Genomic DNA, 55,272 nt, shown 5'->3' with positions numbered 1-55,272 from the left:
GATCCGGTCGTGCAGCCGCGTCACCGTGAACCGCAACGCCGCCGCCTCGCCCAGCCGCGGCAGGGCCGTCCGCTCGGCCGCGCTCAACGGCCGCACGGTCTCATACCCGCGCTGGAACGCCGCCAGCGCCTCGGGCATCGCCCGTCCCTCCGCATCGAACCCCCAGGCCGACAGGGCGATGGCCAGGTCGTAGGCGAAAGCGCCGGTGCAGCCGAAATAGAAGTCGATCACGGCCGACACCGCGTCCTTCTCGAACAAGACGTTGTCGGGAAAATAGTCTGCATGGATCGCCCCGCCGGGCAGATCGTCCGTAAACGGATCACCCAGCCGCGCCAGCGCCGCCTCGACCCGGTCCAGAAGCGCCCGATCCTCGACTGACGTCCTCGCCGCGCCCCCGGCACAACGATCCGCCAGCCTGCGCCACATGGCCGGCCCGACCGGGTTGTCGCGTTCCAGCTCGAAATCGGCCGCCATCAGATGCAGCCGCGCCAGCACCGCCCCCGCCGCCGCCTGATCGGCCGCCGACGGCGAGCGCAGCCAGGCGCCGGTCTTCCATTCGATCACCGCCGCCGCCCGGCCGTTCAGCCGCCCCAGCCAGCCGCCCGTCCGATCCTCGATCGGCGTGGGACAGGCGAAACCCCGAGACGCCAGATGCGCCGTCAGCCCCAGACAGAATGGCAAGGACGCCTCGTCCGTCCGCCCCTCGAACAGGGTCAGGACGAAGCGCCCCTGCGTCGTGTCCAGCCGATAGTTGGTGTTCTCCACCCCCTCGGCGATGGCCGTCAGTTCGACCACCTCGCCGATGTCGTAACCGGCCAGGAACCCCCTGGCCTGAGCCAGGGAAACGGGGGTGAAGACGGCCATGACCTAGTTCAGGCCCGCATCGGCGCGGCGCGCACGCACGATCTCGGCGAGGTCCGCCATGATGCTCTCGGTCGTGGCCCAGCGCCCGGCGCCCCGGCCCCGGCAACGCCACACCCGGCCGTCGGCGCCATAGACCTTCAGCGCATTGCCCTCGCCGCGCAGGTTGGAGAACAGCGGATCGCCGTGGTCGGCGTTCAGCGACACCGAGGGGCTTATCACCCCGTCCTTCAGGTGCGCGGCGCCGATCTGGCGCACCCCGCCTTCGGCCGAGCTGGCCTCGGTCAGGTGGTCGCGCGGCACCTCGCCGTCGGGCGAGCGGCCGAACGCCTCGTGGCACAGCAGCCGCACCTTGGCCGCCGCATCCAACCCTTCCAGGTCCGACGACGGGTCCTCCTCCGCAAAGCCCGCCGCGCGCGCATCGGCCAGGGCCTCGTTGAAGGCCGCGCCGTCGCCCAGCCGTTCCAGCATGAAGTTGACCGTGCCGTTCAGCACCGCCTCGAACCCGACCACATCGCCCGCCGCACGGGCCGCGCGCACCGTCTCGATCATCGGAGATCCGCCCCCGACCGAGGCCGACCAGAAGATGCGCCGGCCGTGCGCCTGGGCCAGATCCTGAAGGCCGCCCGGATCGCGGGCGACCGCCTGTTTGTTGGCGCTGGCCACGTCGCAACCAGCCTCCAGCGCGGCGCGGATCACTGCATGACCCGCCTCGCCTTCCGACAGGGCTTCCAGCACGATGTCGGGCTTTTTCGCCCACAGATCGTCGGCGTTCGCCGTGAACAGCGAGGCCGGACAGGCCACGTCGCGCGCCTTCTTGGGATCTCTCACCAGCACCCCGACCACGTCATAGCGCGGATCGCTGAGCAACCGCCCCAGCACCCCGCCGCCGACCACGCCGCACCCCGCGACCGCCACCTTCAGCGGCGGCAGGGCAGGCGCCGGGCCCGGAGGCGCCGACTTGTCGCCGATGACCGTGCCGTCGGCCCGGTCCAGCGCCGCCACCTCGATCTCGACCCCCCGGCTTTCGCCCAGGTCGATGGCGTCGTGCTGAACCAGCGCCCCGCCCAGCTTGCGCGCCACGTCCCAGGACGCGCGGCGATAACGCAGGGCCGGGGCCGTATTGTCGTTGGGATCGTGGTCGTAGAGGCCGTCCACGTCCTTGACCAACCGCACCCGCTTCAGCCCCAGTTCGGCCGCCAGGAAGACCGCCGTCAGGTCCGATCCGCCCCGCCCCAGCAGGGCCACCTTGCCGTCGGGCCGCACCGCGCCGAAACCGGGCACCACCACCACCTCGTGCCGGTCCAGCGCCTGTTTCAACTGGTCGGGCCGCAGGCCGCAGGGCCGCGAATGCTCCGGTTCACCCTCCGCCACGATGCCCAGTTCGCGCACCGACAGGGCGCAGGCGTCCAGGCCGATCCGGTCGCAGGCGATGGCGACCAGGGCCGCCGACTTCTCCTCGCCCAGCGCGACATAGCCGGGCAGCAGGTCGTTGGAATGGGCCAGGCCCAGCGCCCGCGCCTCGCCCAGCAGCCGGTCCGTCGCCCCTCCGAAGGCCGAGACCACCGCCACCACCTTTCGCCCCGCCCGCACATGGCCATAGACGGCCGAGGCGACCAGCGGCGCCTCCGCCGGACTGCGCAGGATGGACGAGCCGAACTTCAGCACCACCACTTCGGGGCCAACCAAGCCTGGTGAAGACTGACTGCTGGGGTCGAGGCTCTCGGATTTCTCTACGACGGCGAGTGAGGCGGACATTGGAGTTCTCGGAAAAGTCGGGATGGGGTGGGGTGAAATAGAAAAACCCCGCCAGGCGGACCGGGCGGGGTTCGGGTTCTGCGGTTGCCGGGGTTCGGCGCGCTAAACTCGTCCCGCCCGTGAGGGCATGGTGATGGTGGTGGTGGTCGTGCCAATAATCATGCCGAAACGCGTCGCGGCGAGGCCGGCGACGGTGGAAAGTTCGGCGATGATCGAGCGCTGTTGCACAGGGCAGGTCCGGTTGAAATCTGAGCCTAGGGTGATCGGACCACCCCCATCCTGTCAAGCGACGATGGATGATTTTTTCGCGACAGGTCGATTTTTGCTCATTTCACACCCGACCGCCTCACGCCACAGCCGCTAATGGCATGAATTTTCCGCTTGACCGGCGCTGTCTGTTTGATCAACGTAAAGTCACTCATCAAGACCAGCCGAGGGATTAGGCCCTTTGACGCTGGGGCAACCATCGGGTCTCACAACTCGAAACGGTGCCAACTCCTGCGAGATCCTTCGGGATCGCGAGAGATGAGTGGAGCATCGGCGAGACGACGCTCCACGATCTGTCACCGCATCGAGCCTTGCTGAGCGAGAACGATGCGGAACGACGATGACCCTGGCTGAAACCTCTCTGTTCGAAGATCCCGACTGTCGCACCGCGCCAGCCGAGCGGCTTGGCCGCGCCCCCGTCCGTGAACGCGGCGGCGCCCGCGACGTCATCGTGCCCATCCCCGCCGACTTCCGCCTGGCCTCGGGCGAACGGCTGAACCAGCCCAACATCGTCGGCCGCGTGCACGGCCGGATCGGAGCGCCCGTCGTCGTCGTCGCCGGCGGCATCTCGGCCGGTCGTTTCGTCCACCGCACCGAGACCAACGGTCTGGGCTGGTGGTCGGGCGCCGTGTCGGTGCGCGGCCCCATCGACCTGAGCCGTTTCCAGGTCCTGGCCGTCGACTTCGCCCCCGGCGCCGAGTTCCTGGAAACCCCCGTCACCATCACCACCCACGATCAGGCCCGCCTGCTGGCCCTGGTGCTGACCCATCTGAAGATCGAGCGCGTCTCCGCCTTCGTCGGCTGCTCCTACGGCGGCATGGTCGGTCTGGCCTTCGCCGAACTGTTTCCCGACTGGGCCGAGCAGCTGATCGTCGTTTCCGCCGCCCACCGCGCCCATCCCCAGGCCACCGCCTGGCGCGGCATCCAGCGCCGCATCCTTCAGTTCGCCGTCGCCGCCGGTCGCCCCGAGGAAGGCGTCGCCCTGGCCCGCGAACTGGCCATGACCACCTACCGCACGGCCGAAGAGTTCCACGACCGCTTCGAGACCACCGCGCCCACGGCCGTCGGCGGCGCCTATCCCGTCTGCGACTATCTGACGGCGCGGGGCCAGGCGTATCGCACCCACACAACCCCGGCCCGCTGGCTGTCGATGTCCGACTCGCTGGACCGCCACAGCGTGACGCCCGAAGCCATCACCACCCCGGTCACCCTGATCGGCTTCACCTCCGACCGGCTGGTGCCGATCGACGACATCCGCGAACTGGCCGCGCGGCTGCCGACCCTGTGGCGCTTCGTCGAGGCGCCCTCCCTCTACGGCCACGACGCCTTTCTGAAGGAGGACGCCTTCGTCGGCGACATCCTCCGCGCCGCCTTCAAGGATATCAAAGCATGACCCGCCGCCCAGCTGATCCGCACACCATCGCCGCCCGCACGGGCGTGGACTCGGACACGGCCCACGGCGCGGTCATGCCGCCGCTGTATCTGTCGTCGAACTATTCCTTCGCCGGCTTCGACCAGAAGCGGAAGTACGACTACAGCCGTTCGGGCAACCCGACCCGCGACGTCCTGGCCGAGACCCTGACCGAGCTGGAAGGCGGCGCCGGCGCCGTGATCACCGCCACCGGCATGGCCGCCGTCGACCTGCCCCTGGCCCTGCTGGAGCCGGGCGACCTGCTGATCGCGCCGCATGACTGCTACGGCGGCACCTGTCGCCTGCTGAACGCCCGCGCGAAGAAGGGTCATTTCGAGCTGCTGCTGGTCGATCAGGGCGATCCCGTCGCCTTCGAGGCGGCGCTGGCGCTGAAACCCAAATTGGTCCTGGTCGAGACCCCGTCCAACCCCCTGCTGCGACTGGTCGATGTCGCCGACATCTGCACCCGCGCCCATGCGGCCGGCGCCAAGGTCGTCTGCGACAACACCTTCCTGTCGCCGGCGCTTCAGAACCCGATCAAGCTGGGCGCCGACTTCGTCGTCCACTCGACCACCAAATTCATCAACGGCCATTCGGACGTGGTCGGCGGCGCGGTCATCTCGGCCGATCCCGAGGATCACCAGACCCTGGCCTGGTGGGCCAATTGCACCGGCGTGACCGGATCGCCGTTCGACGCCTATCTGACCCTGCGCGGCGTGCGCACCCTGTTCGCCCGCATCGAACGGCAACAGGCCACGGCCGGCAAGATCGCGGAACTGCTGAACGCCCACCCGGCGGTCAGGGCCGTCCACTATCCCGGCCTGAAGTCCCACCCCAACCACGCCCTGGTCGCCGCCCAGCAGGCCGGCCCCGGCGCCATGCTCAGCTTCGAACTGGAAGGCGGGACCGAGGCCGTGCGCGACCTGGTCGAGGCGCTGGAGATCTTCACCCTGGCCGAGTCCCTGGGCGGCGTCGAAAGCCTGATCGCCCACCCCGCCACCATGACCCACGCCGCCATGACGCCGGAGCAGCGCGCGACCGCCGGCATCGGCGATGGTCTGGTGCGCCTGTCGGTCGGGCTGGAGCATGTCGAGGACCTGATCGCCGACCTGTTCCCGGCGCTGGACGCCGTCATCCCCGCCAAGGCCGAAGCGGCGTAAGTTTTCGCTTGCAGGAGGGGCCGAACCGGGGCAAATGCGCCGCCCCGGCCGCGGTCCCTTCGTCTATCGGTTAGGACGTCAGGTTTTCAACCTGAAAAGAGGGGTTCGACTCCCCTAGGGACTGCCACCGGCGCCGCCTTGGCGACATCCATCCGACATCGTCGAGCGAACGCTCCGAGCCCGGATTAAGATTTCAGTAACCATTTTGTTCGGAACCGGGCAGTAAGCCTCTCGATTCATGGACTTTTTTCGGACGCACTGAGGAACTATCCACAGAGCCTGTGGTTAACCCACCGTTAGCTCGGCGCAGAAGCGCCTCTCCCTCCCGCACCGAGACACTGAATGTTCATCGCCATCGCCCGCCCGGCGGTGGAGCCCCAAGGCCCCGACGCCGTCGCCGTCCCCGGCTCTCCCGCCATCGCCGAACTGTCGCCCCGCGCCCTTCATGCGCGCCTTCTCGAAAACGCCGCCCTGCGCCGGATGCGCGGGCTGGAACGCCGTCGCGAGCATCGCCTCGAAGACGCCGACTACTGGCTGCACGCCGCGCCCATGGCGGTCAAAAAAGCCAGCGCCCTGCGCGAGGAACGCAGCTTCGCTCCCCTGCCCTGATCGCATCGACTCCTGCTCTCGGCGATAAATCGTGGGAGGCGGCGCTTCCGACTTGCCTCCCACGCACGACGCGCACTGGCCTTCGATCCGACGTCATCCGATCTGGACGCCATCATCGCGAGCGCCTGGGCTGGCGCAGCCGCGCCGACCGCGTCGCCTGATCAGCGAAGGTCGGGCAATCGGCGTCGGATCGACGCCGAGGCCTTGCCTCGCCAGCGCGTGACAAGGCTCGTTCCCGCCTGGACCCTGTCCGGCAGGCCCTGGCTCCACCGTTTCTTGACAGCCTCGACGAGGTCCGGGATGCGGTCGTACTGGTGGATGATCGGGCTGACGCTGTTATCCGGATTGACGATCAGGCCCCCCTGCAGTCGCACCCCCTCGTCGGACATGCCTATGGTGGCGACGCGGCGATAGTTATCCTGAACCTCGGCATCCAGCAGGCCGTAGCCGACGGCGAAGGCGAGCGACGCCTGATCGACGCCGAATCCCCCGCCGATCGCAGAGCGCGGAATGGCGCCCAGAGTCACGATCAGCCGACAGAGGCGACCGATCTCGCCCGCCGGCCCCACAATCGTCCCGGCGCAGATGCAGCGGCGATCCGCCAGCGCCTGCGCCAGTTCATCCCCGGCCAAGGCGCGCAGATGCTTCATCTGGAACTGATGATCCGCCATGCGTCCGCGTTCATATTCGACGAACACCTCCAGTCCGCGCGGGGCCGGTTCAAACGGCGACGCCTGGAAGACGACGTCGCGCACATCGGTCAGCAGGACATGACGCAACGCGGGCCGGTCGGCCACGAAGGCGGCGTAGGCGGCGAAGCGAGAGACAACGGGCTGGGGCGCCCATTCGCCATCTTCAGTCACCACCACCGCCTCGACGTCATGCGCAGCCAGGAAGGTCGATACGGCAGGGTCGTCGCCGACGAACAGGGCCACGGGCCCGGAATAGACCGCCCGAAGGGACCGGACGAAGGCCTCGATATGGTTCACGCCATAGCCGGTGGCGTATCCCAGGACGATGTCCTGATCCCCGCCGCCGCGCGTCGGACGAACGGGGGCCATCACCCCGCCCAGCCAGCGAAGGTAGCGCGAACGGGTGATCGTCAGGCCTCCCCCGCACCCATCAGGTCCGCGAACCGGTCGAACAGATACAGGCTGTCGGTCGGTCCGGGCGAGGCCTCGGGGTGGTGCTGGACGCTGAAGATCGGCTTGTCCTTGACCGCGATGCCGCAGTTGGTGCCGTCGAACAGGCTGACGTGGGTTTCGGTCACGGCGTCGGGCAGGCTGTCGCGATCCACGGTGAAGCCGTGGTTCATCGACACGATCTCGACCTTGCCGGTGGTCAGGTCCTTGACCGGATGGTTGGCGCCGTGGTGGCCCTGTTCCATCTTCACCGTCCGGGCGCCCAGGGCCAGGGCCAGCATCTGGTGACCCAGGCAGATGCCCATCAGGGGCTTACCGCTGGCGACCAGCTTTTGAATTTCGGGCACGGCGTATTCGCCGGTCGCGGCCGGATCGCCCGGTCCGTTCGACAGCACGACGCCGTCGGGATTGCGGGCCAGAACCTCTTCCGCCGTCGTCGTCGCCGGGACCACGGTGATCCGGGCGCCGGTCGAGGCCAGGGCGCGCAGAATGTTGCGCTTCACGCCATAGTCGATGACCACGACGTCCTTGCGACCTTCAGTCTTCGGATGACCTTCCGGCCATTCCCACAGGCCCTCGTCCCATTCGAACGCCTGCAGCGTCGAGGCGGGCTTGGCCAGGTCCAGGCCGACCAGGCCGGTCCAGGCCCTGGCTTGGGCGATCAGGGCGTCCAGGTCGAACTCGCCGTTCGGATCATGGGCGATGACCGCGTGGGGCGCGCCCTTGTCGCGGATGATCTTGGTCAGGGCGCGGGTGTCCACGCCGGCCAGACCCACAACGCCGCGACGCTTCATCCAGTCGTCGAAGCTAGCGTCCGAGCGATAGTTGGCCGGATCGGTCGGCACGTCGCGGAAGATCGCCCCCCGCGCCGAGGTCTCGGACCCGCCGCCGATCTGTTCGATGTCTTCAACATTGGTGCCGGTGTTGCCGACGTGCGGGAAGGTGAAGGCCAGAATCTGGCTCATGTAGGACGGGTCGGTCAGAATTTCCTGATAGCCGGTCATGGCGGTGTTGAAGACCACCTCGCCCAGGGCCGAACCGACGGCGCCGACGCCGATGCCTTGCAGGATTGTGCCGTCGGCGAGCGCGAGGACGCCGGTCGCGCCCGGAAGTAGTTTGGTCGTCATGGGCGCGCTCCTAAAACCGAATCCGGCCAACACGAAGGCCGGAGGCAAACGGCGGCGTCGTTAAGCCCTGCAGTCGCCCGGGTCAACGACCATCGGTGATCGAGGCCGGTCCGATCAGCTGGAAAGTCGCCGTCGCCCCGCCCTGGGCGTGCGGCGCCAGCCACACGTCGAACAGGCCCGGCTCGATGCGCCAGGTCTCGTCCGCGCCGATGAAGCCCAGCTGGCGGGGGTTCAGGGTGAAGGTCACCTTCTCGCTTTGGCCCGGACGCAGCGACACCCGCTTGAAGTCCTTCAGCAGCCGTCCCGGCTGGGTCAGGCTGGCGACCCGGTCGTGGATATAGAGCTGCACCAACTCCTCGGCCGCGCGCGATCCGGTGTTTGTCACGGTCACCGCCACATCCAGCGTTCCGGCCCACTGGAGTTTGTCGCTTTCCATCTCGATCGGCCCATAGCTGATCGCGCCATAGGTCAGGCCATAGCCGAACGGATAAAGCGCCGTGTTGGGCGTCTCGCGATAGCGGGACTTGTATTCCTCGGTCGCCAGATCGGGATTGGCCGGGCGGCCGGTCGTCTTGCGGTCGTAGGAATAGGGCTGCTGGCCCGACTTGTGCGGGAAGCTGATCGGCAGACGCGCCGACGGGCCGTGATCGCCGAACAGGATGTCGGCGACGGCATGACCCATCTGTTCGCCCAGGAACCAGGTCACGACGATGGCCTGGGCGTTCTTGACGTTGCCTTCCAGCGCCAGTGCCCGGCCATTGCGCAGCAGGATGACCATGGGCTTGCCCAGGGCCGTCATGGCGTCCACCAGCGCGACCTGCGGCGCAGGCACCACGATCTCGGTCCGCGACTGGGCCTCGCCCGACATATTGGTCGCCTCGCCGATGGCCAGGACGATGACGTCGGCGTCGCGGGCGGCCGCGATGGCCTGGTCGATCCCGCCGTCCAGCGGCGTCTCGACGCCCGAACCGCGCGCGATGCTCAGACGCTGGGGATCGCTCATGGCCGCACGGAAGCCGGCCTCCAGCGAGACGCGGCGCTCGGGCGCGCCCCAGATGGTCCACGGTCCCCAGACATTGTCCACGTCGTCGGCGAACGGGCCGATCAGGGCGATCTTCTGGCTCTTGTTCAGCGGCAAGAGGCCATTGTCGTTCTTCAGCAGCACGACCGACTTGCGGCCCGCCTCGCGTGACAGTTCGATATGTTCGCGCGCGCCCACGACGGCCTTCTCGCGCACCGGATCGGTGCCGCGATAGGGATCGTCGAACAGGCCCAGCGCCGCCTTGGTGTTCAGGACGCGGCGCACCGCCTCGTCCAGACGCGCCATAGACACCTCGCCCGAGGCAACCAGGCCGGGCAGATGCTCCAGATACAGGCCCGACACCATCGACACGTCGACCCCGGCGTTGAACGCCAGGCGCGCGGCGTCGCGACCGTCCTCGGCGAAGCCGTGGGCCACCAGTTCCTGTTCCGAGGTGTAGTCTGAGACCACGAAGCCTTCGAAGCCCCATTCCCCGCGCAGGATGTCGGTCAGCAGCTTGCGGCTGCCCGACGCCGGCACGCCGTTCACGTCGTTGAAGGCGCTCATGATCGACAGGGCGCCGGCGTCCACCGACGCCTTGAACGGCGGTAGGAAGACCCCGCGCAGCGTCTGCTCGCTCATGTCGGTGGTGTTGTATTCCATCCCGCCGACGGCGGCGGAATAGGCGGCCATGTGTTTGGCGGTGGCCAGGACGGCGTCGCGGTCGTCCAGCCCCTTGTCGCCCTGGAAGCCGCGCACGCGGGCGGCGGCCAGCAGGTTGTTCAGCAAAACGTCCTCGCCGGCGCCCTCGACGTTGCGACCCCAGCGCTGGTCCCGCGCCACATCCACCATGGGGGCGTAGGTCTGGTGCACGGCCGACGCCGCCGTCTCGATGGCCGCCGCCCGCGCGGTGCGCCGCGCCAGTTCGGTGTCGAAGGCCGCGGCCTCGGCCAGCGGCACCGGGAAGATGGTGGACAGGCCGTGGATCACGTCCGCCGCGAACAGCAGCGGGATTTTCAGCCGGCTTTCCTCCATCGCCACCTGCTGGATCTGGCGGCCCGTCTCGGCGCCGATGCCGTTGAACAGGCTGCCGACCTTGCCTTCACGGATCAGGGCGGTGACGCGCGCGGGGTCCCCCGTGCCGTCCAGCGGGTTGACCGCCGTGGGCATCCAGCGGAACGGATCGGCCAGCAGGTTCAGCTGCCCCGCCTTCTCCTCGACCGTCATGGCCGCGATCAGATCTTCGATCTTCTGGCGGTGACGCGCGACAGTGCGGGACGCTTGGGCGGATACAGGCATGGGGAACACTCCGGCGCCCATCAGGGCCAAAAGCCCCAGGCCAGACAAGAAATTTCTACGGGAAGCCGCAGGCTTGAGAGGTCGCGTCATTTAAGCTGGCGCTCCTTGCGGGGGACTAATCGAGCAGCGAGAGCGCAGGCCTAGCCCTTCGCGCACGACGGCTTCAACCCCCGCCGGCCATGTAAATCGATGTAACGCCCCGGTGTGCGGTCACGCCGCGTTTCATGCGAGGGCGTCATCCCCCGCATCATCCCAGCGCGATATCAAGGAACATCATCCCCACCAGGCCGATCATCAGGCCGATCATCGAGCCCTCGCCCTTGGACTTCTCGCGGGTCTCGGGAATGATTTCGGCGGTGACGACATAGATCATGGCCCCGGCCGCAAGACCCAGGCCCCAAGGCAGGGCGCCGGGCAGCACATCCACCACGCTGGCCCCGATCAGGCCGCCGATCGGCTCGACCAGCCCCGACGCCACGGCGGCCAGGAAGGCGGGCCAACGGCCATAGCCCAGGGTCGCCATCGCGGCCGATACCGCCAGCCCCTCGGGCATGTTCTGGATGCCGATGCCGATGGCGGTGGACAGGCCCTGATGCATGTCGCCGCCGCCGAAGCTGACGCCCACGGCCGCGCCCTCGGGAAAGTTGTGCAGGGTGATGGCGATGATGAACAGCCAGATGCGCCGTGACAGGTCACGCGATCCCGCCGGGCCGATGGCCAGCATGTCCACCGGCGCGAACCGGTTCATCAGGCCGATCACCGTCGCCCCGATCAGCACCGCCGTCCCCATGACGCCGGCCGCCGCCGCCTGGCTGGCCCCGCCGGCCTGCAACACGTCCACGCCGGGAATGATCAGCGAGAAGAAGGACGCCGCCAGCATGACCCCGGCGGCGAAGCCCAGCAGGGCGCTCTGGGTCTGAACCCCCGCCTTGCGGAAGAACAGCAGAGGCACGGCGCCGACCGCCGTCATCATGCCCGCCGCCAAACTGCCGAGACCGCCCGCGGCGATCGGGGCCAAGCCGCCGGCAGCAGGGAAAAGAGATTCCATCATCCGCCTGCATTGCGGCGCGACGCGGCAAGAGACAAGCCCGAACCGCCGCGTTAGAGAAAGCTTCATGTCCCAGGCTGTCGCCCTCCCCAAAAGCCCAAGCCCTGGAGCCGACGCCGCATCGGCCCTGGCGGCCGCCCGCCGCGTCGTGGTCAAGATCGGATCTTCCCTGCTGATCGACGCCGCCACGCGTCGGCCGACGCGCGACTGGCTGGCGGCCGTCGCCTCGGATCTGGCGACGCTGAAGGCCGAGGGGCGCGAGGTCATCGTCGTCTCGTCTGGCTCCATCGCCTTGGGCCGGGGGCGTCTGCCGAAACTGGGCGCGCGGCTGGAGGACAAGCAGGCGGCCGCCTCGGTCGGTCAGTCGCTGCTGATGGCCGCCTGGTCCGAGGCGCTGGCGCCCCACGGCCTGATCGCAGGCCAGGTGTTGCTGACGCGCGACGACACCGAACGCCGCCGACGTTGGCTGAACGCCCGCGCCACGATCCAGGCCCTGCTGACCCACGGCGTCATCCCCATCGTCAACGAGAACGACACCGTCGCCACCGAAGAGATCCGCTACGGCGACAACGACCGGCTGGCGGCCCGCACGGCCCAGCTGGCGCGAGCGGACTTGCTGATCCTGCTGTCGGACGTGGACGGCCTCTACACCGCCGATCCGCGCCGTGATCCGAACGCCGCCCACCTGCCGCTGATCGAGGCCCTGACCCCCGACATCCTGGCCATGGGCGGGGGCGCCAACGCCGATGCGGGCGTGGGCACGGGCGGTATGGCGACCAAGCTGGCGGCGGCCCAGATCGCCCGTTCGGCCGGCTGCGCCACCATCATCGCCTCGGGCCAGACCCTGTCGCCCCTCTCGGCCGTGCGCGACGGCGCGCGGGCCACCCTGATCGCCGCGCCCGACGGGCCGATGGCCGCCTATAAGCAATGGATCGCCGGCAGCCTGTCGCCGGCCGGAACCCTGACGCTGGACGCTGGCGCGGTGACGGCGCTGAAGGCGGGCAAGAGCCTGCTGCCCGCAGGGGTCACCGGCGTGTCCGGCGGCTTCGAGAAGGGCGACTGCGTGCGCCTGATCGACCCGGACGGCCGCTCGGTCGGCGTGGGGCTCGCCGCCTACGCCGCCGACGAGGCCGCGCGCATTCGCGGCCGACGCTCCGACGAGATCGAGACCCTGCTGGGCTATCGCGGGGCCTCGGTCCTGATCCACCGCGACGACATGGTGCTGGACGACCGATGACCGATCTTTCGACCCAAATGCTTGAGATGGGCCAGCGCGCCCGCACCGCCGCAGCCGCCTTGCGCGAAGCCCCGGCCGAAGCCCGCACCCACGCGCTGGAGCTCTTGTCCGCAAAGCTGAAGGCGGCCGAACCCGCCCTCCTGGCCGCCAACGCCCGCGACGTGGCCGCCGCTCGCGAGGGCGGCATGACCGAGGCCCTGATCGACCGGCTGTCGCTGACGCCCGCCCGCGTCGCCGGGATGGTTCAGGCCGTGGCGACCATCGCCGCCGTGCCCGACCCCCTGGGCGTCGAGACCGAACGCTGGACCCCCGCCAACGGCCTGGACATCGCCCGCGTCCGCACCCCCATCGGCGTGCTGGGCGTGATCTACGAAAGCCGCCCCAACGTCACCGCCGACGCCGCCGCCCTGTGCATCCGGTCCGGCAATGCGGCCATCCTGCGCTGCGGCTCCGACTGCCTGCAATCGTCGCTCGCCATCGCCGCCCTGATCGCCGAGGCCTTGGCCGAGGCCGACCTGCCTGCCGATGCGATCCAGCTGGTCGACACCCCCGACCGCGAGGCCGTGGGCCTGATGCTGACCGGCCTGAACGGCGCCATCGACGTCATCATTCCGCGCGGCGGCAAGAGCCTGGTCGCCCGTGTTCAGGCCGAGGCCCGCACGGCGGTGCTCAGCCATCTGGAAGGCCTGAACCACACCTATCTGCACCACGCCGCCGATGTGGATGCCGCCCGCGCCATCATCCTGAACGCCAAGATGCGGCGCGTCTCGGTCTGCGGCGCGACCGAGACCCTGCTGGTGGACCGCGAGGGCGCCCAGCGCCTGCTGCCGCCTGTCGCCGCCGACCTGATCGCCGCCGGCTGCGAACTGCGCGGCGACGCCGACGCCTGCGCCTTGGTCCCCGCTATGATCCCGGCGACCGAGGCCGACTGGGTCACCGAATATCTGGCGCCCATCCTGTCGGTGCGGATCGTGGACGATCTGGACGCCGCCACCGACCATATCGCCCGCTACGGCTCGGGCCACACCGAGGCCATTGTCACCACCGACACCGCCGCCGCCGAACGGTTCGCGGCGCGGGTGGACAGCGCCATCGTCCTGATCAACGCCTCGACCCAGTTCGCCGACGGCGGCGAGTTCGGTTTCGGCGGCGAAATCGGCATCTCCACCAACCGCCTGCACGCGCGCGGGCCTGTCGGCGCCGAACAACTGACCACCTACAAATATGTCGTGCGTGGGCAAGGCCAGATCAGGCCCTAACCTTCTCCCTCCCCGTCCGGGGAGGGTGGCTGAGCCGCAGGCGAAGCCGGGTGGGGGCGGCAAGCGACACATCGCTGAATGAAAAGAGGCGGCTCGTTTCCAAGCCGCCCCCACCCGGTCGCTGGCGCGACCTCCCTCCCCCGAGGGGGAGGGAGATTTAGTGCGTCAACTCAGCCGCGTTGCGGCAGGGCATACGCGATCACATAGTCGCCCTCCGGCGTCTCCATGAAGTGATGGCCGCCGGCCATGATGACCAGATACTGGCGGCCGTTCTGCTCATAGATCATCGGGTTGGCCTGGCCGCCCGCAGGCAGGACGTCGGACCAGACGGTCTTGCCCGTCTCGATGTCGATGGCGCGGATCAGGTCGTCGGTCGCGGCGGCGATGAAGATCAGGCCGCCCGCCGTGACCACCGACCCGCCGTTGTTCGGCGTGCCGATCTCCAGCGGCAGGTGTGAGGCGATGCCCCACGGGCCGTTCTTGCGCGCCGTGCCGAACGGACGGTCCCACAGGGTCTTGCCCGAGCGCAGGTCGATGGCGGTGATGCCGCCGTACGGAGGCTCCTTGCACAGCAGGCCGGTCCACTTCACCCGCCAGCCGGCGTTGACGTCGATGGCGTAGGGCACGCCGATCTGAGGATCGCCGGCGCCTTCGCCCTTGGACAGGCTGCCGCCGCGTTCGGCCGCTTCCTTCTGCTGGGCGATGTAGCGAGGGTCGTCGCGCGGGAACCAGCCCAGCTTGTCGGCCTCGGCGCGAGGCACTAGGCGGTTGTAGTTGGGCATGTCGTTATAGTTGGCGACGATCACGCCGCGCGCCGGATCGACCGCCACGCCGCCCCAGTCGGAACCGCCGTTGTAGCCCGGATAGTTGATGTAGTGGTTGGTCGAGGGCGGGGTGTAATAGCCCTGATAGTTCGCCTTCTTGAAGTTGATGCGGCACATCATCTGATCGATCGGCGACATGCCCCACATGTCGGCCTCGACCAGGTTGCGCTTACGCAGGGTGGCGAACAGCGAGAACGGCTGGGTCGGCGAACGCTGCCCCTGTTCCGTGCCGCCGGTCGTGGGAACCTTGCGCTCCTCGACGCCGTGCAGCAGCTGACCTGTGGCGCGGTTGAACACATACATGTCGCCTTGCTTGGAGGGCAGCAGCACGGCCGGCACGACGCCGTTCGCGGTCGGATAGTCGATCAAGGTCGGCTGGGATCCCATGTCGAAATCCCACACGTCGTTATGCACCGTCTGATAATGCCAGCGCGGCTTGCCGGTGGTCACGTCCAGAGCGACCAGCGATGTGGAGTACTGCTTCTCCAGCGGACGGCGCGAACTGGACCAGTAGTCGGCGGCCGAGTTGCCCATCGGCAGATAGACCAGGCCCAGGGCCTCGTCGCCCGTCGCCGTCGTCCACATGTTCGGCGTGCCCGGCGTGTACATCTCGCCTTCGGGCGGCAGGCCGCTGCGGTCCGGCCGCATCATGTCCCAGGCGAAGCGCAGCGCGCCGGTCTCGACGTCGAAGCCCTGGATCACGCCCGAGGCGTTCCAGCGCTTTTGACCGTCAAGCACCTGATGCCCGGTGACGATGATCCCGCGCACGATGATGGGGGCCGAGGTGATCGACACCATCCCCGGATAGGGATCGCCCATGCCGGTCTTGATGCTGACGGCGCCGTTCTGACCGAAGGCCGGGCACGGACGACCGTTGCGGGCGTCGACCGCGACGATGCGGCCGTCCAGCGTGCCCTCGACGATCTTGGTCGCGCAGGGCTCGGCCGGATTGGCGTTCGCCCGCGCATGATAGGTCACGCCACGGCAGGCGGCGGTGTAGGGGATCTGGTCGTCGGCGACCTGGGGATCATAGGTCCAGATCTGCTTGCCGGTGGACGCATCCAGCGCGAACAGCTTGTTGCGCGCCGAGCAGAGATAGACGGTGTTCCCAACCTTCAGCGGCGTGGTCTCCGCGCCCCAGCGTTCGCCGGGCAGGTCGCCGGTGCGGAAGGTCCAGGCCCGTTCCAGCTTGCCGACATTGTCCTTGTTGATCTGGTTCAGCGGCGAATAGCGCTGGGCGCTGTCGGTCCCGCCATAAGCCGGCCAGTCGGCGCCGGTTCTCAGCAGGGCCGGATCGTTATAGGCGCCGCGCGCGCCGGGAACCGGGCTCATCACCTGGGCCTGATTGGCCTGGGCGACCACGACGCCGAAGACGACGGTCAGCACCGCAAGCCCTAGCGCGCCCAAGCCCGCTGTCTTGCCCCCGCCCCGCGACCGCAGCACCGGCAGCGTCGCCAGCACCAGGAACATCAGCACCAGCGGTCCGACCAGACGCGGGACCAGGGCCCAGCCGTTCAGACCTTTTTCCCACAGCGCCCAGATCAGGGTGAACAGGAAGGTCGCGCCATAGATCCACGCGCCCTTGATGTCGCGCAGGACAAGGAAAAAGCCCGACGCGATCAGCGCCAGGCCCGCAATCAGATAATACCAGGAACCGCCCAGCGTCACGAGTTGGACGCCGCCGACGGCCAGAACCAGCCCGATGACGGCCAGCAGAAGACCAAGGAGCAGCGTCAACCACCCTCCCAGGCCGGTCGGGGTTGTCCATCGTGGCATGATCGCTCTCTCTGGCTATAGATCGAGCCTCGGCAACGCTTGGTGCGCCGGCGGGTTCCGATTGTCGCACCCTGGAACAAAATCCTGTTGCAGCGCACGCGGCGATTTCAAACAACTTTTGACGACAAAAACGGCGTTCGTGGATGATTTATTCTTTTTTGCCAGCTGATAATCGCTCGCCGCAATAATATTTGCCTTGAACCGGCAGTTTGCCGCATATGCGCGCTATGCATAAGACCCTGAAGCAAGGCGGGACTTTCGTCGTCGAACCACGCCGTCTCTCAAAGGCCTCGGCCGAACTGCGCGCGCGCGGCTTCGGCGAGATCACGATTCCTCCGTCGACCGAGACGGCCGAGAAACAGGCGTCGCGCTGCACCGACTGCGGCGTGCCGTTCTGCCAGAACGCCTGCCCGCTTCAGAACAACATCCCCGACTGGCTGCGCCTGTCGGCCGAGAACGAGCCGCGCGAGGCCTGGCGCGTCGCGGCCCTGACCTCGACCATGCCCGAAATCTGCGGCCGCATCTGCCCGCAGGATCGACTGTGCGAGGGGGCGTGCACATTAAACCAGTCCGGTTGGGACGCCGTCACCATCGGCTCGGTCGAGGCGTGGCTGGGAGACAAGGCCTTCGCCAACGGCTGGGTCGAACCGATCCGTCCGGCGGCGGAACGCGGCGAGAGCGTGGGCATCGTCGGCGCCGGCCCGGCCGGTCTGGCCGCCGCCGACCGCCTGCGCACCGAGGGCTATCAGGTCACCGTCTATGACCGGCACGACCGCGCCGGCGGCCTGCTGATCTACGGCATCCCCGGCTTCAAGCTGGAGAAGCACGTCGTCCAGCGCCGCGTGGACCGTCTGATCGACGGCGGCGTCCAGTTCGTTCTGGGCTGCGAGGTCGGCAAGGACGTGACCCTGACCGAACTGCGCCAGCGCCACGACGTGGTCCTGCTGGCCATGGGCGTCTATCAGCCGCGCATCCTGTCGGCGCCCGGTCGCGGCGCGGACTCGACCGTCGAGGCCCTGTCCTATCTGACGCATCAGAACCGCCGCGACCTGGGCGACGCCGAACAGGACGGCTGGCACGAGGCGCGCGGCAAGCGGGTGGTCGTGATCGGCGGCGGCGACACCGCCATGGACTGCGTCCGCACCGCTGTCCGCCAGGGCGCGGCCTCCGTCACCTGCCTGTATCGTCGCGACCGCGAGAACATGCCCGGTTCGGCCCGCGAGGTCGTCAACGCCGAGGAGGAAGGCGTCGTTTTCGAATGGCTGGGCGCGCCCAAGGCCCTGCTGTCGCAAGGCGACACCGTCACCGGCGTCCGCGCCGCCCGGATGCAGCTGACGGAAAGCCTGCCCGGCCAGCGTCGCGACATCGTGCCCGTCCCCGGCGCCGACTTCGACATTCCGGCCGACATCGTCATCGAGGCCCTGGGCTTCTCGCCCGAGCCGTTCGCGGCGCACGAGCCCGATCTGCGCCTGCGCGACGACGGCACGATCAAGGTCGGCTCCATCAGCTTCGCCACCAGTCTGCCCGGCGTCTTCGCCGCCGGCGACGCGGTGCGCGGCGCCTCCCTGGTCGTCTGGGCCGTCCGCGAAGGCCAGGACGCCGCCGCCGAGATCGACCGCCACTTCAAGACCCGCACCGAGGAGGTCGCAGCATGAGCGCTCATGCAGGCCAAGGGCCGATAGCGCCCCAAGAGGGTGACTGGCTGACCAATTACGAAGAGACCCGCGACCGTCTGGAAGCCGGAAACGCCTATGATCGCAGCTCGGAGCGCGACGCCTGCGGCGTGGGCCTGATCTGCTCCATTGACGGCACGCCGCGCCGCGACGTGGTCGAATATGCGATCCGCAGCCTGAAGGCCGTGGCTCACCGCGGCGCGGTCGATCCCGACGGCCTGTCGGGCGACGGCGCCGGCATCATGGCCGAACTGCCCCAGGGCTTCTTCGCCGAACAGGTGGCCTCCATCGGCCAGTCACTGCGTCCCGGCCCGATCTGCGTCGGCCAGGTCTTCCTGCCGCGCACCGATCTGGGCGCCCAGGACCGCGCCCGCGCCATCGTCGAGACCGAGGCCCTGCGCGCCGGGTTCTGGATCTATGGCTGGCGCCAGACGCCCATCGACCTGTCGGTCGTGGGGACCAAGGCCGGCGCGACCCGGCCCGAGATCGAACAGATTATGCTGGCCCCGCCGCTGGACGACGCAGGCGAACCCCTGGACGGCGAGGCGCTGGAGCGCGAGCTGTACCTGTGCCGCCGCCGCATCGAGAAGACGGTCAAGACCGAGAACCTGGCCGCCGTCTATATCTGCACCCTGTCCGCGCGCTCCATCGCCTACAAGGGCATGGTGCGGGCCGAGCTGCTGGGCGACCTGTATCCCGACCTGGAGGACCCGCGTTTCGTCTCGGCCTACGCCGTCTTCCACCAGCGCTATTCGACCAACACCTTCCCCGAATGGAAGCTGGCCCAGCCCTTCCGCATGATGGCCCACAACGGCGAGATCAACACGCTGAAGGGCAACCTGAACTGGATGAAGTCGCACGAGATCCGCATGGCCGCCCAAGCCTTCGGCGACCGCGACCGCGAAGTGAAGCCGGTGGTCCAGCCGGGCGGGTCGGACAGCGCCGCCCTGGACAATGTCATGGAGGTGCTGGTCCACGCCGGTCGCCCCGCGCCGATGGCCAAGGCCCTGCTGATCCCCGAGGCCTGGTCCAAGGACGACGTGGTCATGCCCGCCGAACACCGGGCCTTCTACGCCTATTGCAATGCGGTCATGGAGCCGTGGGACGGCCCCGCCGCCATCTGCGCCGCCGACGGCCGCTGGATCGTGGCGGGCAAGGACCGCAACGGCCTGCGTCCCCTGCGCGCCGTCGAGACCGTCGATGGTTTGCTGATGGCCGGGTCCGAGGCCGGCCTGGTGCCGATCCCCGAAAGCCGGGTGAAGCGGCGCCTGCACATCGGCCCCGGCAAGCTGATCGCAGTCGATATGAAGCACGGCCGTCTGTACGACGAGCATGAGGCCATCGACGCACTGTCCGCCGCCCACCCCTATACCGAGTGGCTGGACAATATGGTCGATCTGGAGCCGATCATCGGCCCCGGACCCGAGCCGCGCTCGGCCTCGGGCGAGGCCCTGACCCGTCGTCAGATCGCCGCCGGATACAGCCGAGAGGACCTGGACCTGCTGCTGGACGCCCTGGTGCGCGACGGCAAGGAGGCGGTCGGCTCGATGGGCGACGACGCCCCGCCGGCGGTGCTGTCGGCCCTGCCGCGTCCGCTGAGCCACTATTTCCGCCAGAACTTTTCGCAGGTCACCAACCCGCCCATCGACCCCTTGCGCGAAGCGGGGGCCATGAGCCTGAAGACCCGGTTCAAGAACCTGGGCAACATCCTGGCCGAGGAAGCGGCCCAGACCGACGTCTTCGTTCTGGACAGCCCCGTCCTGACCAACGGCATGTACGAGCGGATGGTCGAGACGATCGGCGCCGGTTCGACCGTGGTCATCGACTGCAGCTATGATGTGCCGGGCGAAGACGCCCGCTCGGGCGCCGGCCTGCGCGCGGCCCTCGACCGGATCATGGACGAGGCCGAGGCCGCCGCCCGCGACGGCGCGGCCCTGATCGTGCTGACGGATCAGGCGGGGGCCGTGGATCGTCTGGCCGCGCCGATGATCCTGGCCACCGCCGGTGTCCACGGCCGCCTGACAAAGGCCGGACTGCGTTCCTACTGCTCCATCGTGGTCCGCACGGCCGAGACGCTGGACCCGCACGGTTTCGCGGTCCTGGTCGGGGTGGGCGCCACCACCGTAAACGCCTGGCTGGCCCAGGACCTGTTCCAGGAGCGTCTGGACCGGGGCCTGTATCCCGGCCTGACGCTGCGCGACGCCTGTCTGAACTACAAGGCGGGCATCGAGGCGGGCCTGCTGAAGACCCTGGCCCGCAAGGGGATCAGCGTCATCTCCGCCTATCGCGGCGGCTGCGAGTTCGAGGTGCTGGGCCTGTCGCGCGCGCTGACGGCCGAGTTCTTCCCCGGCGCCCCGTCGCGCATCTCCGGCATCGGTCTGGCCGGTCTGGAGCAGGCGGCGATGAAGCGGCACAAGGTGGCCTGGGGCGAGGCCCTGCCTTCCCCCGCCATCGGCGGCTTCTTCAAGATCCGCTCGGGCGGCGAGGCCCACGCCCACGAAGCCAAGACCATCCACCTGCTGCAGGACGCCTGCAACCGGGGCGACTACCGCCGCTTCAAGCAGTTCTCGGAAGTCGTCCGCGCCCAGGCGGACCTGTCCTTGCGCGACCTCTTGGACTTCCGCGAAGGCGTCGCCATTCCGCTGGACCAGGTCGAGAGCGTATCCGACATCCGTCGCCGCTTCCTGACCCAGGCCATGTCGCTGGGCGCGCTCGGTCCCGAGGCGCACGAGACGCTGAACATCGCCATGAACCGCATCGGCGCCCGCTCGGTCTCGGGCGAGGGCGGCGAGGATCCCGAACGCTATCACCCGCGCGCCAACGGCGACGACGCCAACTCGGCGGTCAAGCAAGTGGCCTCTGGCCGGTTCGGCGTCACCGCCGAATATCTGAACCAGTGCCGCGAGATCGAGATCAAGGTGGCCCAGGGCGCCAAGCCCGGCGAGGGCGGGCAGCTGCCCGGCTTCAAGGTGACCGAGTTCATCGCCAAGATGCGCCACGCCGTGCCCGGCACGACCCTGATCTCGCCGCCGCCGCACCACGACATCTATTCGATCGAGGACCTGGCCCAGCTCATCTATGACCTGAAGGCCATCAATCCCGATGCGCGCGTGACGGTGAAGCTGGTGTCCGCCTCGGGCATCGGCGCCATTGCTTCCGGCGTGGCCAAGGCAAACGCCGACGCCATCCTGATCGCCGGCCACAACGGCGGCACCGGCGCCTCGCCCCAGACCTCGATCAAGCACGCGGGCCTGCCGTGGGAGATCGGCTTGGCCGAGGCCCACCAGGTGCTGACGCTGAACAATCTGCGCGGCTCGGTCACCCTGCGCACCGACGGCGGGGTCCGCACCGGCCGCGACGTCGTCATCGCCGCCATGCTGGGGGCCGAGGAATACGGCGTCGGCACCGCCGCCCTGATCGCCATGGGCTGTCTGATGGTGCGCCAGTGCCATTCCAACACCTGCCCCGTCGGCGTCTGCTCCCAGGACGACCGGCTGCGCGAGAAGTTCACCGGCACCCCGGACAAGGTGGTCAACCTGTTCACCTTCATCGCCGAGGAGACGCGCGAGATCCTGGCCTCCATCGGCGCGCGGACGATGGACGAGATCATCGGCCGCACCGACCTGTTGCGTCAGGTCCGTCGCGGCGGCTCGCACCTGGACGACCTGGACCTGAACCCCCTGCTGGTTCAGGTGGACGAGGGCGCGGCGGGCAAATGGGCCGACAAGACGACCCGCAAGCCCATCGCCGACAGCCTGGACGCGCGAGTGCTGCAGGACGCCGTCCGCTTCCTGGATCGCGGCCAGACGCTGGAACTGTCCTATCCGCTGAACAACACCCAGCGCACGGTCGGCGCCGCCGTTTCGTCCGCCATCGTGCGGCGCTTCGGCCCTCAGGGACCGGCCGGTCGCCTGAAGCTGCGCCTGGAAGGCATCGCGGGCCAGAGCTTCGGCGCCTTCGCCGCCAAGGGTCTGGAACTGCACCTGACGGGCGAGGCCAACGACTATGTCGGCAAGGGGCTGTCGGGCGCCGAAATCTCGGTTCGCACGCCCGAATGGCGCGAGGATCAGCTGATCTGCGGCAACACCACCCTGTATGGCGCCACCTCCGGCCGGCTGTTCGTCGCCGGTGCGGCGGGCGAACGGTTCGCGGTCCGCAACTCGGGCGCCGAGGCCGTGGTCGAAGGCCTGGGGGCGCACGGCTGCGAATATATGACCGGTGGTCGTGTAGTCGTGCTGGGCTCGGTCGGCTGGAACCTGGCGGCGGGCATGAGCGGCGGCGAGTTGTTCGTGCTGGACCAGCCGGGCTTTGCCGAGCGGGCTCTGAACGGCGACCTGGCGGGCGTATCCGACATCGACGCGGCGGCGGCCGAACGGCTGCGCGGTCTGGTCGAGGCGCATCTGGCGGCGACCGCGTCTCCGCTGGCTCGACGCCTGCTCGGCGACTGGGACAACACGCTGCAAAGGTTCGTGCGGATCGTTCCGCTGACGGACATTGTCCCCCGGTCGGAACGGCTTAAGACTTCCGCCTGACCTCGTTTTCTTCCTCTCCTCCCCGAGACGAATCCATGACCCGATACGCCGCCCTCGCCGCCACACTCGTCGCGGGGGCGGCGTCGCTGGCGTCTCCCGTCCTGGCGTCGCCCGCTCTGCTGGCGCACCAGGCGCCGCTGGTCATCGACAATGCGGCGACGGCCTGGATCCTGACCTCGACGGCGCTGGTGCTGCTGATGACCCTGCCGGGCCTGGCGCTGTTCTACGGCGGCATGGTGCGCAAGAAGAACATCATCAGCGTCATCGCCCAGTCGGCGGCCGCCTTCGCAATCGTCTCGGTGCTGTGGTTCCTGGTCGGCTACAGCCTGTCGTTCGGCAAGGGGCCTGACGCGATCAACGGCTTCATCGGCGGGGTCCAGGCCGCCTTCCTGAACGGCGTCACGGCCCAGACGGCCCACAGCCTGCTGCCGGGCCTGCCCGAGCTTCTGTTCGTCAGCTTCCAGATGACCTTCGCCATCATCACCCCGGCCCTGATCGCCGGCGCCTTCGCCGAGCGGATGAAGTTCTCGGCCAGCCTGCTGTTCTTCGCCCTGTGGCACCTGATCGTCTATGCGCCGATCTGTCACCAGGTCTGGGGCGGCGGCTATCTGGGCAGTTTGGGCGTGCTCGACTTCGCGGGCGGGGCGGTGGTCCACGTCAATGCGGGCGTCGCTGGCCTGGTTTGCGCTCTTGTGCTGGGGCCGCGTCATGGCTTCGGGCGCGACAACATGGCCCCCGCCAACCTGGTCTATAGCGCCATCGGCACCGGCCTGCTGCTGGTAGGCTGGTTGGGCTTCAACGCCGGGTCTGCGGGCGCGGCCGATGCTCTGGCCGCCACCGCCGCCTTCAACACCATTCTGGCCGCCGGGGCTGCGGCTCTGGGCTGGATGACCATCGAATGGTTCGACCGCAAGCGTCCGACCCTGCTGGGCTTGCTTTCCGGTATCGTCGGCGGCCTGGTCGCCATCACCCCGGCCGCCGGCTTCGTCGATCCCAAGGGCGCCTTCTTCATCGGCCTGATCGCCGGCCCGGCCTGCTATGCGGGCGCGGTCTGGCTGAAGCATGCGCTGAAATACGACGACAGTCTGGACGCTTTCGGCGTGCATGGCGTCGGCGGCATCGTCGGCGCCCTTTTGACCGGCGTCTTCGCCACCACGACCGTCAACGCCCTGTCCGACGGCGCCACGGTGTGGAAACAGGCTATCGGCCTGGGCGGCGTCATCGTCTGGAGCGCAGCCGGCACCTTCGTCGTCCTGATGATTTGCAAGTTCACCACCGGCCTGCGCGTGACCAAGGACGAAGAGGTCGAGGGGCTGGACTATACCCAGCATGGCGAGGCCATCCACTAGGGGCGCCTTCGCCCCGTCCGTCATCCTCGGGCTCGACCCGAGGACCGGACCATCGGCCGCTTTGCGTTTGGGGTCGATCACAATGCCGGGCCTCGCCCCTCTGCATGAAGGGCAGGTCGCCTGATGCTCGGGTCGAGCCCGAGGATGACGGTATTGGGGAAGACCGGCGCCCGACAGTTGATCCCGCCCCCGTCCGCCCCCATCTTCATCTGTGACGGAAGGTCTTGCCGATTGCGGGGGACCGGCTGCTCGGTCGCTTTTCGCGAGGACCCAGATGACGACGACGCGCACCATCCTGTTCGACAGCCCCTTCCTGCTGGGCTTCGATCACACCCGCGCCCTGATCGACCGCGCCGCCAAGGCTGCGGCCGAAAGCTATCCGCCCTACAATGTCGAACAGATCGGCGAGGCGGGGGTCCGCATCAGCCTGGCCGTCGCCGGGTTTGCGCCCGACGAACTGGCCATCACCCTGGACGGCCGCCAACTGACCATCGCCGGCAAGCGCGAAGACGCGGCAAAGGCAGAGCAGGCGTTTCTCCATCGCGGCATCGCGGCGCGGGGCTTCGTGCGCAACTTCGTGCTGGCTGATGGGCTGGAGGTCGAGGGCGCCCGGCTGGAGCACGGCCTGCTGCACGTCGACCTGATCCGCCCCGAAGCCGAGCGCCAGGTGCGGCGCATTCCGATCACGGCCGGCTGAAAAGCGCGGCTGTCAGAACCGCCCGTCGATATGGGCGTTGTAAAACATGAAGGAGGCGGTCCTAATGACGCCGATGACGATGACCAAGGAAGATTTTGCAGGACTGGGCGCCCCCGACCTCGTCTATGTGCGGGAGATCAAGGCCTCGGACCTGCTTGAAGAGGCGGTCGAGATCAAGGATGTGGACCTGAACCCCGGCCAGTCCCTGTATGCCGTCCACAGCGCTGACGGCGAGCGGCTGGCGGTCATGATCGACCGCGACACCGCCTTCGCCGCCGCCGTGGCGCACGAGCTGGAGCCGGTTTCGGTTCACTGATTGCAATGAGGGCGGCGTGACGAGCGCCCCCTCAGTCAGGCTGCCGTGGCGGCCGTCTTGTCCTTGACGAACAGGGCCCTAATCGCATCGGTCGTGCGCGCCTGACGCAGCTGTTCGCGCAGTTCCGGTGACCGCATGGCGCGCGACACCGCCGCCAACGCGCGCAGATGCTCCGCGCCCGCCCTGGACGGGGCGTACAGCCCAAAGATCAGGTCCACCGGACGATCGTCCACGGCGTCATAGGCCACGGGCGTATCCAGCCGCACGAAGACCGCCGTCACCTGGCTGACTTCGTCCAGACGGGCGTGCGGCACGGCGACGCCAGACCCCAGCCCGGTCGAGCCCAGCGCCTCCCGCTCCATCAGGGCGTCGAAAATCTTCGATTCGTCGATGCCGAGGGCGTGAGACGTCGCCTCGGCCAGCGCGTGCAGGGCCTGTCGCTTGGACGACGCGCCACCGCGCAGCACCACGCCCTTGGGCGCGAGCAGATCACCGATGTCCATCAGACAACCTCGATACACGCAGAGACACGGCGCGGGCGCCCGTTTAGAGGCTCCCGCGCCGAAGTCAAACTTGGCTGTTCAGTTCACCGAGCCGTTGGCCTTGCCATTGCCTTGGGCCTTGCCGTTGGTCGCGCTGGCGATTTCCGGGTCGATCCAGCCCACATTGCCGTCCGGGCGACGATAGACGACCGCCAGGCCGCCGTGCGCAGCGTTTCGGAACAGCACGACGGGATAGCCCGTCATGTCCAGCTCCAGCACCGCGCGTCCGACCGTGATGGTGCGGATTTCGTGCTCGGTCTCGGCGATGACCATGCCCACCGGCGGCGGGCCGTCGTTCTCGCCGGTGTCGCCGAAGACATCGTCCTCCACGCTGTCGGGATCACGCAGCACGATGCTGCGTGCGACTTCGCGGGCGGCGTTCTCGGTCTTCTCGGGCGACAGGCCCTTGGGCCCAATGTGGTGATCCTTGAGCCGACGCTTGTAGCGACGGACCCGCGTTTCGAGCCGATCCAGCGCCTCGGTGAAGGCGGAATGGGCGTCGCCGCCAAATCCGGTCGTCACCAGGGTCTGGCCCGACGCGAGGCGGACCCAACAGTCCACCTTGAAGTTGTGGCCGTCCTTGGACACCACGACCTCGGCGTCTTCACCGCCTCGGGCGAAGTATTTTCCGACCCCGTCTTCGAGTTCCTGGGAGATGCGCGAGCCTAACGCTTCGCCGACATCCACTTGCTTGCCGCTGACTTGGACTTGCATGCGGATAGAACGCGCCCGACCGGATTTGGTGTCAATCGAGATCACCGATTTGTGGTCACGCTTGGCGATCCGACTCAGCCGGTCTTCATCATCCTGCGGCGCTCGACGGACGATGGAATCCTCAAGGCTTCCCGGTACTTGGCCACGGTTCGGCGGGCGATGTCGATGCCCGTTTCCTTCAGGATTTCCACAATCTTGTCGTCGGACAAAACGTCGCCCTCCAGACCCTCGCCCTCGATCATCGACTTGATCCGGTGGCGGACGGCCTCGGCCGAATGGGTCGATGCGCCATCCACCGACTGGATGGCGGCGGTGAAGAAGAATTTCAGCTCGAACACCCCGCGCGGCGTGGCGATATATTTGTTCGAGGTCACGCGGCTGACCGTCGATTCGTGCATGCCGATGGCGTCGGCGACGGTCTTCAGATTGAGCGGTCTCAGGAACTCGACGCCGAAGGCCAGGAAGGCGTCCTGCTGGCGCACGATCTCGGACGACACCTTCAGGATGGTCTTGGCCCGCTGATCCAGCGACTTGACCAGCCAGTTGGCCTGGGCGGCGCAGTCGGCGACGAAGGTCTTTTCCGTATCGGACCGCGCCCCCGCCTGGACCAGGCCGTGATAGCGCTTGTCCACCAGCAGCCGCGGCAGGGTGTCGGCGTTCAGCTCGACCCGCCAGCCCCCGGCCGGGTCGGGCCGCACATGCACGTCGGGCACCACGGTCTGAGCCGGCTCGCCGCCGAACCCGGCGCCGGGGCGCGGCGTCAGCGCCTTCAGCTCGGCGATCATGTCGGTCAGGTCCTCGCCGTCGACATCGCAGACCTTCTTCAGCCCCGCCAGGTCGCGCCTGGCCAGCAGGTCCAGATTGTCCAGCAGGGCCGCCATCGCCGGATCGAACCGATTGCGCTCGATCAGCTGCAGCTTCAGGCATTCCGGCACCGACCGCGCCATGATTCCCGTCGGCTCAAACCCGTGGCAGACGGCCAGCACCGCCTCGATCCGCTCCAGCGGCACGCCCAGCCGGTCGGCGAACTCGGCCAGTTCACCACGCAGATAACCGCCTTCGTCCGTCGCATCGATCAGGGTCATGGCGACGCCGTGGTCGGCGAAGCTGAACCCTGCCGAGGAGGCTTGGGCCTGAAGATGTTCCCACAGGGTCGGCTCGTGCGTGTCGGGCCGTTCGCCGTCGCCCTCGAACACCGAGCCGCCCTTGCCGGCGCTGGACCAGTCCGACAGCCCCGGCTGGGCCTCGTCGGTCATCCGGTCGCTGGTGCGCTCGCCCGGCGCGGCATCGCCATAGACGTCGTCCGAGCCTGCATCCATGCCGGACACGGACTCGTGCCCGACCCCGTCGCCAAACGACATCTCGCCGTCCGCCGTCGCCTCGACGCGCTCGACCGGCTCGGGCGTGTCGCCCTCCGGCTCCTCGCGTTGCAGCAGCGGATTGCGTTCCAGCTCGGCCTCGACGAAGTCGTCCAGCTCGAGATTCGACAGTTGCAGCAGCTTGATCGCCTGCTGCAGCTGGGGCGTGATGACCAGCCCCTGCCCCTGCCTGACCTCTAACCTTTGCCCGATCACGTTCGAAATCTTCCCGCCCGGCCGCCGAGTGGCCCGGAACTTGCTGGGGCAGAATGTCGCCTAACCGGTTAACGTGAGACGAACGTCGCATCGTCTCCTCCCTGTCGCGTGGCGACGGGGAGTTGGCGCGGCGCTCTTCGCGCCGTGACGGAGGGGTTGTTCACCGCATCGCAAGCGCCTGTGGGGCTTCCAGAGCCCCTCCACCACTTCGTGGTCCCCCTCCCCACAAGTGGGGAGGAGACGTCGCGATCAAACGTAGTTTTCGCCCAGATACACCCGGCGCACTTCGGCGTCGTGGACCGCCTCGTCCGAGGTGCCTTCGAACAACACGGCCCCGTTCGAGATGATCGAGACCCGGTCGGTGATGTCCAGGGTCTCGCGCACATTGTGGTCGGTGATCAGCACGCCGATACCCTGGCTGGCCAGATAGCGGATCACGGTGCGGATGTCGGCGATGGCCAGGGGGTCGATGCCGGCGAAGGGTTCGTCCAGCAGCATGAAGGACGGCCGGCCGGCCAGCGCCCTCGCGATCTCGACCCGACGCCGCTCGCCGCCCGACAGGCCGGTGGCGGGGGCGTGCCGCAGATGGTCGATGTGCAGTTCGTTCAGCAGCCGGTCGGTCTCGGCGCGGATCTGGTCGCGCGGATAGTTCAGCTCGACCACCGCCTTGATGTTCTGCTCCACCGTCATGCCGCGAAAGATCGAGGCTTCCTGCGCCAGATAGCCCAGGCCCATGCGGCTGCGCTGGTACATCGGCTGGCCGGTGATGTCCTCGCCATCCAGCCAGATCGAACCGGAATCCGGCGGAATCAGGCCGGTGATCATGTAGAAACAGGTCGTCTTGCCCGCGCCGTTCGGTCCCAGCAGGCCCGCCACCTCGCCCCGCTGCACCGTCAGGGACACGTCGCGCACCACCTGACGCGGCCCGAAGGACCGGGCGAGGTTCAGTACCCGCAGACCCTTTTCCGCAGGCGAGACCACCGGCTGCGACGCAGGCCGATCGTCCAGGTTCAGGGCTGACAGTTCCTTGCGCGCCAAATGCTCAGGTCCAGACGGCCGACGGCCTCAGTTTGCGTTGGGGTAGAAGACGCCTTGCACGCGGCTTCCGGCGGCGCCGCGCGGCGCGCCGTCCATGCGGGCGGCTTCGGTATTGATATTATAGACCAGGCGCGAGCCGGTCAGGACGTTCTTGCCCTGGGTCAGGACGACGTTGCCCGTCACCACGATCTCGCCATTGCCCAGATTGTAGACGGCGCGGTCGCCGCGCATCGACTGGTCCGGGGTGACGAAATAGACGGTCCCGGCCGCCTCGGCCCGTTGCAGGTCGCCGCCTTCTCCGCTGACCAGGGTCAGGGTGTCGGCGCGAAAGCGGTTGCCGCCCTGCGTCGCCTCGGCCCGGCCTCTCAGGATGATGCGGTTGGGGCCATATTCGACCGAGTCCGCGCCATAGGCCACGGGCTGGTTGCCCGTTTGCGATTGCGCGTCGCCGACGGCCGGCAGGGCCACGACCGTCACGACGGCGACCGCCGCCAGAGCCTTTGAAATCTTCGTCATGATCATCCGCCAGACCCCTTGGGCGTCAGTACGCCCCTCACCTTGTTGTCGCCCGCGCCGTCGAAGACGACGCGCTGTCCCTGATCATAGATCGCATAGGACGATGCGTTGATGGTTCCAATAGGGCCGGAACCCTGAACGCCCTTTGAACCGGTCACATTGCCGGTCGAGGTGTCTACCACCGCCTCGGGCGTGGTCAGGACGAAGCCGGTGCCGCCGTCGGAGATCCGCACGTTCGGGCCGATGGTCACGGTCTTGGCCTGCTCGTTGTAGGTGCCGCCATCGGCGGTCAGCTCGGTCACCTTGCGTCCGCCCAGGTTCAGCTTCAGCGCCGGGCCGATCAGGCGGAAATGGCCGGTCGCCGGATCACGCACCGCCCCTTGGGCGCCGACGGTGAAGGCGCGGCCCTGGGCGTCCTGGCCATGGAACAGCGGGCTGTCCAGGCGGACTTCCTGGCTCTGGCTGGCCTTGCGCTCCACCCCCGACATGACGGTTCGGAACACGGTCCAGGTCAGGGCGCCGCCAGCCAGCACCAGGATGATGATCGGCAGCACGCGACGATACAGCTTCACCCGCTTGGAGCGCGAGCGCCAGCGGGCGCCGGCCAGGGCGACCCTAGCCTCGTCGGCTTCGATGCGGGACTGTTCGCCGGGTTCGGTCAAGCGCGCCTCAGCTATGGGCGAAGATGTCGGTCTCGTCCCAGCCGGCGAGATCGAGCGCCGAACGGGTCGGCAGGAAGTCGAAACATTTGGCAGCCAGTTCCGCGCGGCCCTCGCGCGCCAGCATCAGGTCCAGCTTAGCCCTGGCCGCGTGCAGATAGAGGACGTCCGACGCTGCATAGTCCAGTTGCGCCTGGCTCAGCTCGGCCGCACCCCAGTCCGACGACTGCTGAGCTTTGGACAGGTCCACGCCCACGGTCTCGCGCACCACGTCCTTCAGGCCGTGCCGGTCGGTATAGGTCCGCGCCAGTTTGGAGGCGATCTTGGTGCAATAGACCGGCCGCGTCTCGACCCCCAGGTGCAGCAGGAACATGCCGATGTCGAACCGGCCGAAGTGGAAGATCTTGGTCACCGCCGGATCGGTCAGCACCCGCTTCAGGTTCGGACAGTCATAGTCAGGCCGTCTCATCCGCACGACATGGGCGTTCCCGTCGCCGGACGACAGCTGCACCACGCACAGCGGATCGCGGCGAAAACGCAGGCCCATGGTCTCGGAATCGATCGCGACCTCGGACCCCAGGTCCAGATCGTCGGGCAGGTCGCCCTCGTGCAGGTAAACAGTCATGCTCTGGCTCTTACACGGCGAACGCGGCGGACGAAACGGGCTACAGCAATGCTGAACGCCGCGCGCCGCATTCAAGAAACGGCCTCAAGCAGGTAATGCGCCGCGCGCATTCCGGTAGGCCAAAAATACGGCCTCAAGCAGCAGAGCGCCGTGCGCGATGCGATAGGCCAAAAGAATGAAAGCGCCGCACCGTTCGGTGCGACGCTTTCAATAATATGGTGCCCAGAAGAGGACTCGAACCTCCACGGCCGTTAAGCCACTGGCACCTGAAGCCAGCGCGTCTACCAATTCCGCCATCTGGGCCCCGTCAGCAGCGCCTTGCGGCGTTTCCATCGGGAAGGCGCGGACCTCTAAGGCAGCGAAACGACGGGGTCAACAGAGGTTTTTCGCCGCGTGTCGTTTTATTCCGCAGGCGGCGCTTCAAGCCTTGCCGCATCGTCTTTTCGATCCGCGTTCGGCGGCGACTTAACGCCTGCTAAGCCTGTTTTCTAACCCCGTCTTGAGGGCCGACCGCCTAGAAGCGCCGCATGGCGGACCCGTCCCTCAGCCCCCACACGCCCGAACGCCGCGCCAAGCCGCGCGCGCCGTTCCGCCAGCATCGCCGCGCCCACGAACGCGTGTCAATGCTCGGCCAGCCGGTCGATCTGGTGAAGCCGGAAGAGGTTCTGCACCATGTGCAGCAGGCGGTGCTTGAGGGCCGAAAGAGCCTAATCGCCAACCACAATCTGCACAGCCTGTATCTGATCCAGAAACGCCCCGAGCTGGGGGCCTTCTATGATCGGGCCGACCTGGTCGAGGTCGATTCCACCCCCCTGCTGTGGTTCGCGCGCGCGCTGGGCTTGCACAGCCGGGGCTTTCACCGCTGCACCTATTTGGACTGGCGTGACCATTTCTGGAGCGTGGCGAACCGCGAGGGCTGGCGCGTCATGTCCATCGGCGGCGCGCCCGGCGTCGGCGACGAGGCCGCCCGCAGACTTACGGCCCGCTATCCCGGCGCCGAAATCGCCATCCATCACGGCTTCTTCGACGCCCGCAAAGAGTCGCCCGAGAACGCGGCGGTCCTGGCCCAGGTTGCGGCCTTCCAGCCGCACATCCTGTTCGTCGGCATGGGAATGCCACGCCAGGAGCTGTGGATCGCCGACAACTTCGAACGCCTGCCCGATTGCGTCATCCTGTCGGTCGGCGCCGCCTTCGACTATGAGGCGGGCGTCCAGAACGCGGCTCCGCGCTGGATGGGGCGGGCCGGAATCGAATGGGCCTATCGCCTGGTTCACGATCCGAAACGCCTGTTCGTCCGCTACTGCGTCGAGCCCTGGACCCTGCTGCCCCTGGCTTTGCGCGACATCCGCGACGCCCGACGCCGCCGCTCTTCCCCCGCCTGATCACTTTATTCCTACTGGTCAGATAGATATTTATCGCCATGATCGGACCCCGCCCGCCGTGTGCTATCGACACGGACGGAAACCGGAACGGGGGCGCGAATGCCACAGCAGAATGGACCGCATGTCGCGATCGTGGGCGCGGGTTTCAGCGGCCTGCTGACCGCCGTCAATCTGCTGAAAGCTTCGCCCGACGTGCGCGTCACCCTGATCGAACGACGCGGCGTCTTTGGTCCCGGCACCGCCTATGACACCGGCAATCCCGGCCATCTGCTGAACGTCCGTCTGGACAATATGAGCGCCTTTCCCGACCGGCCGGGCCACCTCGCCGACTGGTTGGCGGAACAGCCGTCGTGGCGCGCCCAGGACGGCTTCATCACCCGCGGCGTCTATGGCGAATATCTGCGTTTCCTGCTGGACGAGGCGCTGGACGACGCCCCCGACCGGCTGAGCCTCATCGGCGGCGAAGCCCGTTCCATCGACCGCCAGGACGACGGCTGGCATATCGCTGCCAGTGACGGGGAGGTCACGGCCGATCAGGTGGTGCTGGCCCTGGGTAATCTGGAACCCGCCTCGCCCCCCGGCGTCGAGGCCGATGTTCGGAACTCTGCCGCCTATGTCGAGAACCCCTGGCGGTTCGATCCCCAGTCGGCCGGCGATGCGCGCAACGTCCTGTTGATCGGTTCGGGCCTGACTATGGTGGATGCGGCCCTGACGCTGCGCCGCCCTGGTCGCCGGCTGACCGCCCTGTCGCGTCACGGCCTCCTGCCCCGCGCCCACGCCACCGTCCCCCCGGGCGCCTATGTCGGCGCGTTTTCCGGCAGCCCCGCCCAGATCCTGAAACAGGTCCGCGCCGCGACGGCGCAGGCCGATTGGCGCGCCGTCTTCGATACGCTGCGCCATTCGGCTCGCGACATCTGGCGCAGCTGGTCGCAAGTGGAACGCAGCCGCTTCCTGCGCCATCTTCGCCCCCTGTGGGACGTGCATCGCCACCGCCTGTCGCCCGGCCCGGCGCGCGACATCCATTCCATGCTGGCCGGCGGCGAACTGACGATCCTGGCGGGCAAGCTGACCGAGCTGAAGACCACCGACGTGATCGAGGTCTCCTGGCGTCCGCGCGGAAAAAAGCGCGCCATCAAGGAGCGGTTCGACCTGGTGGTGAACTGCACCGGGCCGCTGGGCGTGATCTCCAAGAGCACCGAGCCGATGATCCGCGACATCCTCGACAAGGGTTACGGCCGCCCCGACCCCCTGGGCCTGGGTCTGCAGGTCGACGACGACGGCCGGCTGATGGACGGCGCGGGCAGCCCGGCCAAGGGGCTGCACGCCATCGGCCCCCTGACGCGCGGCGCCTTTTGGGAGATGACGGCCGTGCCCGACCTGCGTGGTCAGGCCCGCGATCTGGCCCACCGTATTCTGTCGGATCGGTCCTAGACCCGGACAACCGACGCGTTTAGCCTCCACACCCAGGCAATCGGGGTAGGGCTGACATGCGGCAAGGACTGCGCACCGGCATGATCGGTCTGGCCCTGGCGTTCGCCCTGGCCGGCTTCGCCCCCCAAACCGTCTCGGATTATCGCCTGGCCTCGGCCGACAAGGTGCGGATCGACGTCTTCGGCGAGGACGCCCTGGGCGGCGAGTTCGTCGTCAACGCCGAGGGCAAGGTCGCCCTGCCCCTGATCGGTGAAGTCCAGGCCGCCGGCCTGACCGTCGCCCAGCTTCAGGACGCCGTCGCCCAGACCCTGCGCCAAGGCTATCTGAACCAGCCCCGCGTCACGGCCCAGGTTCTGACCTACCGGCCCATCTACATCCTGGGCGAGGTCAATCGGCCGGGCGAATACTCCTATGTCCCGGACCTGACGGCGCTGAACGCCGTGGCCACGGCCCAGGGCTTCACCTACCGCGCCAACACCCGCCGCATCTTCGTACGTCGCGCAGGTTCACAGACCGAAGAGCCCCAGCCGCTGACCGCCGACACCCGCGTCTCGCCCGGCGACACGCTGCGGATCGCGGAGCGGTATTTCTGAAAGTGCGAGGCGCTGTTCCCCCACAGCCGTCATCCTAGGCCTTGTGCCTAGGATCCAGAACTCCTGGTGGTGGACGCAGGGTGCGCAGCTTTTAACATCGAGCGTATGGATCCTAGGCACAAGGCCTAGGATGACGGTCTTAAAATGGAGACGCCTAAGAAGCGCCGCGAGAGCGCGACGCCCTCAGATCGGCATCGCCATGATTTCCTTGTAGGCGGAGATCACCTGGTCGCGCACCGAGATCACCGTCTCCAACGACGCCTCGGCCGAGCTCAACGCCGTGACCACGTCGATCAGATTGCCCTGCCCCTGGACCGATTTCGTCATCTGGGTCTCGGCCGCGCGTGACTGCTGGGTCATGTCGGTCATGGCGTTCTTGACCAGGTCGGCGAAGCCGCCGTCGCCGGCGCCGGGCGCTTGCGCGGCTGTCGGCATGGCGCCGCCTTGGACGGCGGCATAGGCCTTGGCGGCCATCATCGGGTTCATGGCCTAGTCCTCAGCGTTTGATGATGTCGAGCGTGCGGCTGTCCATCGACCGCGCCGTCTCGATGACATTCAGATTGGCCTCATAGGCGCGCTGCGCCTCGCGCATGTCCATGGCCTCGACCAAGGTGTCCACGTTCGGCCGCATCACATAGCCCTGGGCGTTGGCGGCCGGGTGCGAAGGATCGTAGTCCATCTTGAAATCGCCCTGGTCGGGCCGGACCTCGGCCAGGGTGACGCCCGTCGCCCCATCGACCTCTCGCGCCTGGAAGACGGGGATCTGGCGGCGATAGGGCTCGCCGCCCGGCGTGCGGGCCGTCGACTGGGCGTTGGCGATGTTCTCGGCGATGACGCGCATGCGCGACTGCTGGGCCTTCAGGGCCGAGGCCGCCACGGCCATGGTGCTGTTCGAGGGTGCGATGGGATCAGGCATTTGTCAGTCCTTCTTCAGCCGCCGGGCCGCTTGGCGGCCATGCGGATCATGGACATGGATTTCTGGTAGAAGCCGATGGCGGCGTCATAGGCCATGCGGCTCTCGGCCATCTTCAGCATCTGCTCCTCGACCACGACCGAGTTGCCATCCAGCGTAGTCTCCGAATCCGGCGACTTGGTCGGATCGAACCGCACCGGGGACCCCGCAGGCGCGATATGGGCGGCGTTGGTGCGCACCATCTGCAGACCCCCGCCCGACCGCATGGCGGCCGCGAAGTCGGTCGGCTGCTTCAGGTCGCGGCCGACGAAGCCGGGCGTATCGGCGTTGGCGACGTTCTCGGCGATCACGCGCTGACGCTCGTCCAGCCAGCCCAGCCGACCCTTGATCTGCCCAAGCAGCGGTATGTCGGCGACGCCCATGGCGATCTCCCGTGCGACGCGGATGCGCGCGATGGGCAGAAAATGCCGCCTCCATGGTTAATAGGTCGTTATCTCAACGCCTCGTTAACCGTGGTGGTTAACAGTCAGGGCCTAAGCGCCGACTGCGCGGGGCCTCAAAGCGTCATGAATTTCCTCGATCTCGTCCGGGCGGTCTTCGGCCTGGCCTTCACCCTTGGCCTGATCGGGATCGTGGCCTGGGCCGCGCGCCGCTATGCGCCCCAGCTCATGGCCAAGCTCAGCGCCGAACGCGGCGCCCGCCGGCTTCAGGTGGTCGAGACCCTGGTGCTGGACCCCGCCCGCCGCCTGGTTCTGGTCCGCGTCGACGACGAGGAACGGCTGATCCTGCTGGGCGAAGGCCGCGAACTGATCGAGCCGCGCCAGACCGGAGCGGCCAAGTGAAACGCGCTGTCTTCGTCAAGCCGACCGGCGCCGAGTTGAAACGCGCGGCCCTGCTGTCGCTGTTCACCACCCTGGTCTGCCTGGCCTGGCCTGTCGCAGCCCTGGCGCAGCAGGCGGCGCAGAGCGGTTCGGCCCTCAACATCGACCTGGGCACCGGCGCCGGTCTGACCCAGCGCGTCGTTCAACTGGTCGGGCTGATGACCGTGCTGTCGCTGGCCCCGTCCATCGTCATCATGACCACCAGCTTCGTGCGGATCATCGTGGTCCTGTCGCTGCTGCGCACGGCCCTGGGCCTACAGCAGTCGCCGCCCAACGCCGTCCTGGTGTCCCTGTCGCTGTTTCTCAGCGCCATCGTCATGGCCCCGACCTGGCAGGACGCCTATGATTCGGGCATCCGCCCGCTGATGGATCAGCAGATCGAACTGCCTCAGGCGTTCGATCAGGCGTCGGAACCTGTGAAAACCTTCATGCTGGCCCAGGTGGACCGTGGGGACCTGGCCCTGTTCACCCGTCTCAGCAATATCGAGCCGCCTCAGAACGTCCAGGACCTGCCCCTGCGGGTGGTCACCCCGGCCTTCATGATCAGCGAGCTAAAGAAGGCGTTCGAAATCGGATTTCTCCTTTTCGTTCCGTTCCTTGTGATCGATCTGGTGGTGGCCAGCGTGCTGATGTCCATGGGTATGATGATGCTGCCTCCGGTCGTGGTGTCTCTACCGTTCAAGTTGATCTTCTTCGTTCTGGTGGACGGCTGGCGACTGGTCGCCGGAAGCCTGGTCGAGAGCTTCCAGCGCGCGTCCGGTACCGGATAATCCCCCGCCCCATATGGCTTTCCGCGTCATAGACGCTTGCAAAGCCCGTCAAAATCCGTGTTGATCCCCCGGTCCTCGCCCTGAATCGGGCGACTAACACTGGAAACGCTTCTTATGACCACTCAAGCCGAACTGATCGCCGCCGTCGCCAAAGACGCCGGTGTCTCGCAGGCCGACGCCGGCAAGGTGCTGACCGCCATCGTCGAAAACATCCACTCGACCCTGAAGTCGGGCGGCGACATCCGCATCTCGAACCTGGGCGTCTTCGACACCGCCGCCCGCGCCGAGCGCGAAGGCCGCAACCCGGCCACCGGCGCGACCATCAAGATCGCCGCCTCCAAGGCCGTGCGCTTCCGCGTGTCCAAGCCGCTGAAGGACGCCGTCAACGGCTAAGCCTTTTCGGTCCCGCCGGGCGGGATCGGCGATGCAGGACGGGCGGGGGTCGCGATGCGATCTCCGCCCGTTTCAATTTCAGGCGGCAGCCTAGAGCCTGATCGGGTGAGAAGGAATCGCTTCGCGATTCATCGAGGCCGTGAATCAGGCTCCAAGAAGGGCGAAAGCCTGGATCAGGCTTTCGGGTCGGCTTCCTTGCGGAACGCCTGTTTGGCGCTGTTGACCCAGCCGACGAAGGTGTCCGCCTGGCTGGACAGGTTGGCGAAGTCGCCGGCCCCCGCCACGCCCGACAGATTGTCGTCCAGGGCCACGCGAAGCGCTGCGCCCGACCGCGCCCCCGCGACGAAGGGCGCATAGCGGGCATTCAGCCTTTGCAGCGCCGCCCGGTCGCCGCTCAGCGAATAGCCCACGCCCGCCCGGATCAGCCAGCTTTCCTCGGCCGGCGTGAGGGCCCCCGCCGTCTTGTACCGCTCGCCCAGCCGCGCCTCATAGACCGGCGCCGCATCGCCCCATTTCTGCTGTTTCCAGAAGATGTCGCCGCGCACTTCCCGCGCCGGCGCCGACTGGTCGCGATCCAGCACCTCCTGCGCATGGTCGAACCGGCCCAGGTCCATCAGGGCGCGGGCTTCCAGGGCGCGGCGCTCGCCGTTCATCGCAGTCGGCAACAGGGTGGTGCGCGAGCCCCAGATGGCCTGCAACGCCTTCTCCGGTTGGCGATCCATCAGATAGACGGTGGCCAGGTTGGTGGCGACCTGGGCCTTGGCTACGCCATCCAGCCGCTCGTCCACCTGGTGTTTCAGCAGTTCGGCGGCCTGGTCCAGCAGATCGACGTCGATCAGGCGGCGCGACAGGCGGCGCACCATCTCGTCCCCGTCGGCGCCGATGGGCGTCAGTTCGCGGAAATCATAGAATAGCGCCAGCGCCTGAACCGGCTGCAACCCGTCCGCCGCCCCTTCCAGGAACAGGGCGCGGAAGGCGTTGGACTGATCGGCCTGGACCTCGGCCGCGCCCGGCACGCCCGCCATCCGCTTGCCCGCCCCGCGCAACGCATCCAGCGCCTCGCGGTATCGCCCCTGTTGCAGATAGATGCCCGACAGCTTGCGCACGACCGCCATCTCGGTCGCATCCCCGCGCCAGCGCCACTTCAACTGTTCCAGCTGCGCCGTCGCCTGATCCGGCGTGATCGCCCCCTTGTCCAGCTCCAGACTGATGGCGCCCAGTTTCGCCGGCGTGGCGATCCCGTCCAGCGGCGCGCGCGCCACGGCCTTGTAGACCGCCAGCGCCCGGTCCTTGTCGCCGTTCAGGTCGAACATCCGCGCCTGCACCAGCCGCGCCGTCAACTGATCGACCGCCGGCGCGTCCTGGCTGAACACATAGGCCAGCAACTGTTGGGCGGCGGGCAGGTCGTTCAACTGGATGGCCGCCATGGCGTGGGCCGCGCCGAACCGCGCGCGCCATTCCTTGGGAAAGTCGTCGATGACCGAGGCCCCGGCGGCGAAGTTGCGCCGCGCCCCCTCCCAGTCGCCCATCTCCGAGGCGATATAGCCCAGCCAGACCTTGGTCGCCGGATCGTTGGTCAGGGCCGCGCCCGAGAAATCGACCTGGGCCTCTTCCAGCCGTCCGATGCCGACGCGCGCCACGCCGCGCAGGCCCCGCACTTCCGGTTCGCCCTGCAGATTGGGCGCCTTGGCGATCAGGGCGTTCAGCACGCCGATGGCCTCGTAGTTCAGACCCGACCCGACCAGGAACCGCGCCAGCGCCATCCGCGCCTCGATCGGCGCGCGCGGATTGTCGCTCGCTGCGATCGTCTCCAGCCCCGCCGCGTCCTGCAGCCGGCGATAGCGATCCGAGAAGCCCGCCTCGCCCGTGGTCGCCCAGGTCTCGTCGATCAGGCCCGGATGGGCCGCCCGCTTGGGCGCGTCGGCCGCATGGTCGCCGGTCTCCAGCCCCGCCGTCGGCGCCGACAGCGTCAGCCCCTTGGGCCGGCTCAGCGTCACCAGATCGCCCGCCGCCTCGATCTTCAGATCGTCGGCCCCGGTCTCGACCGCCATGCCCTGGGCGGTGGGGATCAGATTGAGATCGACCGTGCGCCGATTGCCCGCATACCCCTTGCCGGGCGCCAGGGCCGTCACCGCCGCGAATCGGTCCCCGACCAGCGGATCGGTCAGCCAGATCGCCTTGGTCGCCCCGGCCATGCGCGCAACCAGAGTGGGCGAGCCATCTTCCGAACGATCCACCTCGACGCCCGAGGCGCCGGCCTGGACCCCGCCGATGGTTACGGTCCAGGTTCCGCCCTGGCCCTGGGCCGAGACGCCCAGGCCTTCCGGCGCGGCGATCCGCATGGCGGTATAGCCCGGCCCCGCCGCCCAGTGCGCGTCCTTGGCCGGCCCCAGAGCCTTGGCCCCGGCCATGTCCATCCGCGCGGCCGTATCGAACACGATCCACACCGCATCGCCCCGACGGAAGACGGCGGCCCCCACGGGCGCGCCCCAGTCGAAGGTCAGGACGGTCTTCTGTTCGCTGGATTCGGCGCGCACCGGCACCACGGCCTTGGCGGTTTCGGGCTTGGCCGCATCCGGACCCTGCGGCGCCTTGCCGGGCGCGTAGAGGTTCAGCCACACCGCCCCGTCCGCAACGCCGGAGCGGGCGTCCGCCCCCTCCTCCAGCGTCAGGATCAGGTCCGTGCCGCCCGCCCGCGCCATCCGCGTCTCGACCGACTTCACCCCGGCGGGCGGATCGACCTTCAGACGCGACACGTCGGGCGCGGCCGTCGTGCCCATACGCACCACGACCTTGTCGCCGTCACGGCTGACGCGTGAGCGCACCCCGATGACCCCGCCGAATTCGACGCGGGTGAAGGTGTCGTTTTGGCCGATGCTGATCGACAGCGGATCGCGTGACCGGCCGACTTCCTGGGCCAGCGGCGCCATGGGCGCAAACACGACGGCGCCCGCCGTGGCGGCGGCCACAGTCGTCTTCAGCATGCGCTTGGTCGGCGAGGCCCCGGACATATCTCCCCACCCATGCCCCACAAGGCCTTTAATCGCGGTTAACCGACGTTGACCGGAGTTCTACGGATGTTCCCCCTTCTTTCTTTCGTCATCCTCCGGCGCGAAGCGACCGGGGGACCCAGCGGCGCGCGAGAGCGCGACCCGAAGGGCGGCGCGTAGCAGCCAACCTGTCGCGAACGAAACGCTTCCAACATTATGCGACGGACGCATCGCCTTCGGCGCCGCTGGGTCCCCCGGTCTGCGCCGCGAAGACGCGGCTTGCCGGAGGATGACGAAAGAAGAGACGCCAGTGAGCGCTAGGACAACCCGTCCACGCGACAGCGCCGCCCCAAAGGCCCATATTGCTTGCATGACCGACTATCCCCGCCTCAGCACCCTCAAGACCGGCCTGGCCTGTCGTTGCCCCCGCTGTGGCAAGGGTCCGCTGTTCAAGGGCTACCTCACGCTCCAGACCGACTGCCCCACGTGCGGCCTCAGCTACGCCTTCGCCGACCCGGCGGACGGCCCGGCCTTCTTCGTCATGTCGGCGGTGGGGATCATCGGCATGATCCTGCTGATGGTGTTCGACTTCACCGTCCACCCGCCGATCTGGGTCCATCTGGTGGTCACCCTGCCGATCCTGATCGCTATGTGCCTGGGCTGCCTGCGCCCCTTCAAGGCCTGGCTGGTCGCCGAACAATACATCCACAAGGCCGCCCCGCCCGAGTTCTCTTCGAACGGCAAGCACGGGCCCTTCTAGGGGTCGATCACCGTCAGCTCGGGCCAACGACCGCGCGCATTCTCGATCGTCCTGGCCCAGCCCCTGGCCAGCGGCCGGTTCGGGTTGGGCCGGATGGTCATTGCGAACACATCCTCCAGCCCGAACGGCGCGGCGATGCTGATCGCATCGTCGGCCTCCAGCCGCACCCCGACCGCGAAGGTCGGCGCCACGAACCGGCTCAGCGCCTCGTCCGTCGATCCCAGCGCCTCATAGGGTTCGCCGAACCGATCCTGGAACCACAGATGCACGCAACTCTGTTTGTATATTCGGACCTTCCGGTTCATTTCTGGGGTCCATTCCTTGGAGGTTCGCGCCGTGGTCGAATTAGCCTGCGCCAAGTGCGGCGCCGTTCTGACCTCAAAGTCAGAATGGGGATCACGTTCCGACTACAAGGATGCGCCCGAGATGGCCGAACCCTCGGTGCCGAAGGGGGTGTTGGTCAAGCTGGAAGATGGTTCGAACACCATCATCGCCAACCCTCTCGACATCATCGAAGGGCGTCTGAAATCGACCGGGTCCGACAACGGCTGCTGCGGATCGGACGGGCTTGATGGTCCTAATCGCACCTGCGTCTGCGGGTCAGTCGTGGCCACGGAAAGAAGCGATTGCTGGACCCCGGCTGAAGTCGCCTTCATCGCCAGCTCTGTCACCGAAATTTAAGCTGGTCCGCAATCAGACCTGAACGACATTGAGTTCGGGCCAACGCGCCTTCGCCTTCTCGATGATGTGATCCCAGTCCTTCGCGACGGCTCGATCCGGGGTCGGACGAATGGTCAGATTGAACACGTCCTCCAGCCCAAATGGCGCGGCCACGGTGATTTCGTCGTCTTCTTCCAGCCTCACACCAACCGCAAAACAGGGCGCGACGAAGCGGGTCAGGGCCTCATCTGTGTTAGTCAGAGCCGAGTAGGAACCGCCGAACTTGGCCGAGTGCCATAAATGAACCCGCGCCTGGTTGCGCACCTCGACCTGGCTGCGGAACGGCTCGTCGAAGGCGGCGGCGACGCGTTTGATGACGACGTCCTCGGCGTCGTAGGACAGGTCCAACTCGTCGAAATAGGCCAGATCGTAATCCTTGATCCCATACCCCGCCGGCCGCCCCGTCCGCGCGTTCCACACCGCCTGATAGACCGCCCCCGACACCAGCCGCCAATCCGGCAGGTCCAGCGCCTGCACCGTCGTCAGCACATGCATCAGCCCGGCGTCGGCGCGCACGAGGTCGGTCAGGCGTTCGGTCAGTGCGTCGTTCATCCCCATCCTTAGCGACGTCCTCCTTCTGAGTGGAGTGGCGATTAACGCCCGCCCGCACCCCTTTTTGCTCGTCATCCTAGGCCTTGTGCCTAGGATCCATACTCCCGGTCTACGGGTATGGAACACGGACGGCGCTATTCGTCTCTCTGTACCCAGGTCTGAGTCTATGGATCCTAGGCACAAGGCCTAGAATGACGGAGCGGGAAGCGACGCCTCAACCCCGCACCGGCCAGCCGTGGTCCAGAGGCCCATGCCCGCCACCCAGGCCTGGCGCGCGGCGAATGGCCTCGCCGACATAGGCCCAGGCCTCCGCCACCGCGACCTCCAGCGGACGCCCCAGCGCCAGCCCGGCTGCACACGCACTCGCAAGCGTGCAGCCGGTGCCGTGGGTGTGGCGGGTGTCGATCCGTTCGGCCTCCAGCACCGTCTCGCCGTCGCCGGTCATCAGCAGGTCGATCACCGTCGGCCCCGACACATGACCGCCCTTCATCAACACCGCCCGCGCGCCCATCGCCAGCAGGGCCTCGCCCGCCCGCCTCTGGCCGTCCAGATCATGGACGGCGAACCCCGTCAGGGCCTCGGCCTCGGGCGCATTGGGCGTCAGCAGGGCCGCGCGCGGGATCATCAGACTTTTTACCGCCTCGACCGCCGCATCAGGCAACAGCGGATGGCCGCCCTTGGCCACCATGACCGGATCGACCACGGCCGGGGCGTCGGCTTCGTCCAGCAGGGCCGCGACCGTCTCGACCACCTCGACCGAGCCCAGCATGCCGGTCTTGAAGGCGTCGGTCCCAATGTCCTCCAGCACCGCCCGCGCCTGGGCGGCGATCAGATCCAGCGGCAACGGATAGACGCCGTGAACGCCCAATGTGTTCTGCACCGTGATCGCCGTGATGGCCGTGGCGGCATAGCCCCCCATCATCGTCACGGCCTTGATGTCGGCCTGGATGCCTGCGCCACCGCCCGAGTCGGACCCGGCAAGGATCAAGACGCGTCCCTGATGAAGCGCACTCATGCCGCCGCTCCCGAAAACAGTTTCAGCCCCACGATACCCGCCACGATCAGCAGGATGCACACCGCACGCACCGCCGTCGCCGGCTCGCCATAGACCAGGACGCCCACCACGGCGGCGCCCACCGCCCCGATGCCGGTCCAGACCGCATAGGCCGTGCCGATCGGCAGCTTCTGCGTAGCGACCCACAACAGGATCATGCTGCCCGCCAGCGCGACGCCGACGCCCAGCGAGGTCAGCGGCCGGCTGGGGCCCACGTTCTTGAGGCCGGAGGCCCACAGCACTTCCAGCAGACCGGCGACGACCAGCGTCGCCCACGGATTGATAGACATCACCCAGGACATGACGACCAAATGGAACAGGCCGCCGCCCCGATCAAGCCGAGAGCAAGCCGCGATCAGGCCCCGAGCGGCCCCTTGAAGATGAAGAAGGCCCCCAGGCCGATGAAGGCGAACCCGACCAGATGGTTCACCGTCAGCTTCTCGCCCAGGTACAGCACCGAAAAGCCGGCGAAGACCAACAAGGTGATCACCTCCTGCATCGTCTTCAGCTCGGCCGGCGAATAGACCTGGATGCCGATCCGATTGGCCGGCACCGCCAGCCAGTATTCGAAGAAGGCGATGCCCCAGCTGGCCGTCACCAACAGCCACAGCGGCTTGTGCTCGAACTTCAGATGCCCGTACCAGGCGAAGGTCATGAAGACGTTCGACAGCGCCAGCATGACGATGGGGGCGATGTAGGAAGTCAGGGGCATGGACGCACGGCCGATCAATGGGAGGCTGTCGTCGCCCTACACGCTCGGCCGGGGCACGTCCTGAAAATCACATATTGCTATACGGCAATATTGCTGATAGACGATTTTCATGACCCCTGATCTTCGAGCCCCTTTCGTCGCCCTGTCCGAGCCCCACCGTCTGGCCATCATCGCCATGCTGGGGGACGGCGAACGTCCCGCTGGCGACTTCGTCGAGGCCTTGCCGATCGGCCAGCCGACCGTCTCGAAACACCTGTCGGTGCTGCGCGACGCCGGCCTTGTGTCGATGCGCAAGGACGCCAATCGCCGGCTCTACAGCCTCAACCCCGCGCCCCTGGCCGAGATAGACGCCTGGCTGGCCCCGTATCGTCGCTTCTGGACCTCGCGTCTGGACGCGCTGGAAGCCCATCTGGACAAGGAATTTCCGCAATGACCGACCTGACCGCGACCCACGCCGAAACCCTGGCTGAAGACGGCGACCTGACCGACATCGACGGCGGCTGGGAGTTGCGTTTCGAACGCCGCCTGCGCCATTCGCCCGAACGGGTCTGGAACGCTCTGACCACACCCGAAGGCCTGAAATGCTGGCTGGCCGAGGCCGAGATCGAGCCTGTCCCCGGCGGCCGCATGGAGCTGAACTTCCGTCAGCCCGACCACGCCCTCATGCCCGACACGCCCAAGGAACGCCGCCAGTCGAACGAAATCCTGGTGATCCAGCCCTTCACCCGCTTCGAACACACCTTCGGGAGCAACGCGGACTCGATCGTCTCCTGGCGGTTGACGCCTGACGGCGACGGCACGCACCTGAGCCTGGTTCACCGCATTCCGAGCGCGTGGAAGACCGCGCGCCGCAATGTCGCCAGCGGCTGGTTCCAGCATTTGGAAGGGCTCGACGACGCCATTCGCGGCGTGAGCCATCGCTGGGACTGGGACCGCTGGTTCGCCCTGCGCGACGCCTATGCGGCCCGGTTCGAAGCGCAGGAAGCGGCCTGAGGCTCGTCTCACCGACCACCGATATTCAGGACAGCCCGGCGTCGATCAGCCAGGCTGGCCTGACGCGTCCGCGCGCGCCGCCATCACCGCCGCCTGAACCTTCAGCGCCTGCACCGTCTCGCGCACGTCGTGGACCCGCACCATTCGCGCCCCGCGCCGCGCGCCCTCCAGCGCCAGCGCCAGCGACCCGCCCAACCGATCGCTCGCCTCGACCGCCGTCGGATCGATCGCCTGGATCGTCCGTTTGCGGCTGGCCGCATACAGCACCGGCCACCCCAGATCGACCAACGCCCCCAGCCTCGCCGTCAGCGCCATGTTGTGGTCCAGCGTCTTGCCGAACCCGATGCCGGGATCCAGCCATATCCGCTCGCGCGCCACGCCCGCCGCCATCGCCGCCTCGGCCCGGGCGCGCAGATAATCCCGCACCTCGCCGACCACGTCGTCGTAGCGTGGGTTCGCCTGCATCATCCTCGGCTCGCCCTTCATATGCATCAGCACCACGTCGCACCCCAGCGCGGCCGCGACGGCCAGACTGTCCGGCGCATGACCCAAGGCCGTCACGTCGTTCCACATCGTCGCCCCGGCCGCGACGGCGGCGCGCGCCACCGCGGGCTTCATGGTGTCGACGCTGATCGCACCACCCCAGCGCGCGCGAATGCCGGCGATGACCGGCGCGACCCGGTCGATCTCCTCGGCCTCGCCCACCGGCGCGGCCCCCGGCCGCGTGCTCTCCCCGCCGATGTCCAGCACGTCCGCCCCTTCGGCGACCAGCCGCATGGCCTGATCCACCGCCGCCGTCGTCGAGGCCCACCGCCCCCCGTCCGAGAAGCTGTCGGGCGTGACGTTGACGATGCCCATCACCTGCGACAAGGCGGCCGTCCGCGCGGTTTGACTTTCATGGAGCATGGGACCAGCCTGTAGCCGTGATCGCTCATCTCGTCAGCCAGGCTCGACGCCTTTCCTATGCGGGACGCCTCGTCGCAGGCGACTGACCCGGAACGGCCGCGCGCCTTTCGCCCCGTTCCGGGCGTCGATCCACCCCTTAAAAACTTCCAACGCCCTGCGCCGTTGCATGACCGCGCGTGGGCGTTCGCGATCCAGCGAAAGACCCGCCATGACCCCCTCCGCCACATCCGTCCGTCCCGACATCTTCCTCAGCGCCGATGACTTCGACGCCCTGTCCCGTCTCGTGGGCGACATGCCCGGCGAGGGCGTCGCCGGACTGCTGCAGCAAGAGCTTGAGCGCGCCATCGTCTGCGCGCCCGGCGACCGCCCCTCCGGCGCCGCGCCGCTTCACCGCTGGCTGCATTACATCGACAGCCGCTCGCCCGAGCCGCGCCGCATCCAGATCGTCCTGCCGCATCAGGCCGACATCGACGCGGGCAAGGTCTCGGTCCTGTCCCACGTCGGCGCGGGCCTGATCGGCCTGGTGGAAGGCCACACCATCGCCTGGACCGATCCCTCGGGCGCCGAGCGCAGCCTGACCCCGGTCATGATCGAGGACCCCGAGGACCTGTCTCAGGACTGACGCCGGTCAGGGCCGCTTCTGCGGATGGGGCGTCTCACCCCGTTTCAGCATCTCGACCAGGCGCGCGATGGCCTTGGCGCGCCCGGCCGGGGTCTTGGGCGCTTGGGTGCGATAGATCAGGGCGAACCGGTTCTGGGCCGTCAAGATGTCGAACAGAGCCTTCGCCTGCGGCTCCGCCTCGATGGCCGCCATCAGATCGTCGGGCGCGGCGGCGTCCTTGACCCGATAGGCCGCGTCCCATCGCCCGTCCGCCTTGGCCGCCTCGACGTGCTTCAGCCCGTGGGCGGTCATCCGGCCTTCGTCGATCAGCCGCGCGACATTGGCGACATTGATCTGGCTCCAGACGCTCTTCTTGCCGCGCGGCGAGACGCGCTGCAGGAAGCTGACATCGTCCAGGCTCTTGCGAACCCCGTCGATCCAGCCCCAGCACAGGATCACGTCGACCGCCTCGGCCCAGGTGATCGAGGCGACGCCCGACTTCACCTTGTAGATGCGGATCCACAGCTCCGTCTCACGATCATGGTTCTCACCCAGCCAGGCGTGAAAGCCGTCCTTGTCCGCGAACGCCCGCACCTTCGCCGGATCGACCACCATGGGCGCCATCAGCCGGACCTCCCGATCAGTCCGCCCAGCGCCTCCAGATAGGCGGCGAAGGCCTTGCGGCCGGCGGGGGTGATCGACACGCGGGTCAGGGGCTTGTTGTTCACGAAGCTCTTGGCCACGGCGACATAACCCGCCTCCTCCAGCTTCTTGATATGGACGGACAGATTACCCTGCGTCGCCTCCAGCACCGTCTTCAGCTCGGTGAAGTCGGCGGCCTCGGCGTCGGCCAAATAGACCATGATCCCCAGCCGCATGCGACCGTGGATGACCTCGTCGATCTTGCCGAGATCGTTCAGCCCCATGGATCAGCCGGCGTCCGCATCGACGGCGCGCGTCTTCAACGCCGCCTGCGTCATGATCCAGCCCGGCACGGCGAACAGCACGAACAGGGCGGCGGTGCAGACATACAGATAGATCATCGGGTCGCGCACCAGCACCCCCAGCGCCACGGCGGTGACCCAGCCGCCCAAGGACGCCGCCAGCATCCACGGCTTCTTCTTCAGGCTATAGGCCACGAACCAGGCCGCCGACTGCAGCGCAAAGATCATCGCTGGATAATAGAGCCAGACCGCGAAGTCCGCGTCGCGCTGCGACCCCACGCCGAACACGATGACGATGGCCAGGTTGGCCATGCCCGCGCCGCTGAAGGCCGCGTTCAGGGTGCGGGTCGCGATGGGGCCTGCGGTCCCGATCTTGCGATCCTCGCGCACGGCCCAGGTCAGCACGATCAGGAAGGCGACGGTGATCCCGATCAGGAAGGCCAGGTTCGCCAGGCCGGGCCAGCGGATAAGGCCGACCGCCTGGCCGATGTGGAATAGGCACTGAAGCCCATAAAGCAGGCCGCCGGCTAAATAGGCCACGCCCAGCGTCAGGGTCGCCTTGGGATTGTTTCCGCCCTGGACGATGGCCTTCAGAAAGGCCAGGTCGGCTTCGGGCGTGCTGCGAGACTTGTCGGACATCGATGTGATTCCTGTGCGACCGGCGCACGTTCTCGGATGAACGCCGCCGTCGGGGTTGGCAAGCTATTCGGCGGGGACCAGAGGGGGCGACGGCTTCTTGCGCCACGGCACGCGTCGTCCGTTCAGCCACCAGCCCATGAAACCGTGACGGATCAGCAGTTCGTAGGACGCCAGGCAGACGCCGAACACGCCCAGCGACACCCCCGCCAGTTTCACCCACCACGGCCCGCCCCAGTCCTGCACCCACACCTGGGCCAGCATGACCAGCGGCAGGTGCACGATATAAACCCAGTAGGAGGCGTCCGAGAGGTAGCGCCGAACCGGGCTGTGGCCCGAGGCGAACCGCAGGCACAGCCCCATGGCGGCGAGGGCCGACGCATAGACCGCCAGGGCCGTGACGGCGGCGGCCAGCGCCTTGGCGCCGGTCGGCGCGGTCATCGGCGCAATGTTCGGTCCGCCCGCCAGGACATAGGCGCCGACGCCCGAGATCACCGCCACGATCAGGAACAGCGGCGACCATGCGGCGATCCGGCCCAGCAAATCGCGGCGTCGATCCAGCATGAGGCCCAGGCCGAAGGCGAGGCCGAACCCGACCAGGGCCGAGGTGTGCGGGATCACGCCCGCATCCGGCGTCGGCACGGCGAAGAAGGCGATCCATTTCGGATCCAGCCACAGCGCCAGGGCTAGCGGCGCGGCCAGGACGGCGGGCGTCCAGGGTCCGATCAGGGCGCCGGTGATCCTGTCAACGACAGGCCCCACCCGTCCCTTACGGTCCAGCACAGCGAGCACCGCCCGCACGATCAGGACGACGACATAGAACAGGGTCAGCACCCACAGGAACCACAGGTGGGTCAGCGGGAAGTTGGTCCAGTCATAGGTCGGCGGCGGCGGCGGCGGCGCGCCGGGCGTCACCAGGCCATTGGCATGAGCGTTCCAGACCAGGGCTGTGACGATCCCCGCCATGACCGGAAACCAGAAGGCCGCCAGCGGCCCGGTGATCCGCATCGCGCGATCCCTGGCGAAGCTTGTCCAGCCGCGCCGCGCCAGCATCATGTGCGCGAACAGACCGGCGATCAGGAAGAAGGCCGTCATCCGAAACAGGTGAATGGCGAAGAACAGCCACGCCGCGCCGATCGAGCGGCTGTCATCCGCCACGATCCATATCTGCTGAGGAAAGAACGACAGGCTGGCGTGCAGCACCACCCCCAGCAACAGCGCCCCGCCCCTCAGTGCATCGAGCCCGTGCAGCCGCTCGGCTTGCCCCATTCCAGATACCGACATGACGATCCCTCCCTGATCTGAGATCGCCATATCTCACAGACCTGTCTGTTTTGCAAACTTGTTCGTTACGCTCTTTCCGTTCGTCATCCTAGGCCTTGTGCCTAGGATCCAAACTCCCGGTGCGTGAAGTGAGGTTGGGGCGGCGAGGTGCGCTCGTCTCCACCGCCTAAGTCTCTGGATCCTAGGCACAAGGCCTAGGATGACGGGATTGGGAGCAAGGGCGTCGCCAGGCGGCAACGCTCCCGCAACCACCCAAAGAAAAACCCGCCGGGAGATCGCTCTCCCCGCGGGTTCATCGTCTTCAGACCTGAACCTCGGTTCAGTGAACCGTCGGCACGCTCGTCGCGGCCGGCGCGGCGACCGGGACCTCGATGTCGGTTCCGTCCGACACCGGCGTCACCGGCACCGAGACCGAAGGTCCGGCGTTGGGGAAGTTGTTCTCGTCGCGGTTCGGCGCGACGCCCTTCTCCAGCAGGTCCTTGATCTCCTCGCCCGACAGGGTCTCGTATTCCAGCAGGGCCTGGGACAGTTTCTCGTGGTCCTCGGCCTTGGTGGTCAGGATGTGACGCGCATCGTCCCAGCCTGCGGACACCAGGCGACGCACTTCCTCGTCGATGGTGCGGGCCGTCTCTTCCGAGACGTTCTGGCTGCGCGCGACCGAGTGGCCCAGGAAAACCTCTTCCTGGTTCTCGCCATACGCCACCGTGCCCAGCTTCTCGGAAAAGCCCCAGCGCGTGACCATGGCGCGGGCCAGCTTGGTCGCCTGTTCGATGTCCGACGATGCGCCCGAGGTGATGTTTTCCTTGCCGAAGATCAGCTCTTCGGCGACGCGGCCGCCGGCCATGATGGCGATCCGGTCGATCATCTGCTGATATTTCATCGAATAGCGGTCGCCTTCCGGCAACTGCATGACCATGCCCAGGGCCCGGCCGCGGGGGACGATGGTCGCCTTGTGCACCGGGTCGGCCATCTTGACGTTCATGGCGACGATGGCGTGACCGGCCTCGTGATAGGCGGTCAGGCGCTTTTCTTCCTCGTTCATGGCCATGGAGCGACGCTCTGCGCCCATCAGCACCTTGTCCTTGGCGTCCTCGAAGTCGCGCTGCGTGACCATGCGACGGTCCTTGCGGGCCGCCGTCAAAGCCGCCTCGTTGACCAGGTTCGCCAGGTCGGCGCCCGAGAAGCCGGGCGTGCCGCGCGCGATGGTCTTGGTGTTCACGTCGGCGGCCAAAGGCACGTCCTTCATGTGGACGCGCAGGATGCGTTCGCGGCCCGAGACATCGGGGTTGGGCACTACCACCTGGCGGTCGAAACGGCCGGGACGCAGCAGGGCCGGGTCCAGCACGTCGGGACGGTTGGTGGCGGCGATCAGGATGATGTTCTCGGACGCCTCGAAGCCGTCCATCTCGACCAACAGCTGGTTCAGCGTCTGTTCACGCTCGTCGTTGCCACCGCCCAGGCCTGCGCCGCGATGGCGACCGACGGCGTCGATCTCATCGATGAAGATGATGCAGGGCGCGTTCTTCTTGGCCTGTTCGAACATGTCGCGCACGCGGCTGGCGCCGACGCCGACGAACATCTCGACGAAGTCCGAACCCGAGATCGAGAAGAAGGGCACGCCGGCCTCGCCCGCGACCGCACGGGCCAGCAGCGTCTTGCCGGTGCCGGGAGGGCCCACCAGCAGCGCGCCCTTGGGGATCTTGCCGCCCAGACGCTGGAACTTGCCCGGATCCTTCAGGAAGTCGACGACCTCCTGCAGCTCGTCCTTGGCCTCGTCCACGCCGGCGACATCGTCAAAGGTCTTGCGGCCCTTGTGCTCGGTCAGCAGCTTGGCCTTGGACTTGCCGAAGCCCATGGCGCCTTTCGCTCCACCTTGCATCTGGCGCATGAAGAAGATCCACACCCCGATCAGCAGCGCGATCGGCAGGATGCCGATCAGCAGGCTGACAAACCATGACTGACCGCCCGACTTGGCGTCGATCTCGACGTTGGCCGCCAGCATCTGGGCCACCAGCTGTTCGTTGGGAAAGACAGTCGTGGAGGTGAACCGTTCGCCGCTCTTCAGTTCGCCGGTCACCTTGTCCAGGCGGATGGTGACCTGCTTGACGTCGCCGGCGTTCACCCGCTGCACCAATGTGGAATAGCTCATGACTTGGGGTTTGCCGCCGGCCGGCTGGCCCGCAACGCCGTTCATGGCCCCGCCCTGGGACAGGGCCGCATAGCCCGCCAGAAGCGCCAGGATGATCACGCCGGTGATCGCCAGATTACGCAGGTTCATTGAGGTCCTCGGTCGTCCGCGAACCCGGATGGGTCGACGGTCTGGATGTGTCTGTCTGGGAAAATAGGAGCTTAAGCAGCGTTACGCTATCGGGTGGCGGAAATCAGGTCGTCTTCGTGCGTCGTTTCGTCCAGCGCCAGCCTGAGCCGTTCCGCGACAAGCGCGCGCCGTTCCACCCCTTGGCCTGCAAGAACCGGCGCCAGACCCCCGTCCCGGACCAGCACAGGCCAGGCCCCGCGCGTCGCCGCCGGCAGGCGATTGATCTCGGCCCTGTCGGCGTCCGACAGGCTCGCCAACCGCCCCCGCGCCGCCACGACCGACCATCCGGCCTGTTCGGCGCAAAAGGCGAACCGCCCGTCCCACACCGCCTCGACGCCGGGCGTCAACAACAGCGGCGCGGTTCCCCGCCGCGCCAGCTCGCCCGCCTCGCGCATGACCCGCACCGCGTCGCCGGCCGCCTCGATCCGCGCGCCGCACAGGGTCGCGGCTAAGTCCTCGCCCGCCCTCAGCCGCGCCGTCAGAGCCTGAAGCCGCGCCCCACGCGGCGGCGTCGCCCCGCCGCCGACGCAGACCAGGGCCGCCGCCAGCGCCCGCGCGCCGATGTCGCGGGGGCCCCGCACCATCGCTTCGTCGTCCATCTCCGGGGAAACCGCCTCGACGCGCCCGCCGTCCGACACATCCGGCGCCCGCCTCGCCAGCGCCTGTCGCGCCCGGCTGCGCCCGAATCTCGGATCGACATTGGCCGGGTCCTCGATCCAGTCCGCCCCCTGCTGCACCAGCCAGTCCCGCAACACCCCGCGCCGTTCGCCCAGTAAGGGCCGCAACAGCATCAGCCCCCGCCCCTGCGGCCAGGCCGGCGACGGCGACCACTCCCGCACCCGCCCCAGCGTCGAGCCTTCGCTGCGCATCAGATCGGCCTCGGCGATGTCGTCGGCTGTATGGGCGAACAGCACCACGGACGCCCCCGCCTCACGCGCCGCATCCGCAATCAGCCCATGCCGCGCCGCCCGCGCCGCCGCCGTCAGCCCGGTCGTGGGCTTGTCCCCGTCCCAGCTCAGTCCGCGCCAGTCCGCCCCCGCCGCCTGCGCCGCTTCAGCCGCAAACGCCGTCCAGTCCGCGCTGTCCGCATTCAGCTGATGATCCACCGTCAACGCCAGCACCGACCGCCCACGCGCCCGCGCCCAGTCGGTCGCCAGCCGCAACAGCGCGATGGAATCCCCGCCCCCCGACAGGGCCAGCGCCACCGGCCGCTCCGTGTCCCGCGTCAGCCGCGCATCCAGCCGCGCGAACGCTTGCGCCGTCAGATCATTGTCGGGCGTCAGGCGCACCCGCCCGTGGTCTTCAACTGGGCCGCCCGCGCCTTCTGCGGATCGGAGGCGGCGGACGCATAGCGGCGCGTGAACTCACCCAAGGCCGCACAGCCCTGCGGCTTCCTCTGCGTCGAAAACAGGGCGTCGGCCAGTTTCAACGTCGTGTCCGCCGCCCAGCCGATACGCGGCCAGTCCTTCAGCGCGGCGGCGTAATAGGGCACCGCCCCCGCCTTGTCGTTGGCCGCGACCCGCAGGTCTCCCAGGCGCGAGTTCGCCTCGCGCGACTGCGGCGTATCGGGCCAGGCCGCGATCACAGTCTCCAGCGCCCGCTCGCCGCGCGGCCGGTCGCTGGACAACAGGGCCACAGCCGCCGCCAGATCCCGCGTCGCATCCCCGGTCGGCGAGGTCGCCTCGATCGGCGCATTCAGCTCGGCCGCCGTCTCCAGCTTCTGCAGGCGGGTCTCGGCGTCTATCAGGCGGGTTTTCAGGGCCTGGTTATCGCGCGTCGCCTCGTCCAGCTGAAAGGTCAGCCGCTCGTTGTCGCCGTTGATCCGGCGCACCGTGGCCTCCAGGTCGCCCAGCCGGCGATCCATCAGGGCGAACTGCCCCTGAAGCGTCACCACCTCGGGGTCCGGCTCGACCAGTACGGGCTGACCGGCGGCGTTCCTCTGGGTCAGGGCGCGCTCCAGCCGGCGCACATTGCGGTCCAGCTGGTCCAGGCGGCGATTGTCCCACTCGGTTCGCTCCATGATGTTGGGCTGGGCCTGTTGCGCGACGGCGGCGCCGCCCATCAGGACCATCCCGACAGCGGCGGCGATCAAGGCGTGGGGGCGGGAAATCGAGAGCTTGGTCATGCCTCTAGCTTTCACCGATTTGGGGCCGCCGCAAGGCCGAGCTAGTGCCCCAGGCCCAGATAGATGATGGCCGTGACGAACAGGCCCACAACGATGTTGCAGAACATCAGCAGCGCCATCGTCCGCCACAGGGCCGAGAACCAGGACAGCGAATAGGCGCCCTTCATCTGCGCGAACATATGCACCGGCACGGCGAACACCCCGACCGCGATGACGATCCGCCCCAGCCACCCCGCCAGCGTCGCCGACAGCACCATCAACATCAGCAGCATGGCCATGAAGGTCAGCGAATACAGGATATAGACACCGTGATCGTACAGGGTGAACCCGCGCTTCCACAGGAACAGCAGGGCCACGAACGGGATCGACAAGGGCACCAGCAGGAAGGCGAACTTGTACATCGTCTGCTGCAACTTGTAGAGCGCCAGGTCCGGGTTCTGGAGCTTCTTCAACACCGTGGCCCCCATGCCATGGCCTTCTTTTTCGCTGTCCTGGCCCATGACCCTCAGCTTGGTCTCGCCGCCCTCCCCGGTCGCCATGTCCTTGATGCTGGCCTGCCAGCTTCCAGGCTTCAGCCCGTCGGCGCGTCCGTCACGTTCGTCGGCCTCCAGCCGCGTCAGCCCCGCACGCCGATCCTCGACCAGTTTCTGACCGGCGTTCAGCGCGATCTGCATCGTTCGATCAGGCTGGGCGCCGCTGTCAGCCCGCAGCTGGGCCAGAGCCTTTTCCGACTCGGCCAGGTTTTCGCGCTGGGCGGCGATCCGCTCGCTCATGTCCGCCCCCTCGCCGGTCTTGGATTCCGGATGCGGCATGAAGCTGAGGGCGAAGAACATCACGAACAGGGTGAACAGGAAGATCGCCAGCGGCGAGACATAACGCGACCGCTTGCCCTCGACCCATTCGCGCGTCAGCCGGCCGGGATTCAGCCACAGCAGCGGCAGGGTGCGCCAGATGCGCGCGTCAAAGTGCATGACCCCGTGCAGCAGCTCTTCGCCCAGGTGCAGCAGGGTGCGGTGGACATGGGTCGGCTGGCCGCAGTTGGCGCAGAAGTTGCCGCTGGTCTCGGCGCCGCAGTCGGAACAGACGCCGTGCGCGTGGACCTCGCCCGCCTTGCCCGTCGGCTTCTCGATCGCGCCCGCGATCAGGCCGCCGGTGACGACGCCGCCCGCTGCTTCGATATCCATTTGGTCATCCCCCAACGCCAACACGGCGTTCTTGACGCCGCGTCGTCGTCAGGACAAGCGCCGAAACGAAAAGAGGCGTCGGCCTTGCAGCCGACGC

The 55,272-nt window shown here is 67.9% G+C and carries 53 protein-coding genes, 2 tRNA genes and 1 riboswitch (1 of these 56 running past the window's edge); of the genes, 22 read left to right on the top strand and 33 right to left on the bottom strand.

Translation table 11 applies throughout. The features are described from left to right. A protein-coding gene (gene thrB / locus ACZZZD_RS13245) for a homoserine kinase (protein ID WP_463435630.1) crosses the window boundary here: on the bottom strand, positions 1-864 show its 5' portion. 90 nt of this gene lie to the left of the window's left edge; 864 of the gene's 954 nt are visible here — the first part of the coding sequence; its start codon is at positions 862-864; its stop codon lies beyond the left edge, outside the window. A gap of 3 nt (positions 865-867) precedes the next feature. Further along, positions 868-2,619: an amino acid kinase family protein gene (locus tag ACZZZD_RS13240; RefSeq protein ID WP_463435629.1), complete on the bottom strand. Its 1,752-nt coding sequence runs from the start codon at positions 2,617-2,619 to the stop codon at positions 868-870. A gap of 415 nt (positions 2,620-3,034) precedes the next feature. Beyond that, a riboswitch (SAM riboswitch) is annotated at positions 3,035-3,151 on the top strand. Positions 3,152-3,226: 75 nt separating this feature from the next. Between ACZZZD_RS13240 and metX the strand changes: the two genes are divergently transcribed. From metX to ACZZZD_RS13220, 4 genes are all read left to right on the top strand, one after another. Further along, a complete protein-coding gene (metX, locus tag ACZZZD_RS13235) occupies positions 3,227-4,279 on the top strand; it encodes a homoserine O-succinyltransferase MetX (RefSeq protein WP_463435628.1) in 1,053 nt (350 codons plus the stop codon). Beyond that, entirely contained in the window at positions 4,276-5,457 is a 1,182-nt protein-coding gene (gene metB, locus ACZZZD_RS13230) for a cystathionine gamma-synthase (RefSeq protein ID WP_463435627.1), read from the top strand. Before metX ends, metB begins: the two co-directional genes overlap by 4 nt. Positions 5,458-5,509: 52 nt before the next feature. Next, a tRNA-Glu gene (locus ACZZZD_RS13225) sits at positions 5,510-5,584 on the top strand. 215 nt (positions 5,585-5,799) lie between these two features. After that, on the top strand, positions 5,800-6,066 hold the full coding sequence (locus ACZZZD_RS13220; RefSeq protein WP_463435626.1) for a hypothetical protein: 267 nt from the start codon (positions 5,800-5,802) through the stop codon (positions 6,064-6,066). A 161-nt stretch (positions 6,067-6,227) separates the two neighbouring features. On the opposite strand, the gene ACZZZD_RS13215 is transcribed toward ACZZZD_RS13220, so the two are convergent. From ACZZZD_RS13215 to ACZZZD_RS13200, 4 genes are all read right to left on the bottom strand, one after another. Beyond that, the gene (locus ACZZZD_RS13215; protein ID WP_463435625.1) at positions 6,228-7,127 is read right to left on the bottom strand and encodes a hypothetical protein; all 900 of its coding nucleotides are present in this window, start codon (positions 7,125-7,127) and stop codon (positions 6,228-6,230) included. A 41-nt stretch (positions 7,128-7,168) separates the two neighbouring features. Next, positions 7,169-8,335 carry a glutamine-hydrolyzing carbamoyl-phosphate synthase small subunit gene (gene carA / locus ACZZZD_RS13210; protein ID WP_463435624.1) on the bottom strand — a complete coding sequence of 389 codons (1,167 nt, stop codon included), beginning with the start codon at positions 8,333-8,335 and terminating at the stop codon, positions 7,169-7,171. Between the two features lie 82 nt (positions 8,336-8,417). Next, on the bottom strand, positions 8,418-10,655 hold the full coding sequence (locus ACZZZD_RS13205) for a glycoside hydrolase family 3 N-terminal domain-containing protein (protein ID WP_463435623.1): 2,238 nt from the start codon (positions 10,653-10,655) through the stop codon (positions 8,418-8,420). Between the two features lie 247 nt (positions 10,656-10,902). Further along, positions 10,903-11,706, bottom strand: a complete 804-nt coding sequence (locus tag ACZZZD_RS13200) for a ZIP family metal transporter (RefSeq protein ID WP_463435622.1) — start codon at positions 11,704-11,706, stop codon at positions 10,903-10,905. A 64-nt stretch (positions 11,707-11,770) separates the two neighbouring features. Here ACZZZD_RS13200 and proB point away from each other — a divergent pair, with 64 nt between their 5' ends. Both proB and ACZZZD_RS13190 read left to right on the top strand, forming a co-directional pair. Beyond that, positions 11,771-12,940 carry a glutamate 5-kinase gene (proB, locus tag ACZZZD_RS13195; protein ID WP_463435621.1) on the top strand — a complete coding sequence of 390 codons (1,170 nt, stop codon included), beginning with the start codon at positions 11,771-11,773 and terminating at the stop codon, positions 12,938-12,940. Next, a complete protein-coding gene (locus ACZZZD_RS13190) occupies positions 12,937-14,199 on the top strand; it encodes a glutamate-5-semialdehyde dehydrogenase (RefSeq protein WP_463435620.1) in 1,263 nt (420 codons plus the stop codon). Before proB ends, ACZZZD_RS13190 begins: the two co-directional genes overlap by 4 nt. A gap of 170 nt (positions 14,200-14,369) precedes the next feature. On the opposite strand, the gene ACZZZD_RS13185 is transcribed toward ACZZZD_RS13190, so the two are convergent. Next, the gene (locus tag ACZZZD_RS13185) at positions 14,370-16,760 is read right to left on the bottom strand and encodes a membrane-bound PQQ-dependent dehydrogenase, glucose/quinate/shikimate family (RefSeq protein ID WP_463435619.1); all 2,391 of its coding nucleotides are present in this window, start codon (positions 16,758-16,760) and stop codon (positions 14,370-14,372) included. Positions 16,761-17,026: 266 nt separating this feature from the next. Here ACZZZD_RS13185 and ACZZZD_RS13180 point away from each other — a divergent pair, with 266 nt between their 5' ends. The 5 genes from ACZZZD_RS13180 (at position 17,027) to ACZZZD_RS13160 (ending at position 25,366) form a co-directional block, all read left to right on the top strand. Next, positions 17,027-18,454 (top strand): NAD(P)-dependent oxidoreductase, encoded by a 1,428-nt coding sequence (locus ACZZZD_RS13180; protein WP_463435618.1) that lies wholly within the window; start codon positions 17,027-17,029, stop codon positions 18,452-18,454. Beyond that, positions 18,451-23,004 (top strand): glutamate synthase large subunit, encoded by a 4,554-nt coding sequence (gene gltB / locus ACZZZD_RS13175; RefSeq protein ID WP_463435617.1) that lies wholly within the window; start codon positions 18,451-18,453, stop codon positions 23,002-23,004. Before ACZZZD_RS13180 ends, gltB begins: the two co-directional genes overlap by 4 nt. A gap of 35 nt (positions 23,005-23,039) precedes the next feature. Next, positions 23,040-24,353 (top strand): ammonium transporter, encoded by a 1,314-nt coding sequence (locus ACZZZD_RS13170; RefSeq protein ID WP_463435616.1) that lies wholly within the window; start codon positions 23,040-23,042, stop codon positions 24,351-24,353. A gap of 274 nt (positions 24,354-24,627) precedes the next feature. Continuing rightward, positions 24,628-25,050, top strand: coding sequence for an Hsp20 family protein (locus tag ACZZZD_RS13165; RefSeq protein ID WP_463435615.1), 423 nt, complete (start codon positions 24,628-24,630; stop codon positions 25,048-25,050). 64 nt (positions 25,051-25,114) lie between these two features. After that, positions 25,115-25,366 (top strand): DUF1150 family protein, encoded by a 252-nt coding sequence (locus ACZZZD_RS13160; RefSeq protein ID WP_159846327.1) that lies wholly within the window; start codon positions 25,115-25,117, stop codon positions 25,364-25,366. A gap of 35 nt (positions 25,367-25,401) precedes the next feature. Here ACZZZD_RS13160 and ptsN read toward each other — a convergent pair whose 3' ends face one another. The 8 genes from ptsN to ACZZZD_RS13120 all read right to left on the bottom strand — a co-directional run bounded on the left by ptsN (position 25,402) and on the right by ACZZZD_RS13120 (position 31,337). Next, positions 25,402-25,869: a PTS IIA-like nitrogen regulatory protein PtsN gene (gene ptsN, locus ACZZZD_RS13155; RefSeq protein WP_463435614.1), complete on the bottom strand. Its 468-nt coding sequence runs from the start codon at positions 25,867-25,869 to the stop codon at positions 25,402-25,404. Positions 25,870-25,947: 78 nt separating this feature from the next. Continuing rightward, a complete protein-coding gene (gene hpf / locus ACZZZD_RS13150; protein WP_463435613.1) occupies positions 25,948-26,622 on the bottom strand; it encodes a ribosome hibernation-promoting factor, HPF/YfiA family in 675 nt (224 codons plus the stop codon). Positions 26,623-26,696: 74 nt separating this feature from the next. Beyond that, positions 26,697-28,196 (bottom strand): RNA polymerase factor sigma-54, encoded by a 1,500-nt coding sequence (gene rpoN, locus ACZZZD_RS13145; RefSeq protein WP_463435612.1) that lies wholly within the window; start codon positions 28,194-28,196, stop codon positions 26,697-26,699. A 249-nt stretch (positions 28,197-28,445) separates the two neighbouring features. Continuing rightward, positions 28,446-29,234 (bottom strand): LPS export ABC transporter ATP-binding protein, encoded by a 789-nt coding sequence (lptB, locus tag ACZZZD_RS13140; RefSeq protein ID WP_463435611.1) that lies wholly within the window; start codon positions 29,232-29,234, stop codon positions 28,446-28,448. A gap of 27 nt (positions 29,235-29,261) precedes the next feature. Further along, complete coding sequence (locus tag ACZZZD_RS13135; RefSeq protein WP_463435610.1) at positions 29,262-29,750, bottom strand: LptA/OstA family protein; 489 nt, start codon at positions 29,748-29,750, stop codon at positions 29,262-29,264. A gap of 2 nt (positions 29,751-29,752) precedes the next feature. After that, entirely contained in the window at positions 29,753-30,412 is a 660-nt protein-coding gene (lptC, locus tag ACZZZD_RS13130; RefSeq protein ID WP_463435609.1) for an LPS export ABC transporter periplasmic protein LptC, read from the bottom strand. Positions 30,413-30,419: 7 nt separating this feature from the next. After that, on the bottom strand, positions 30,420-31,034 hold the full coding sequence (locus ACZZZD_RS13125; RefSeq protein WP_463435608.1) for a ribonuclease D: 615 nt from the start codon (positions 31,032-31,034) through the stop codon (positions 30,420-30,422). Positions 31,035-31,250: 216 nt separating this feature from the next. After that, a tRNA-Leu gene (locus tag ACZZZD_RS13120) sits at positions 31,251-31,337 on the bottom strand. 224 nt (positions 31,338-31,561) lie between these two features. Between ACZZZD_RS13120 and ACZZZD_RS13115 the strand changes: the two genes are divergently transcribed. The 3 genes from ACZZZD_RS13115 (at position 31,562) to ACZZZD_RS13105 (ending at position 34,440) form a co-directional block, all read left to right on the top strand. Continuing rightward, entirely contained in the window at positions 31,562-32,416 is an 855-nt protein-coding gene (locus ACZZZD_RS13115; protein ID WP_463435607.1) for a WecB/TagA/CpsF family glycosyltransferase, read from the top strand. Between the two features lie 99 nt (positions 32,417-32,515). Then, a complete protein-coding gene (locus ACZZZD_RS13110) occupies positions 32,516-33,847 on the top strand; it encodes an FAD/NAD(P)-binding protein (protein WP_463435606.1) in 1,332 nt (443 codons plus the stop codon). A gap of 56 nt (positions 33,848-33,903) precedes the next feature. Continuing rightward, positions 33,904-34,440, top strand: a complete 537-nt coding sequence (locus ACZZZD_RS13105) for a polysaccharide biosynthesis/export family protein (RefSeq protein WP_463435605.1) — start codon at positions 33,904-33,906, stop codon at positions 34,438-34,440. Positions 34,441-34,623: 183 nt separating this feature from the next. Here ACZZZD_RS13105 and fliE read toward each other — a convergent pair whose 3' ends face one another. From fliE to flgB, 3 genes are read right to left on the bottom strand one after another with little or no spacing between them, the layout of a single operon-like run. Then, entirely contained in the window at positions 34,624-34,926 is a 303-nt protein-coding gene (gene fliE, locus ACZZZD_RS13100) for a flagellar hook-basal body complex protein FliE (RefSeq protein ID WP_159846359.1), read from the bottom strand. Between the two features lie 10 nt (positions 34,927-34,936). After that, positions 34,937-35,356: a flagellar basal body rod protein FlgC gene (gene flgC, locus ACZZZD_RS13095; protein ID WP_197458415.1), complete on the bottom strand. Its 420-nt coding sequence runs from the start codon at positions 35,354-35,356 to the stop codon at positions 34,937-34,939. 14 nt (positions 35,357-35,370) lie between these two features. Further along, complete coding sequence (gene flgB / locus ACZZZD_RS13090) at positions 35,371-35,775, bottom strand: flagellar basal body rod protein FlgB (protein WP_135194750.1); 405 nt, start codon at positions 35,773-35,775, stop codon at positions 35,371-35,373. 144 nt (positions 35,776-35,919) lie between these two features. Here flgB and ACZZZD_RS13085 point away from each other — a divergent pair, with 144 nt between their 5' ends. From ACZZZD_RS13085 to ACZZZD_RS13075, 3 genes are all read left to right on the top strand, one after another. Continuing rightward, the gene (locus ACZZZD_RS13085; protein WP_463435604.1) at positions 35,920-36,195 is read left to right on the top strand and encodes a FliO/MopB family protein; all 276 of its coding nucleotides are present in this window, start codon (positions 35,920-35,922) and stop codon (positions 36,193-36,195) included. Then, a complete protein-coding gene (fliP, locus tag ACZZZD_RS13080) occupies positions 36,192-37,004 on the top strand; it encodes a flagellar type III secretion system pore protein FliP (protein ID WP_463435603.1) in 813 nt (270 codons plus the stop codon). Before ACZZZD_RS13085 ends, fliP begins: the two co-directional genes overlap by 4 nt. 114 nt (positions 37,005-37,118) lie before the next feature. Next, a complete protein-coding gene (locus ACZZZD_RS13075; RefSeq protein WP_087120554.1) occupies positions 37,119-37,397 on the top strand; it encodes an HU family DNA-binding protein in 279 nt (92 codons plus the stop codon). 173 nt (positions 37,398-37,570) lie between these two features. Here the strand turns inward: ACZZZD_RS13075 and ACZZZD_RS13070 are convergent, their stop codons facing one another. After that, a complete protein-coding gene (locus ACZZZD_RS13070; RefSeq protein ID WP_463435602.1) occupies positions 37,571-40,408 on the bottom strand; it encodes a tetratricopeptide repeat protein in 2,838 nt (945 codons plus the stop codon). 349 nt (positions 40,409-40,757) lie between these two features. Between ACZZZD_RS13070 and ACZZZD_RS13065 the strand changes: the two genes are divergently transcribed. Then, positions 40,758-41,147, top strand: a complete 390-nt coding sequence (locus ACZZZD_RS13065) for a DUF983 domain-containing protein (RefSeq protein ID WP_463435601.1) — start codon at positions 40,758-40,760, stop codon at positions 41,145-41,147. Here the strand turns inward: ACZZZD_RS13065 and ACZZZD_RS13060 are convergent. Continuing rightward, positions 41,144-41,506 carry a nucleotidyltransferase family protein gene (locus ACZZZD_RS13060; protein ID WP_463435600.1) on the bottom strand — a complete coding sequence of 121 codons (363 nt, stop codon included), beginning with the start codon at positions 41,504-41,506 and terminating at the stop codon, positions 41,144-41,146. The genes ACZZZD_RS13065 and ACZZZD_RS13060 overlap by 4 nt on opposite strands. A gap of 67 nt (positions 41,507-41,573) precedes the next feature. On the opposite strand from ACZZZD_RS13060, the gene ACZZZD_RS13055 reads away from it, so the two are divergent. Beyond that, a complete protein-coding gene (locus tag ACZZZD_RS13055; RefSeq protein ID WP_463435599.1) occupies positions 41,574-41,828 on the top strand; it encodes a hypothetical protein in 255 nt (84 codons plus the stop codon). A 12-nt stretch (positions 41,829-41,840) separates the two neighbouring features. On the opposite strand, the gene ACZZZD_RS13050 is transcribed toward ACZZZD_RS13055, so the two are convergent. From ACZZZD_RS13050 to ACZZZD_RS13035, 4 genes are all read right to left on the bottom strand, one after another. Further along, positions 41,841-42,419: a nucleotidyltransferase family protein gene (locus tag ACZZZD_RS13050; RefSeq protein WP_463435598.1), complete on the bottom strand. Its 579-nt coding sequence runs from the start codon at positions 42,417-42,419 to the stop codon at positions 41,841-41,843. Between the two features lie 214 nt (positions 42,420-42,633). Next, positions 42,634-43,434: a bifunctional hydroxymethylpyrimidine kinase/phosphomethylpyrimidine kinase gene (gene thiD, locus ACZZZD_RS13045; protein ID WP_463435597.1), complete on the bottom strand. Its 801-nt coding sequence runs from the start codon at positions 43,432-43,434 to the stop codon at positions 42,634-42,636. After that, positions 43,431-43,775, bottom strand: coding sequence for a DMT family transporter (locus ACZZZD_RS13040; protein ID WP_463435596.1), 345 nt, complete (start codon positions 43,773-43,775; stop codon positions 43,431-43,433). The genes thiD and ACZZZD_RS13040 overlap by 4 nt, the downstream gene beginning before the upstream one ends. A 53-nt stretch (positions 43,776-43,828) precedes the next feature. Further along, positions 43,829-44,185, bottom strand: a complete 357-nt coding sequence (locus ACZZZD_RS13035; RefSeq protein WP_463435595.1) for a DMT family protein — start codon at positions 44,183-44,185, stop codon at positions 43,829-43,831. Positions 44,186-44,294: 109 nt separating this feature from the next. Between ACZZZD_RS13035 and ACZZZD_RS13030 the strand changes: the two genes are divergently transcribed. Then, on the top strand, positions 44,295-44,618 hold the full coding sequence (locus ACZZZD_RS13030) for an ArsR/SmtB family transcription factor (protein ID WP_463435594.1): 324 nt from the start codon (positions 44,295-44,297) through the stop codon (positions 44,616-44,618). Next, positions 44,615-45,178 carry an SRPBCC family protein gene (locus ACZZZD_RS13025; RefSeq protein WP_463435593.1) on the top strand — a complete coding sequence of 188 codons (564 nt, stop codon included), beginning with the start codon at positions 44,615-44,617 and terminating at the stop codon, positions 45,176-45,178. Before ACZZZD_RS13030 ends, ACZZZD_RS13025 begins: the two co-directional genes overlap by 4 nt. Positions 45,179-45,223: 45 nt before the next feature. Here ACZZZD_RS13025 and folP read toward each other — a convergent pair whose 3' ends face one another. Beyond that, positions 45,224-46,084 (bottom strand): dihydropteroate synthase, encoded by an 861-nt coding sequence (gene folP, locus ACZZZD_RS13020; protein ID WP_463435592.1) that lies wholly within the window; start codon positions 46,082-46,084, stop codon positions 45,224-45,226. A 208-nt stretch (positions 46,085-46,292) separates the two neighbouring features. On the opposite strand from folP, the gene ACZZZD_RS13015 reads away from it, so the two are divergent. Continuing rightward, on the top strand, positions 46,293-46,706 hold the full coding sequence (locus ACZZZD_RS13015) for a GreA/GreB family elongation factor (protein ID WP_463435591.1): 414 nt from the start codon (positions 46,293-46,295) through the stop codon (positions 46,704-46,706). A 6-nt stretch (positions 46,707-46,712) separates the two neighbouring features. Here the strand turns inward: ACZZZD_RS13015 and ACZZZD_RS13010 are convergent, their stop codons facing one another. The 8 genes from ACZZZD_RS13010 to ACZZZD_RS12975 all read right to left on the bottom strand — a co-directional run bounded on the left by ACZZZD_RS13010 (position 46,713) and on the right by ACZZZD_RS12975 (position 55,175). Continuing rightward, positions 46,713-47,309: a YdeI/OmpD-associated family protein gene (locus tag ACZZZD_RS13010; RefSeq protein ID WP_463435590.1), complete on the bottom strand. Its 597-nt coding sequence runs from the start codon at positions 47,307-47,309 to the stop codon at positions 46,713-46,715. Then, complete coding sequence (locus ACZZZD_RS13005; RefSeq protein ID WP_463435589.1) at positions 47,309-47,611, bottom strand: winged helix-turn-helix domain-containing protein; 303 nt, start codon at positions 47,609-47,611, stop codon at positions 47,309-47,311. Before ACZZZD_RS13005 ends, ACZZZD_RS13010 begins: the two co-directional genes overlap by 1 nt. Before the next feature lie 3 nt (positions 47,612-47,614). Continuing rightward, the gene (locus ACZZZD_RS13000) at positions 47,615-48,268 is read right to left on the bottom strand and encodes a hypothetical protein (RefSeq protein ID WP_463435588.1); all 654 of its coding nucleotides are present in this window, start codon (positions 48,266-48,268) and stop codon (positions 47,615-47,617) included. A gap of 63 nt (positions 48,269-48,331) precedes the next feature. Next, the gene (locus ACZZZD_RS12995) at positions 48,332-49,549 is read right to left on the bottom strand and encodes an acyltransferase family protein (RefSeq protein WP_463435587.1); all 1,218 of its coding nucleotides are present in this window, start codon (positions 49,547-49,549) and stop codon (positions 48,332-48,334) included. Positions 49,550-49,868: 319 nt separating this feature from the next. Further along, positions 49,869-51,827, bottom strand: a complete 1,959-nt coding sequence (gene ftsH / locus ACZZZD_RS12990) for an ATP-dependent zinc metalloprotease FtsH (RefSeq protein ID WP_463435586.1) — start codon at positions 51,825-51,827, stop codon at positions 49,869-49,871. Between the two features lie 86 nt (positions 51,828-51,913). Next, positions 51,914-53,155, bottom strand: a complete 1,242-nt coding sequence (tilS, locus tag ACZZZD_RS12985) for a tRNA lysidine(34) synthetase TilS (protein WP_463435585.1) — start codon at positions 53,153-53,155, stop codon at positions 51,914-51,916. Next, complete coding sequence (locus ACZZZD_RS12980; protein ID WP_463435584.1) at positions 53,146-53,991, bottom strand: tetratricopeptide repeat protein; 846 nt, start codon at positions 53,989-53,991, stop codon at positions 53,146-53,148. The genes tilS and ACZZZD_RS12980 overlap by 10 nt, the downstream gene beginning before the upstream one ends. Positions 53,992-54,032: 41 nt before the next feature. Then, the gene (locus ACZZZD_RS12975; protein ID WP_463435583.1) at positions 54,033-55,175 is read right to left on the bottom strand and encodes a DUF3667 domain-containing protein; all 1,143 of its coding nucleotides are present in this window, start codon (positions 55,173-55,175) and stop codon (positions 54,033-54,035) included. Positions 55,176-55,272 lie beyond the last annotated feature (97 nt).

This window comes from Brevundimonas sp. AC546, from assembly GCF_979258305.1.
This window is presented reverse-complemented; position numbering and strand designations above follow the sequence as displayed.

Coding starts and splice junctions, on each gene's coding strand:
- ACZZZD_RS13240 (WP_463435629.1), bottom strand. CDS start 2,619: ATGTCCGCCTCACTCGCCGTCGTAGAGAAATCCGAGAGCCTCGACCCC.
- metX (WP_463435628.1), top strand. CDS start 3,227: ATGACCCTGGCTGAAACCTCTCTGTTCGAAGATCCCGACTGTCGCACC.
- metB (WP_463435627.1), top strand. CDS start 4,276: ATGACCCGCCGCCCAGCTGATCCGCACACCATCGCCGCCCGCACGGGC.
- ACZZZD_RS13220 (WP_463435626.1), top strand. CDS start 5,800: ATGTTCATCGCCATCGCCCGCCCGGCGGTGGAGCCCCAAGGCCCCGAC.
- ACZZZD_RS13215 (WP_463435625.1), bottom strand. CDS start 7,127: ATGGCCCCCGTTCGTCCGACGCGCGGCGGCGGGGATCAGGACATCGTC.
- carA (WP_463435624.1), bottom strand. CDS start 8,335: ATGACGACCAAACTACTTCCGGGCGCGACCGGCGTCCTCGCGCTCGCC.
- ACZZZD_RS13205 (WP_463435623.1), bottom strand. CDS start 10,655: ATGCCTGTATCCGCCCAAGCGTCCCGCACTGTCGCGCGTCACCGCCAG.
- ACZZZD_RS13200 (WP_463435622.1), bottom strand. CDS start 11,706: ATGATGGAATCTCTTTTCCCTGCTGCCGGCGGCTTGGCCCCGATCGCC.
- proB (WP_463435621.1), top strand. CDS start 11,771: ATGTCCCAGGCTGTCGCCCTCCCCAAAAGCCCAAGCCCTGGAGCCGAC.
- ACZZZD_RS13190 (WP_463435620.1), top strand. CDS start 12,937: ATGACCGATCTTTCGACCCAAATGCTTGAGATGGGCCAGCGCGCCCGC.
- ACZZZD_RS13180 (WP_463435618.1), top strand. CDS start 17,027: ATGCATAAGACCCTGAAGCAAGGCGGGACTTTCGTCGTCGAACCACGC.
- gltB (WP_463435617.1), top strand. CDS start 18,451: ATGAGCGCTCATGCAGGCCAAGGGCCGATAGCGCCCCAAGAGGGTGAC.
- ACZZZD_RS13170 (WP_463435616.1), top strand. CDS start 23,040: ATGACCCGATACGCCGCCCTCGCCGCCACACTCGTCGCGGGGGCGGCG.
- ACZZZD_RS13165 (WP_463435615.1), top strand. CDS start 24,628: ATGACGACGACGCGCACCATCCTGTTCGACAGCCCCTTCCTGCTGGGC.
- ACZZZD_RS13160 (WP_159846327.1), top strand. CDS start 25,115: ATGACGCCGATGACGATGACCAAGGAAGATTTTGCAGGACTGGGCGCC.
- ptsN (WP_463435614.1), bottom strand. CDS start 25,869: ATGGACATCGGTGATCTGCTCGCGCCCAAGGGCGTGGTGCTGCGCGGT.
- hpf (WP_463435613.1), bottom strand. CDS start 26,622: ATGCAAGTCCAAGTCAGCGGCAAGCAAGTGGATGTCGGCGAAGCGTTA.
- ACZZZD_RS13135 (WP_463435610.1), bottom strand. CDS start 29,750: ATGACGAAGATTTCAAAGGCTCTGGCGGCGGTCGCCGTCGTGACGGTC.
- ACZZZD_RS13125 (WP_463435608.1), bottom strand. CDS start 31,034: ATGACTGTTTACCTGCACGAGGGCGACCTGCCCGACGATCTGGACCTG.
- ACZZZD_RS13115 (WP_463435607.1), top strand. CDS start 31,562: ATGGCGGACCCGTCCCTCAGCCCCCACACGCCCGAACGCCGCGCCAAG.
- ACZZZD_RS13110 (WP_463435606.1), top strand. CDS start 32,516: ATGCCACAGCAGAATGGACCGCATGTCGCGATCGTGGGCGCGGGTTTC.
- ACZZZD_RS13105 (WP_463435605.1), top strand. CDS start 33,904: ATGCGGCAAGGACTGCGCACCGGCATGATCGGTCTGGCCCTGGCGTTC.
- fliE (WP_159846359.1), bottom strand. CDS start 34,926: ATGAACCCGATGATGGCCGCCAAGGCCTATGCCGCCGTCCAAGGCGGC.
- flgC (WP_197458415.1), bottom strand. CDS start 35,356: ATGCCTGATCCCATCGCACCCTCGAACAGCACCATGGCCGTGGCGGCC.
- flgB (WP_135194750.1), bottom strand. CDS start 35,775: ATGGGCGTCGCCGACATACCGCTGCTTGGGCAGATCAAGGGTCGGCTG.
- ACZZZD_RS13085 (WP_463435604.1), top strand. CDS start 35,920: ATGAATTTCCTCGATCTCGTCCGGGCGGTCTTCGGCCTGGCCTTCACC.
- ACZZZD_RS13075 (WP_087120554.1), top strand. CDS start 37,119: ATGACCACTCAAGCCGAACTGATCGCCGCCGTCGCCAAAGACGCCGGT.
- ACZZZD_RS13070 (WP_463435602.1), bottom strand. CDS start 40,408: ATGTCCGGGGCCTCGCCGACCAAGCGCATGCTGAAGACGACTGTGGCC.
- ACZZZD_RS13065 (WP_463435601.1), top strand. CDS start 40,758: ATGACCGACTATCCCCGCCTCAGCACCCTCAAGACCGGCCTGGCCTGT.
- ACZZZD_RS13055 (WP_463435599.1), top strand. CDS start 41,574: ATGGCCGAACCCTCGGTGCCGAAGGGGGTGTTGGTCAAGCTGGAAGAT.
- ACZZZD_RS13050 (WP_463435598.1), bottom strand. CDS start 42,419: ATGAACGACGCACTGACCGAACGCCTGACCGACCTCGTGCGCGCCGAC.
- thiD (WP_463435597.1), bottom strand. CDS start 43,434: ATGAGTGCGCTTCATCAGGGACGCGTCTTGATCCTTGCCGGGTCCGAC.
- ACZZZD_RS13040 (WP_463435596.1), bottom strand. CDS start 43,775: ATGTCCTGGGTGATGTCTATCAATCCGTGGGCGACGCTGGTCGTCGCC.
- ACZZZD_RS13035 (WP_463435595.1), bottom strand. CDS start 44,185: ATGCCCCTGACTTCCTACATCGCCCCCATCGTCATGCTGGCGCTGTCG.
- ACZZZD_RS13030 (WP_463435594.1), top strand. CDS start 44,295: ATGACCCCTGATCTTCGAGCCCCTTTCGTCGCCCTGTCCGAGCCCCAC.
- ACZZZD_RS13025 (WP_463435593.1), top strand. CDS start 44,615: ATGACCGACCTGACCGCGACCCACGCCGAAACCCTGGCTGAAGACGGC.
- folP (WP_463435592.1), bottom strand. CDS start 46,084: ATGCTCCATGAAAGTCAAACCGCGCGGACGGCCGCCTTGTCGCAGGTG.
- ACZZZD_RS13015 (WP_463435591.1), top strand. CDS start 46,293: ATGACCCCCTCCGCCACATCCGTCCGTCCCGACATCTTCCTCAGCGCC.
- ACZZZD_RS13010 (WP_463435590.1), bottom strand. CDS start 47,309: ATGGCGCCCATGGTGGTCGATCCGGCGAAGGTGCGGGCGTTCGCGGAC.
- ACZZZD_RS13005 (WP_463435589.1), bottom strand. CDS start 47,611: ATGGGGCTGAACGATCTCGGCAAGATCGACGAGGTCATCCACGGTCGC.
- ACZZZD_RS13000 (WP_463435588.1), bottom strand. CDS start 48,268: ATGTCCGACAAGTCTCGCAGCACGCCCGAAGCCGACCTGGCCTTTCTG.
- ACZZZD_RS12995 (WP_463435587.1), bottom strand. CDS start 49,549: ATGTCGGTATCTGGAATGGGGCAAGCCGAGCGGCTGCACGGGCTCGAT.
- ftsH (WP_463435586.1), bottom strand. CDS start 51,827: ATGAACCTGCGTAATCTGGCGATCACCGGCGTGATCATCCTGGCGCTT.
- ACZZZD_RS12980 (WP_463435584.1), bottom strand. CDS start 53,991: ATGACCAAGCTCTCGATTTCCCGCCCCCACGCCTTGATCGCCGCCGCT.
- ACZZZD_RS12975 (WP_463435583.1), bottom strand. CDS start 55,175: ATGGATATCGAAGCAGCGGGCGGCGTCGTCACCGGCGGCCTGATCGCG.